Origin of the sequence: Streptomyces sp. NPDC102437 (assembly GCF_044765565.1) — a bacterium.
Classification (GTDB): domain Bacteria; phylum Actinomycetota; class Actinomycetes; order Streptomycetales; family Streptomycetaceae; genus Streptomyces.
The window spans coordinates 1-55,915 of sequence record NZ_JBIWKI010000006.1 but is presented as its reverse complement, the minus strand read 5'-3'; the positions used below and the strand labels follow the sequence as shown (position 1 = coordinate 55,915).

Genomic DNA, 55,915 nt, shown 5'->3' with positions numbered 1-55,915 from the left:
GGCGCCCAGCCGCTCGGCCAGCCCCGCCATCCCCGTACCGCCGTCCATCCGGGCCCCGCCCTTGCCGTCGTCGGTGACCTGGACGAGCAGCCGGTCCCCGGAGCGCCACACCTCGACGGAAGCCGAACGCGCCCCGCTGTGCTTGCTCACGTTCTGCAACAGCTCGGAGACCGTGAAGTACGCGATCCCCTCGATCGCCTCCGCGGGACGCCCCGGCAGGTCCACGCGCACAGTCACCGGGACGGTGCAGCGGGAGGCGATGGCGGAGAGTGCGGCGTCGAGTCCGCGGTCGGTGAGGACGGCGGGGTGGATGCCGCGGGCCAGGTCGCGGAGTTCCTGGAGGGCGACCTTCACCTCGCCGTGGGCCTCGTCGACCATGCGGGCGGCGGCTTCGGGGTCGTCGGTCAGCTTCTCCTTCGCCAGGCCGAGGCCCATGGCGAGGGCGACGAGGCGGGCCTGGGCGCCGTCGTGGAGGTCGCGCTCGATGCGACGGAGGTCGGCGGCCGCGGTGTCGACGACCACCCCCCGGTCCGCCTCAAGCTCGGCGATCCGGCGCTCCAGCTCGTCGGAGGGCGAGAGCAGCCCGCGCACCATCGCCCGGTCCCCGTTGCTGAGGAGCCGGGTGATGTGAGGGAGCAGCGGCCACAGCACGATGAAGCTCACGAGCGTCACCGTGAAGGTGAGTACGCCCCACGGCAGCCGGACGAAGGAGTACAGCACCGCCCGCCAGCCCACCGGATCCTTGAGGCTCGACCACAGCCAGGAGAAGAACCCCTTCTCCCGGCGGGACAGAACCACCGGGCTCGGCTCGTCGATCCGCACCCCGAGCATCGCCCGCGCCCGGCCGCGCTCGGCCCTGCCGATCAGCCGCGCCCCGTGCAGCCCGGCGGCCAGCAGTGGCAGACCGATCACCGTGACCGCGAGTCCCACGCCGACGCCGATCATGAACACGGTGTAAACAAACCCGACCAGGGCCATGGGCAGATCGGCCAGGAGATGGCCGATCTCCTTCCACGTCCACCGGTCGGGGATGCTGCGGGCGGGCGGTGGCCGGTCGTTGTCCGGCACCAGGGGGCTCATGGTCATACGCCCAGCCTGCCGGGCCGGACCGGCACACGCCATGGGGCTCGTGGGGTGGGGTGAAGTGGGGATAACCCCACCCCGTATCCGACACGGCTGCTTACCCTCTCTTTAACAGGGCCTAGACTCCCGTGCGTACAGATCACCGGACGGATTCGAGGGAGCGAGGGGCGGACGTGGCGGACGTGATGGACCTGCCGGAATCGACCGTTCTCGCGTCGGACTACTTCCACGGCTATTCAGTGGTCGGACTGCTCGCCGTGATCGGTGTGCTGTTCGTCGCGGTCGCCTTCGGGGCCGGCCGACTGCTGCGCCCCGTGGTCCCGACGCCGGAAAAGCTCCTGACGTACGAGTGCGGCGTGGACCCGGTGGGTGAAGGATGGGCACATACCCAGGTTCGTTATTACGTCTATGCCTTCCTGTACGTGATCTTCGCCGTCGACTCGATCTTCCTGTTTCCGTGGGCGACGGTATTCGCCGCACCCGGATACGGGGCGACCACACTCGTCGAAATGTTCATCTTCCTCGGTTTCCTGGCCGTAGGACTGCTCTACGCATGGAAGAAGGGCGTCCTCGAATGGACGTGACCAGCCCGCAGGCCGACGAGGGTTCGGAACCCCAGCCCGTGCCGACCTTCCTGCCTGAGCCCAGGCGGCTCGGCGTCCTGTCGCGCCTGGCGCCCGAGCCGATGAAGGTGGTCCTGAACTGGGGCCGCCGCTACAGCCTCTGGGTCTTCAACTTCGGGCTCGCCTGCTGCGCCATCGAATTCATCGCCGCCTCCATGGCCCGGCACGACTTCATCCGGCTCGGCGTGATCCCCTTCGCGCCCGGCCCGCGCCAGGCCGACCTGATGATCGTTTCCGGCACGGTGACCGACAAGATGGCCCCGGCCGTGAAGCGGCTGTACGAGCAGATGCCCGAGCCCAAGTACGTCATCTCCTTCGGTGCCTGCTCCAACTGCGGCGGTCCGTACTGGGACTCGTACTCCGTGACCAAGGGCGTCGACCAGATCATCCCGGTCGACGTCTACGTACCCGGCTGCCCGCCCCGGCCGGAGGCGCTCCTCCAGGGGATCCTCAAGCTCCAGGAGAAGATCGCCCGGGAGTCGCTGGGCGAGCGGTACACGACCGGCGGCGCCCGTCCCTCCGCCACCGCACTGCGCAGCGGCCTGGTCGCCGCCCCGCCGGTCCAGGGGAAGGGCGACGCATGACCACCCCTCCGACTCCCGGCGAAGCCCCCGACGCCTACGACCGCCTGCCGGACGCCGCCGCCGAGCTCTTCGGCGAGGGCGCGACGGCGGAGTGCGCGTACGACCTGCTGACCGTCGACGTACCCGCCACCTCCTGGATCGCCGCCCTCGAAACGGCCCGCGACCAGTTGGGCTGCACGTATTTCGACTGGCTGAGCGCGGTCGACGAACCCGGCACCGGCTTCCGGGTCTGCGCCCATGTCGCGGCCCTGGCCGAGGGCCGGGTCCGTCGGCTCCTGATCCGTACGACCGTTCCGCACGAGGCGGCGGCCCTCCCCACCGCCATCGAGGTCTACGCGGGCGCGGCCTGGCACGAGCGCGAGACGCACGAGATGTTCGGCATCGGCTTCGAGGGCCATCCGCACCTGGTGCCGCTGCTGCTCCCCGAGGGCTTCGAGGGCCACCCGCTGCGCAAGGACTTCGTGCTGGCGGCACGCGTCGCGAAGGCATGGCCCGGCGCGAAGGAGCCGGGTGAGTCGGAACACGGCGGACCGAAGCGGCGCACGATGCTGCCGCCCGGCGTCCCCGACCCGAACGAATGGGGCCCCCTGAAGGGCCAGCTCCCACCGGCCCCCTCCCGCCCGGCCCGCACCCCGCGGGCAGCAGGCGACCGGCCGGTACGCCGTACCCGCAGCGCGAGCGAGGGCTCGGCCGCCCAGCGCACGGAGGCGACCCGGGCGACCCCGGTGACCGCGACGGCCCCGGATGGGGAGCCGGGAGCAGGCACGGGCCCTGAACCGACGCCCCGGGCCACGACCCCGCGCCGCACCCGCAGCGCGTCCCAGGGCTCGGCGAGCCAGCAGCCGAGGACACCGGAACCGGAGCCGGGTACGGAGCCCGGGACCGGGGCACGGACGGTGCCGGGAACCGAGGCCAGGGCCGAGCCCGCGCCAGGGGTCGAGAAGCCGGGCCCCGAGGCGGCGACCGGCGACGCCCCGTGGCACCACGCCCGCCCGGCCTTCGACGCGGGTACCGACACCGGAACCGACGCCACACCCGCCCCCGACGCCACACCCGCCCCCGACTCCCCGGAAAGCCGGGAGACGAGCGAAGCCCCAGAAGCCGCAGCAACCCCAGAAGCCCCAGAGACTCCCGACCACCCCGCCGGAGGCGATCCCGCGTGAACGACGTACTGGACGTCGCCCTCCGCCTCGTCATCGTCTTCGCCGTGTTCATGGTCCTCCCGCTCGTCGTCGGGCAGACCGAGCACAAGGTGATGGCCCACATGCAGGGCCGCCTCGGCCCCATGTACGCCGGCGGCTTCCACGGCTGGGCCCAGCTCGTCGCGGACGGCGTGAAATTCGCACAGAAGGAAGACATCGTCCCGGCCCAGGCCGACCGCCGTATCTTCCAGCTCGCGCCGGCAGTCGCGCTGCTCCCGTACCTCCTGGTGCTCGTCGCCATCCCGATCGGCCCCGGCGAGGGGGCGGTCGGCCAGGTCGTCGACGCGGGCATCTTCTTCGTGCTCGCCGTCATGGGCGTCGGAGTGCTCGGCTCGCTGATGGCCGGCTGGGCCTCGGCGAACAAGTTCTCCCTCCTCGGGGGCCTGCGTACCGCCGCCCAGCTGCTCGCGTACGAGCTGCCGATGCTGCTCGCCGCCGCCTCCGTCGCGATGGCGGCCGGCACCGTCTCCCTCCCGGGCATCCTCAACGCCTTCGAGTGGTGGTGGCTGCCCTGGCAGATCGTCGGCGCACTCGTCTTCTTCGTGGCCGGTCTCGCCGAGCTCCAGCGCCCGCCGTTCGACATGCCGGTGGCCGACTCGGAGATCATCTTCGGCGCGTACACCGAGTACACCGGCCTGCGCTTCGCGCTCTTCCTGCTCGCCGAGTACGCGGGCATCGTCGTGCTGTGCGGGCTTACCACCGTTCTCTTCCTCGGTGGCTGGCACGGCCCGTTCGGCGCCGACGGACTCGGCTGGGTCTGGACGCTCCTCAAGACCGCGGTCCTCGCCTTCGTCGTCATCTGGCTACGGGTGTCCTACCCCCGGCTCCGTGAGGACCAGTTGCAGAAGCTCGCCTGGACCACGCTCATCCCGCTCGCTCTCGCGCAGATCGCGCTCACCGGCATCGTGAAGGTGGCGATCAGTTGATGGCCGCGTCGCCCCCGCCCTCCCGCCCTCGCATCCCCGGCTCCGGCCTGGCCAAGGGCCTGGCCGTCACCCTGCGGACGATGACGAGGAAGACGGTCACCGCGCAGTACCCGGACGTCCAGCCCGAACTGCCGCCCCGCTCCCGGGGCGTCATCGCGCTGTTCGAGGAGAACTGCACGGTCTGCATGCTCTGCGCCCGCGAGTGCCCCGACTGGTGCATCTACATCGACTCCCACAAGGAGACGGTGCCCGCCGCTACCCCGGGCGGCCGCGAGCGCAGCCGCAACGTCCTCGACCGCTTCGCGATCGACTTCTCGCTCTGCATGTACTGCGGTATCTGCATCGAGGTGTGCCCCTTCGACGCGCTCTTCTGGTCGCCCGAGTTCGAGTACGCGGAGACGGACATTCTCGAACTCACCCATGAGCGCGACAAGCTCCGCGAATGGATGTGGACGGTGCCGGAACCGCCCGCGCTCGACCCGGGCGCCGAGGAGCCGAAGGAGATCGCCGCCGCCCGCAAGACGGCGGAGAAGCTCGAAGCCCAGCGCGCCCAGGAAGCCCAGCAGAACCAGGAAGCCCAGCAGGCCCAGCAGAAAGCAGAGGGGGAGGAGTGACACTCGCAGCCACCGCGGCGCACTCCGCCCATTACGTCCTCGCCGCCCGCCCGGACGCCCCGGCCCCCTCCGGCTTCCTCTCCCCGGCCGGCATCGAGATCGCCTTCGTCCTCGTCGGCATCGCCACCCTCGGCGCGGCCCTCGTCACCGTCACGACCAAGCAGCTGGTGCATGCCGCCCTCTGGCTGGTCGTGGCGCTCGGCGGGCTCGCCGTCGAGTACCTCCTGCTCACCGCGGAGTTCATCGCCTGGGTGCAGGTACTGATCTACGTCGGTTCCGTCGTCGTTCTCCTTCTCTTCGGGCTGATGCTCACCAGGGCCCCCATCGGCCGCTCCCCGGACGCCGACTCGGGCAACCGCTGGGCGGCCCTCGCCGTGGCGGTCGCCGCCGCCGGCGCGCTCGTCTGGGTCGTCGTCGACGCCTTCCGCACCACCTGGATCGACCTGGACGGACCGGCCCAGGGCTCGACCGAGGCGACCGGCTCCTTCCTCTTCCGGCACTGGGTGCTGCCCTTCGAAGCGCTCTCCGTCCTGCTGCTCGCCGCCCTCGTCGGCGCGATCGTCCTGTCCCGCAAGCGCGGTAAGGAGCAGAGCTGATGCACCTCGCCTATCCCGCCGTGCTCGCCGCCCTCCTCTTCTGCACCGGGCTGTACGGAGTGCTCGCCCGCCGCAACGCGATCCTGGTCCTGATGTCCGTCGAGCTGATGCTCAACGCCGTCAACCTCAACCTGGTCGCCTTCGACGTCTGGCTCCGCGACGCCCTGCACTCCGGCCAGGCCCTCACCCTCTTCACCATCGCCATCGCGGCGGCGGAGATCGGTATCGGCCTGGCGATCGTCCTCGCCGTGTACCGCAACCGCGGCAGCTCGGACGTCGACCGGCTCCGCGACACCGCCGAGACCGACGCCGCCGAAGCGCTCCCGGACGACGACACCGACACCGAAGACCAGGCCACTGCTGCGGCAGGGAAGGCAAAGAAGGCAGAGGCCACCGCGTGACCACCACGACCCTCGCCGTCCTCGTCCCCCTCCTTCCGTTCCTGGGCGCCGCGGCCGGTCTCCTGCTCGGCCCGCCCGTCTCCCGCCACCGCCCCGAGACGGGGCTTCGCGCGCTTCTCTTTGCCCCCGGCTTCGTACGGCCCCTCGCCGTACTGCCCACGCTCGCCGCCGCCGTCATCGCGGCCGTCGTCGCGGCCCGCCAGGGCGGCGGCCGGGCCATCGACGCCGCGACCCAGCTCACCCCCACCGGCTCGGTCCCGATCGACCTCGCCCTGCACCTCGACGGCTTCGCGGTCCTCGTCGCCGTCCTGGTCGGGCTCGTCGCGAGCTGCGTGCAGATCTACTCGACCGCCTATCTGCGCGACGACCCCCGCTACCCCTCGTACGCGGCCCTCGTCTCCCTGTTCACCTCCGCGATGCTGCTCGTCGTCTACTCGGGCGACCTGATGGTGCTGCTGGTCGGCTGGGAGATCATGGGCATCTGCTCGTACTTCCTCGTCGGCCACTACTGGGAGACGCCCGAAGCCCGCGCCGCCTCCCTCAAGGCCTTCCTGGTCACCAAGCTCGGCGACGTCCCCTTCCTGATCGGTCTGTTCGCGCTCGCCGCCGACACCGGCACCTTCCGCATCACCGGCATCCTGGGCGCCGTCGCCAACGGCGGCCTGGACCACCCCACCCTCATCGCTCTGCTGCTCCTCGCGGGCGTCGCCGGCAAGTCGGCGCAGTTCCCCCTGCACACCTGGCTGCCCGACGCGATGGCCGGCCCCACGCCCGTCTCCGCGCTCATCCACGCCGCGACGATGGTCGCCGCCGGCATCTACTTCGTGGCCCGGCTCCTCCCCGTCTTCGCCGAGTCCGGCGCGGCCCTCGTCGTACTCGCCGTGATGGCGGCGGTCACGATGGTCGGCTCAGGACTCGCCGCCCTCGCGCAGGACGACATCAAGCGCGTCCTCGCGTACTCGACGATCGGCCAGCTCGGCTACATGGCCGGCGCCCTGGCCGTAGGCGACCGCGGGGCCGCCGTCTTCCACCTCCTTTCCCACGGTGCGTTCAAGGCCGTCCTCTTCCTCGCGGCCGGCGTCGTCATCCACGCCGCCGGGACCAACTCGCTGGCCGCCATGTCCCGCATGGGCGGACTGACGAAGCGCATCCCGGACGCCTACTGGACGATGACCGTCGCCCTGCTCGCGCTCGCCGCCATCCCCCCGTTCGCCGGCTTCTTCTCCAAGGAAGCCGTCCTCGTCGCCGCCGAGCACACCGCGCTCGGGGAACGGCACGTCGCCCCGGCCGCCGCGGGCTGGACCGTACTCGTCGCCGGACTGCTCGCCGCAGTCCTCACCGCCGCGTACGCCACCCGCCTCTGGCTCCTCGCCTTCCGGGGCCGCGGTGCCGAGGCCCCCGACCACGGCAGGCAGCCCGTCGCGATGACCGCAGTCCTGTGGGTACTCGCCGTCCCCACCATCGCCTTCGGGCTGACCGTCGGCACGATCACCGACTGGTTCGACGGACATGCCCTCACCCCGTCCGTGACCACCGCCGTCCTCTCCACGGGCGCCGGCCTCGTCGGCGGCCTCGTCACCTACGGCGCCTGGCGCCACACCTCGGCGCTCGCCGCCCGCACCCTCGCCGGCACGGTCGTCGCCCACCCCGACGTCGAGCCCGCCCTCGTCGAGGCTCAGGCCATGACGGCACACACCGCCGCCTACGGAGCCGACGGGGACGTCCCCGACCCGGCCGACCCCGGCCGCCTGCTGCTCGGCCCGCTCCACCGCCCGGCCGCCGCCGGCTTCCACCTCGACGCCCTGTACACGGCGCTGTTCGTCCGCCCCGTCCAGGCCGCGGCGAGTCTCGTCCGCTTCCTGGACCGCGAGGTCGTCGACACCTACGTACGAGGCTCCGGAGCCGTCGCACGCGGGCTCGGCGCCGCCGTCCGCCGCGCGCAGACCGGCAACGTGCAGACCTACCTCAGCGCACTGCTCGCCGGTTCGCTGGTCCTGGCGATCGCCGCCGTCGTCTTCGCCAACGTCAACGCCGGGTCGTGAGCCGTGATCGATATCAGTGAATCCGTGATGCAGTTCCTTCTCGCGTTCATCGTCGTCATCCCGCTCGTCGGGGCCGTGGCCGCCCTGCTCCCGGCCCCGCCGGGACTGAAGGGCACCAGCCCCGAACAGGCCGTGCTCCGCCACGGCGTGACCGTGACCGGCGCGATCCTCGTTGCCGCGATCGTCCTTGCCGCAGGCTTCGACCACGACCAACCGTCGAAGATGCAGGCCACCACCGACATCAGCTGGATCCCGGCGCTCGACGTCCGCATCCATCTCGGCATCGACGGCATCTCGCTCCCCCTTCTCGTACTGACCGCGCTGCTGACCTTCCTCTGCGCGCTCTACAGCTACTTCAAGCCGCCCACGGGCCCCTCCCCGAAGGCATTCGTCGCTCTCCTGCTCGTCCTGGAGTCCGGCACGCTCGCGACCTTCGCCGTCCTCGACCTGCTGCTGTTCTTCCTGGCGTTCGAGATGGTGCTCATCCCGATGTACTTCCTCATCGCCCGCTGGGGCGGTGCGCAGAGGCAGGCCGCCGCCTGGAAATTCATCCTCTACACACTGCTCGGCTCGGTCGTCATGCTGCTGGGCCTGCTCCTCATCGGACTGAAGAGCGGCACCTTCGACATGGTGGCACTCGCCACTGACAACGGCCGTGGGCTCACCTCGTCCGTGCAGGTCATCGCCGTTCTGGCGATCGGCATCGGGCTCGCCGTGAAGACCCCGATGTGGCCGCTGCACAGCTGGCTGCCCGACGCCCACACCGCGGCCCCGACCGTCGGCTCGGTCCTGCTCGCGGGCGTCCTGCTGAAGATGGGCACGTACGGGTTCGTCCGCATCCTGCTCCCCATCACCCCCGACGGGATGCACACCTTCGCGCCGTACCTCGCCGCCTTCGCGGTCGTCGGCATCATCTACGGATCGCTGGCCTGCCTGGCCTTGGTCCGCCCCGGCTCCAAGGGCGACCTCAAGCGCCTGATCGCGTACTCCTCCGTCGGCCACATGGGCTTCGTGCTCCTCGGCATCGCGAGCATGACACCCACCGGAGTCAACGGCGCGCTCTTCGCCAACATCGCCCACGGCCTCATCACCGGCCTGCTGTTCTTCCTGGTCGGTGCGGTCAAGGACCGGTACGGCACCGCCGACCTCGACACACTCTCCGGGGCCACCGGAGCCGCGCTCTACGGCCGGGCACCCCGCCTCGGCGGCCTCCTCGCCTTCGCCGCCGTCGCCTCCCTGGGCCTGCCGGGCCTCGCCGGGTTCTGGGGCGAGATGCTCGCCCTGTTCGGCTCCTTCGACCCCGCCGACGGCCTCAGCCGCCCGGCCTTCCTGACCTTCATGTCGATCGCCGCGTTCGGCACCCTGCTCACCGCCGCGTACATGCTCATGGTCGTACGCCGGGTCTGCATGGGCGAGAAGCGCGAAGAGCCGCAGCTCGCCGACGTCCAGACGTACGAGTTCGCCGCCTGGACCCCGCTCGTCGCGCTCACCGTCCTCGCCGGTCTGTGGCCCGCCGCCCTCCTCGGCCTCACCGACCCGGCCGTGCAGAAGCTCCTCGCAGGAGGCAAGTCGTGACCCCAGCCGTTGTCATCCCGGGCGTCGTGACCCCAGCCGCCACCGCAGGCGCCGCCGCCCCGGACCTCGTCACCACCGCGGCCGAGAACACCACCAGCCTCATCCAGTCCGTCGACTGGCTCGCGATCGCACCCCCGGTCTTCGTCGCGGCCATGGCCCTGATCGTCCTGGTCACCGATCTCTTCCTCCCCGACCGCCGCAAGCCGCTCCTCGGCGCGCTGTCCATCGCCGGGCTCGTCGCCGCCCTGGCCCTCCTCGTCCCGCTGCGCGACGGCGACCGCTCCACCTTCTGCCTCGACGCGGCGGCCACCGGACCCGGCTCCGCCGGTGCCTGCAGCTACACCGCCGACCACTTCGCCCTGGTCATCCAGGCCCTCGTGCTCGGCGGCGCACTGCTCACCGCCCTGCTCTCGCTCGGCGACACCCGCAAGCTCCCCGCCGGCGAGTTCTGGTTCCTGCTGCTGTCCTCGGCGTCCGGCGCCGCACTCCTGCCCGCCGCCCGTGACCTCGCCACCCTCGTCGTCGCCCTCGAAGTCGCCTCGCTGCCCGCGTTCGCCCTCGTCGGCATCAAGCGCGGCGACCGGCGGTCCTCCGAGGCCGCACTGAAGTTCTTCCTCTCCTCCGTCGTCGCGACCGCCGTCATGCTGCTCGGCGTCAGTTTCGTGTACGCGGCCACCGGTACCCTGCACCTCACCGAGCTCGCCGCCCGGCTCGACGACGTACCCGGTCAGCTGGACACCCTCGCCAAGGCGGGCGTCGCCCTCACCCTGGTCGGCTTCGCGTTCAAGACGGCCGCCGCGCCCTTCCACTTCTGGGTTCCCGACACCTACATCGGCGCCCCCCTGCCGATCGCCGCCTACCTCTCGGTGGTCGGCAAGGCGGTCGGCTTCTCCGGCCTCATCCTCGTCACCGTGATCGCGTTCCCGGCGTACGCCGACGTCTGGGGACCGGCGCTCGCCGTCCTCGCCGCGCTCACCATGACGATTGGCAACGTCGCGGCCCTGCGCCAGAACGCCGGCCGGGCCCGCAGCGCCGTACGCCTGCTCGCCTGGTCGTCCGTCGCCCAGGCCGGCTACCTCCTGGTGCCGATCGCCGCCGCCGCGTACTCCAGCGACGAGCACATCGGCTCCACCGTCGCGTACGCCCTCATGTACGCCGTCGTGAACCTCGGGGCCTTCGCGGTCGCCGCCCTGGTCGCCCGTACCAGCCCCGGCAACCGGCTCACCGACTACCGCGGCCTGTATGCCACCCGCCCGCTCGCCGCCCTGGCGATGGCCTTCTTCCTGCTCTGCCTGGCCGGCCTGCCGCCCGGCATCATCGGCCTCTTCGCCAAGGTCACGGTCTTCTCAGCGGCCGTCGACGCCGGGCTCGGCTGGCTCGCCGTCGTCATGGCCGTCAACGTCGTGATCGCGCTCTACTACTACCTCCAGTGGACCGCGACGCTCTTCCGCGCCCCGGCGGAGGCGCCGGCGGAGGCCCCGGCGGCGGTCCGCGAAGAGACCTCGGCACAGGACGCCGTACGCGTCCCCACCAGGCACGGAGTCCCGGCTTCCCTCACCGTCGCCATCGTGCTCACCGCCACGGCCGGTGTGGTGCTGTCGGGCGCTCCGCAGGCCGTCCTCCGGTTCGCCGCCGTCAGTCTCTTCTGACATACCGAAGATCGGTTTGCCCGGGACGGCCCGTACAGGGCAAGGTCTTGCCCGCACACCCCCCACACGTACGCATTCCAGAGGAGCAAGAGCGGTGCTGAACGGGTTCAAGGACTTCATCCTGCGCGGAAACGTCATCTCCATGGCCATCGGGCTGGCAGTCGGAGCGGCGTTCACCGCGGTCGTCACCGGATTCAGCACGGCCTTCATCACCCCGCTGATCGGCCTCGCCACCGGTTCCGTCGGGGACTTCAGCTCGGCGGAGTTCTCGGTCGAGGGCACCATCTTCCCGTACGGGAAGTTCCTCGCCGCCGCCATCGCGTTCCTGATCACCGCCGCCGTTCTCTACTTCTGCGTCGTCGTCCCCATGGCGAAGGTCCAGGCCCGCTTCGCCAAGGCGGAGAAGCTCGACATCAAGGCCGCCACCCGCGACTGCCCCCGCTGCTACACCGAGATCCCGGCCATCGCCTCCCGCTGCGCCCACTGCACCAGCGAGATCAAGCCGGACCCCGAGGCCCTCGCGGTGGCCGGACTCCCCGCCCAGCGCTGAACCACTCCGGGGCGGACCGGCACACATACAGCCACTGACCCGTACGGCCCAGAGCCCGATCCGGCCACAAGTGCCGGACAGGCCCGACCCTGCGGCGGCGCGCACAAGGGAACTAGCTCCTCTCGCCTGGCGTTGACCGGTACGGGAGGCTCCACTGGAGGAGTGGAGACCACCAAGCAAAGGGTTCCCCTGCTGCACCACTTGGAGGGCGTACCGTGCACCGCCGGCACAACGGGCTGAGAACCGCCGTACTCCTCGGGGGCCTGTCCGCACTCATCATCGTCATCGGAAGCTTCTTCGGACGTACAGGCCTGATCGTCGCGCTCTTCGTAGCCGTCGGCACCAACGCCTACGCGTACTGGAACAGCGACAAGCTGGCGCTCCGGGCCATGCGGGCCCGCCCCGTCAGCGAATTCGAGGCGCCACAGCTCTACCGCATGGTCCGCGAGCTCTCCACAGCCGCCCGCCAGCCCATGCCCCGGCTCTACATCTCCCCGACGCAGGCCCCCAACGCCTTCGCCACCGGCCGCAACCCGCGCAACGCGGCGGTCTGCTGCACCGAAGGCATCCTGCAGATCCTGGACGAGCGGGAGCTGCGCGGCGTACTGGGACACGAGCTGAGCCATGTCTACAACCGGGACATCCTGATCTCGTCCGTCGCCGGGGCGCTCGCCTCCGTCGTCATGTTCCTGGTCAACTTCGCCTGGCTGATCCCGGTGGGCCGGTCCAACGACGACGACGGACCAGGCATCTTCGGGATGCTGATGATCATGATCCTCGGCCCGATCGCGGCCTCCGTGATCCAGCTGGCCGTCAGCCGCTCCCGGGAGTACGAGGCGGACGCCTCCGGCGCCCAGCTGACCGGCGACCCGCTGGCCCTGGCCAGTGCCCTGCGCAAACTCGACGCAGGAACGAAACAGCTGCCGCTGCCCCCGGAGCCGAGGATCGAGACCGCGAGCCACATGATGATCGCGAATCCGTTCCGCCCCGGTCAGGGCATGTCCAAGCTGTTCTCGACCCACCCGCCCATGGCGGAGCGCATCGACCGACTGGAGCAGATGGCCGGCCCCCGCTCCTGAGGCCGCTCGACCCGCTGCGCGACGGCGGCTCAGCGGGCTCCGAAGGCCTCGTCGCTCGGGACGACTTCACGGCCCAGCGGCATGAGCGAGATCGGGATCATCTTCAGGTTCGCCCAGCCGAAGGGGATGCCGATGATCGACACGAACAGCGGGATGCTGGTGATCAGGTGCCCCAGCGCCAGCCACCACCCGGCGAAGACGAGCCAGATCACATTGCCGACGAAGGACGGCGCCCCCGCATCGGGCCGCTCCACGGTCGTCCGCCCGAACGGCCACAGCACGTAACCGGCGATCCGCAGGGAAGCGATGCCGAACGGAATCGTCACGATCAGCACGAAGCAGATGATCGCGGCGACGACGTACCCGAGGGCCATCCAGAATCCGCAGAACACCACCCACAGGATGTTCAGGATCAGCTGTATGAGCTTCATGGTCACTCGCCTTCCGGGGGTCGCCCGTCATCGCTCTGCATGGTCAGTATCAGCCCTGTTCGCAGGGGAGAGCAGCCGGAGCAGGCCCGTGGAGTGACCGCCCCGCCACCCCACCGCCGCCGCGCCGCCGTCCCGCCCGTTTGTCAGGGCCGTCATTGACGATGAACGCAGGAACGGCACCGAGCAGTTGCTCGCAGCCCGTCCACAGCCTGCTCACAGGCCGCGCGGGCAACCGCCCGACCGGCGCGAACGTCTTGGATTTCAGGAACGAGTGACGGGTAGGTTCGCACGCATGAGCATTATCGGATGGATCATTCTCGGGCTGGCGGCCGGAGTCATCGCCAAGATCCTGCTCCCGGGCCGTGACCCGGGCGGCCTGATCGGCACCACCCTCATAGGGATCGTCGGCGCCTTCCTCGGTGGCTGGATATCGTCGCGCTTCCTCGACCGCCCCATTACCAACGACTTCTTCGACCTGGCCACTTGGATCGCCGCCATCGGCGGTTCGCTGGTCCTGCTCATCGCCTACCGGCTGCTGTTCGGGAACTCCCGCGAACGCCGCTGACGCCCGTCCGTACCGAAGGTCCCCAACCCGGTCTCGCGCAGGGTCAGATTGAGCCTGCCGCGGCTCATCCCCGTCGCGGGATCGGCGGTACCGGGGCAGACCTTCGGCACGCCGTGGAAGGCGAAACGCGAGGGCCCGCCGAAGACGAACAGATCGCCGGAGGCCAACTCCACGTCCGTGTAGGGCCTTCCACGGTTCTCCGTGTTCCCGAAGCGGAATACGCAGGTGTCGCCGATGCTGAGCGACACCACCGGAGCGCCGGACCGTTCCTCCTTGTCCTGGTGCATGCCCATGCGCGCCGCCGCGTCGTAGAAGTTGAGGAGCGCGGTGTCCGGCGCGTAGGTCCGTACCGGGCTCTCGTCCCCGTACGCCGCGACCAGCGCCTCTCGCCCCAACTCGGCCAGCCAGTCGGGGAATGCGGCCACCCGCGCCCCGTTCACGTCGTCGGCGGTGCGCGAATACCGGTACGGCTGCCAGTGCCACCCCACGCAGACGGTCTGTACGGACATCACCCCGCCGCCCGGCAGGGCCGTGTGCCGCAGCGGCACCGGACCGCGGGCCCATTCCCGGCAGGCCGCCACCAACTCCCGCTGCCGCTCCGGCGACAGCCACTCGGGCACATGCACGGCCCCCGGCGCGACGACGGTGCGGGGCCTGGGGAAGAGTCCGGACATCTCAGCGCACCTCCAGGGCGCCTTCCAGCCGCAGGAGCCGCTCCTTGCGCTCCAGGCCGCCCGCGTAACCCCGCAGCGCCCCGTCCGAGCCGATCACCCGGTGGCACGGCCGCACGACCAGCAGCGGGTTGCGCCCGATCGCCGTCCCCACGGCGCGCACGCCCGCCCCGGGGGCGCCGATGCGTTCGGCGATCTGTCCGTACGAGACGGTCTCCCCGTAGGGGACGGCGTCCAGGGCGGTCCACACCCGGCGCTGGAAGTCGGTGCCCACGCCGTCCGCGTACACGATGTCGAAGCGGGTCAGCCGGCCCGCGAAGTACTCCACCAGTTGGGCGGCGATCCCCGCGAACGCCTCCGGTGCGCGGACCCATCCGTCCCGGACGACCGCGGCACCCTTCTGGCCGGGCAACGAGAGCGAGGTGAGCGCCACCCCGCCGGTGGTCTCCTCGCCGACCAGCAGCAGTTCACCCAGCGGACTGTCGACCGTTGCGTAGATGGTCATGACTCGTCCCTTTCCTGCACTTCATGCCGGGATCCGACCGGTTCGCCGCCCGACATGGACAAGTCTGCGTGCCCCGATCCGTCGTGACCGGCGGTTTTCGGACATCGCACCCCGGGTGCGGAGCGGTGCTCCCGCTCCGCACCCCGGCGAAGGGCGGGACCTACCGGTAGTTCACGAACTGCACGGCGAAGTCGAAGTCCTGGCCCTTCAGCAGCGCCTGCACGGCCTGCAGGTCGTCCCGGCTCTTCGAGCTGACCCGCAGCTCGTCGCCCTGGACCTGCGCCTTGACGCCCTTCGGGCCCTCGTCGCGAATGATCTTCGCCACCTTCTTGGCGTTCTCCTGGGAGATGCCCTCCTCGATCGTGGCGAAGATCTTGTACTCCTTGCCGGACAGCTGCGGCTCGCCCGCGTCCAGCGACTTCAGCGAGATGCCCCGCTTGATCAGCTTGGACTGGAAGATGTCGAGGATCGCCTTGACCCGCTCCTCGCCGTTCGCCTCCATCAGGATCTTCTCGCCGGACCAGGAGATCGAGGCGTTGGTGCCCTTGAAGTCGTAACGCTGCGAGATTTCCTTGGCGGCCTGGTTGAGGGCGTTGTCGACCTCCTGCCGCTCGACCTTCGAGACGATGTCGAAACTGGAGTCGGCCATGACGTGTGGCTCCTTGTATCGGGGATGCGGAAACGGGGGGTGCATACGTACCGGCGGCGGGCCTTCCGGCCCCGCGACGCCGATCAAAGCCTAAGGGCTGTCCCGTGATCCCTGTTGGGCGTGCGACGGCAGCCACGGCACCTCGCCGCGATGTCGGAACGCCGGGATACACCCAGTATTCGGGTGTCCCTCCGCCTTGAGATGCACCGCGTCTGACGCCGCACGCTGATCCACCAGGGATTACGGGACAGCCCTTGGCCACCCGCGCCCGATCGGGCCGCTGATCAATCGGGTGGCGAAGCACCCCCGGGCATCGGGTATCGTTTACGTCGTTGCCAGGGAGCGCCGCTGAAAAGCGGTCCTCACAGCAGCAATCCCCGGCGGTGTGCCCGAGTGGCCAAAGGGAGCAGACTGTAAATCTGCCGGCTCAGCCTACCCAGGTTCGAACCCTGGCGCCGCCACAAGGTAAGGCCCCTGTTTCAGGCAGGGGCCTTCTTTGTTTCTGTCGCGCCTGCTCCGCTGCGCGTCTTCTCTCCCGCCTCTGTCGCTTCTGCCGCTTCTGCCGCGAGGGGTCCCGTACATGGAATCCGTACTGGTCAGCGCCTGTCTGCAGGGTGTGCCCTGCCGCTTCGACGGCCGCGGCAAGGCCTCCGCCGAGGTGACCGCGGCCATCGGCGACCGCCGCCCCGTGGCCTTCTGCCCCGAGGTCTCCGCCGGACTCCCTACCCCGCGCCGCCCCGCCGAGATCGTCGGCGGCGACGGCCACGACGTGCTGGACGGCCGCGCCCGGGTCGTCGACGACACCGGACACGACGTGACGGAGGAGTTCGTGGACGGCGCGGGACGGGCGCTGGAGGCCGCGCGCCGGGCCGGATGCACCGAGGCGCTGCTGATGGCGCGCAGCCCGTCCTGCGGGCGCGGAGCGGTCTACGACGGTACGTTCAACGGCGGACTCCGCGAGGGCGACGGCGTCACCGCCGCGCTGCTGGAACGCCACGGCATCACCGTCCGACCGGCACCGCGCGCCTGAGCGCCGCGCCCGCAGGCTCAGTTGCCCGCGATGTCCTTCACCGCGACCGACACCGGCACGTTCCCCGAGATGAGCTCCAGCGTCAGCCCCGCCGTCGCCGGGGTCTCCAGCAGCTCCAGCAGCGCTGCCGCCACGTCGTCGCGCGGCACCGGACCCCGGCCGGTCGACGCGGTCAGCAGGACCGCCCCCGTGCCCGCGTCGTTCGTCAGCATGCCGGGGCGCAGGATCGTCCAGTCGAGCCCGGTCCTGGAGCGCACGTACGCGTCCGCCGCCCCCTTGGCCCGCAGATACGCGTCGAAGACCTCGTCGCCCGGGTGGTCGGGGTCGGCTCCCATCGACGAGACCACGACGTAGCGCCGTACGCCCGCCAGTTCGGCGGCGTCGGCGAAGAGCACCGCCGCCCCGCGATCCACCGTCTCCTTGCGTTCCGCGCCGCTGTTCGGGCCCGCGCCGGCCGCGAAGACCGCCGCGTCTGCACCGCGCAGTACCCGGGCCACCTCCTCCACGGAGGCGGATTCGAGATCCAGGACCACCGGCTCCGCACCCACGGCCCGGAGGTCCTTGCCCTGGTCCGGATTGCGGATGACACCCACCGCCTCGTCCCCGCGCGCGGCGAGCAACCGCTCCAGCCGCAGCGCGATCTGACCATGTCCACCTGCGATGACAATGCGCATGGTTTCGACCGTACGCCGCGACGCCCCGCCGCGCTCAGGGCCCGCCGCAGGAACCGGAATCCGGCCTCCCCTGGCGGGGCAGGCCTAGGGCGACGACGGTCTCCGAGTCGCAGTACTCGCGCACCGCGCTCGTCCGCGCCACCACCCGGCCGCGATGCACCACGACCCGGCTGTAGGCCAGCGACAGCACCCCCTCCAGCTGCTCCCCGCGCACGGCGAGCAGCTCGGCCGGGAAGCCCGCCTCGACCCTGACCCCGGGCAGCCCCATCACCGTCCGGGCGGCCGAGGACACCGTCTCGTACGCCTCCGCGGCCGGCAGCCCGTGCTGCGAGGCCAGCAGATAGGCGGCCTCCAGCGGATCACCGCGGCCCACGGGGTTCGCGACATCCCGCAGCGCCCCGCTGCCCGCCGTGACCCGCACGCCGGCCGCCCGCAGCAGCCGTACGGGGGCGGTGCCCCGGCCCTCCATGCCGCAGCAGCCGCCCTGGGGGAGGCAGACCACCGTCACACCGGCCGCGGCCAGCTGGTCGGCGGCGCGGGCCGCGGTCTGCGCGGGAAGCCGGGAGAGGCCCGCGCACGGACCGAGGGAGACGCCGGTCCGCAGCCCTCCGGCCATGGCGGCCAGCCGGCCGAGCCGGGCCGGATCGTCGCCGTCCGTGTGCAGGTCGACGGCGCAGCCCTGCTCGGCGGCGACCTCCAGAACCGCCTCCGCGTACCCCGTCGGGTCCGGATCGAGGTCCGGACAGCCGCCGACCGCGCCGGCCCCCATCTTCACCGCGTCGCGCAGCATGGCCAGGTTGCCGGCGCCCGCGACGCCGGTGAGCAGCCGTGGCACGGCGACGGGGGTCAGGTCGGCCAGCCCGCGCAGCGAACGGCGCGCCTGCAGTACGGCTTCGAGCGGGGCGAGGCCCTGAACGTCCCCGATGCGCACGTGCGAGCGCAGCGCCGTGGCGCCGTGGCCGAGCTGCAGCAGGGCGGCCTCGGTGGCGCGGCGCCGGATGTCCTCGGGGCGGTGCGACGCCGGTCCCGGGACGCCGGGGCCCGCGCCGTCGGCGGTGAGCGCGGTGTCGCTGTGGGCGTGGGGTTCGACGGGGGCGGGGAGCAGCAGGTAGCCGCGCAGGTCCAGTCGCGGACCAGGTGCGGGCAGGCTGCCCGCCGTGCCGACGGCCTCGATGCGGCCGCCGCCGAGCCGCACGTCCACGACGCGGCCGTCGGTGAGCCGGGCGCCGCAGAGCACCAGCCCTGACCCGGCGGGGGCGGCGGTGTCGGGGCGGCCGGTCGCATCGGCCGCGTCGGCGGCCCGGTCGTCCGGCTGCCACGGCTGGCTGTCGGGCATCGCGCTCCTGGGAATGGGGGCAAGATCACGCAGAGTGAGTCGAGCCTAGGGGCGTGTTCGGCCCGGTTCGAGGAGGAGCGAAATAGTCGTACCGGTGTGGCCCTGGGAGCGCGTGGGGCGTGCGCGTACGACCGTGACGGCGGTGCCGCGCGGGGCGGCCGAGTCGCTGCTCAGGCGGCCGAAGGGCGGCTCTGGAGGCTGTCGGCCGAGGGATCGGCGGGGCGTCGATCAAGGGTTCCGGAGGGGGGCCCGAAACGGATTTGGGCGATCGGCGAGAGACCGTGTAATGTCTTCATCGCTCGCCCCAATAGCTCAGTCGGTAGAGCGTCTCCATGGTAAGGAGAAGGTCTGCGGTTCGATTCCGCATTGGGGCTCTGGTGATCGGGAAACCCCGCTTCGGCGGGGGGACTCATTCATCAAAGCGGTGTAGCTCAGTCGGTAGAGCAAGCGGCTCATAATCGCTGTGTCACCGGTTCAAGTCCGGTCACCGCTACTTACGGTAGCCGATTGTGGGGTCGGTCCTTCGATCGGCTACTCTTTTTTGCGTTCATCCGTCCATCCGTCCGTCCAAGGAGCACTCACGTGGCTGCCACCGACGTCCGCCCGAAGATCACGCTGGCCTGCGTGGAGTGCAAGGAGCGGAACTACATCACCAAGAAGAACCGGCGTAACAACCCGGACCGTCTTGAGATGAAGAAGCACTGCCCGCGCTGCAACTCGCACACTGCGCACCGCGAAACGCGCTGAAACAGGCTCGTACACGAGGCCGTCCCCATTGGGGGCGGCCTCGTGTCGTTGTATGAAGGCTGCCCTTCGGCCTGTTCATCATTTCTTCGGCCTGTTCATCTTTCATCAGGAGGTAGCGAGCCCATGGCGCTCGACCAGTCCTTCGTGGGGCGGACCTATCCGCCCACCCCGCCGTACGAGGTCGGCCGGGAGAAGATCCGCGAGTTCGCCGAGGCGGTGGGAGACGCGAATCCGGCGTACGTCGATCCCGAGGCCGCCAAGGCCCTCGGCCACAGCGATGTGATCGCGCCGCCGACGTTCGTCTTCTCCATCACGTTCAAGGCGGCCGGGCAGGTGATCCACGACCCGCAGCTGGGCCTGGACTACAGCCGGGTGGTGCACGGCGACCAGAAGTTCGCCTATGCGCGTCCCGTACGGGCGGGGGACCGGCTGACGGTCACCTCGACGATCGAGGCCATCAAGTCCCTGGCGGGCAACGACATCCTGGACGTCCGTGGCGAGGTCCACGACGAGTCCGGTGAGCACGTCGTGACCGCGTGGACGAAGCTGGTGGCGCGCGCCGCCGAGGAGGCGTGATGACGGCGAAGATCGCATACGAGTCGGTCGAGGTCGGTACGGAGCTGCCGGCGCAGTCCTTCCCGGTGACCCGGGCGACGCTGGTGCAGTACGCGGGCGCTTCCGGCGACTTCAACCCGATCCACTGGAACGAGAAGTTCGCCCGCGAGGTCGGGCTGCCGGATGTGATCGCGCACGGCATGTTCACCATGGCCGAGGCGATCCGGGTGGTCACGGACTGGGTCGGCGACCCGGGAGCGGTCGTCGAGTACGGGGTGCGGTTCACCAAGCCGGTCGTCGTGCCGAACGACGAGGGCGGCGCCCTGATCGAGGTCAGCGCCAAGGTGGCCGCCCTGCTGGACGACAAGCAGGTGCGGGTGGACCTGACGGCCATGAACGAGGGCAAGAAGGTGCTGGGCATGTCCCGCGCCGTGGTGCGGCTCGGCTGAGGCCGTACCGCGCGGCAGGCATGAGGGGCGCGGTCCACGGGGCCGGGCCCCTCATCCTTGCCGGTGGGCAGGTTGCGCCCGGCTTCCCGGCCGGGCGCCGGGTCCGGTCGGGGCTCTGCGGCGAGGCCGGGCCGTGCCCCGCCCGAGCGGCGCGGGCACGGACCGTACCCTTGTCCCCGTGCAGGAACTCCATGACGCCCCCCTCGCCCCCCTGACCACCTTCCGGCTGGGCGGCCCCGCCGCCCGCCTCCTCACGGCGACGACCGACGCCGAGGTGATCGAAGCCGTGCGCGAGGCGGACGGGAGCGGAACCCCGCTCCTCGTCATCGGCGGCGGCAGCAACCTGGTCATCGGCGACAAGGGTTTCGACGGCACCGCCCTGCGCCTCGCGACCAAGGGCTTCGCACTGGACGGCACGACGCTGGAGCTCGCCGCCGGCGAGATCTGGACGGACGCCGTGGCCCGTACCGTCGAGGCCGGCCTCGCGGGTATCGAGTGCCTGGCCGGAATCCCGGGCTCCGCCGGTGCGACGCCGATCCAGAACGTCGGCGCGTACGGTCAGGAGGTCTCCTCCACCATCACGGAGGTTGTCGCCTACGACCGGCGCACCGAGGAAACGGTCACCATCCCGAACGCCGAGTGCGCGTTCTCGTACCGGCACAGTCGCTTCAAGGCCGAACCCGACCGTTTCGTGGTGCTGCGCGTCCGCTTCGAGCTGGAGGACGCGGGCGGTCTGTCCGCGCCGCTGAGGTACGCCGAGACGGCCCGCGCCATGGGCGTGGAACAGGGCGAGCGAGTGCCCGCGGCGGCCGCCCGCGAAACCGTGCTGGGGCTCCGCGCCGGCAAGGGCATGGTGCTGGACCCGGAGGACCACGACACCTGGTCGGCCGGCTCGTTCTTCACCAACCCGATCCTGGAGGAGGCGGAGTACGAGGCGTTCCTCGCCCGCGCCAGGGACCGGCTCGGCCCGGAGACGACGCCCCCCGCCTTCCCCGCGGACGGGGGACGCGTCAAGACCTCCGCGGCCTGGCTCATCGACAAGGCCGGATTCACCAAGGGGTACGGCACGGGACCGGCCCGTATCTCCACCAAGCACAGCCTCGCCCTCACCAACCGCGGCGAGGCGACCACCGAGGACCTCGTCGCACTCGCCCGCGAGGTCGTCGCCGGGGTCCGCGAGGCGTTCGGCGTCACGCTCGTCAACGAACCGGTGACGGTCGGCGTGAGCCTGTAGGACGGGCAGGTCCCGCCCCGCTCAGTACGCCACGCCCACACCCTGCTTCACCGACGCCGGGTCGTCGATCAGCGCCAGCATCGCGTGGGCCACATCGGCCCGCGCGATGGTCCGGCCGCTGCGCGGAGTGCTGCCGACGGAGGTCCGGTACTTTCCCGTCAGCGGCCCGTTGGTGAGCTTCGGCGGCCGTACGGACGTCCAGTCCGTCGCGCTGCGGGCCAGCGCGGCCTCCATCAGCGTCAGGTCGGCGTAGACCTCCTTGAGGACCGCCCCGACCGCCTTGCGGACCAGCCGGTCCAGGAGCGGGTCGTCGGCCGGCCGCGGGCCGACCGGGGTCGCGCTGACCACCAGCAGCCGCCGCACCCCCTCCGCCTCCATCGCCGCCAGCACCGATCCGGTGAGCCGCTCGGCGACCCCGTCCGCCTTCCGGCCGCGCGAGCCGAGCGCGGAGAGCACCGCGTCCCGGCCCGAGACCGCCTCGCGCAGCGCCTCCGGCTCGTCCATGTGCGCGACCGTGTGCACCTGCACTTCGGAGAGCGGGACGGGCAGCCGCGCCGGGTCACGGATCACCACTGTCACCTCGTGGCCCACCGCCAGCGCCTGGCGGACGATCTCCTGACCGACGCCGCCCGTGGCGCCGAACACCGTGATCCTCATTGCGCACCCTCCCAGGGTGGGTAAGTATTCACTCACCAATAGAGTGAGTGGATACTCACCACCACGTCAAGCTTCGTTGGAGTGCGCATGGAGCAGAAGCCGGCCCGCGTCCGCATCATCGACGCCGCCCATCAGCTGATGCTCACCATCGGCCTGGCCCGTGCCACCACCAAGGAGATCGCCAGAGCCGCGGGCTGCTCCGAGGCCGCGCTCTACAAGCACTTCGCGAGCAAGGAAGAGCTGTTCGTCACCGTGCTCAAGGAACGGCTGCCCAGGATCGACCCGCTGCTGAAGCAGCTCGCCGCGACCTCGGGCCCGGAGGAGCGGACCGTCGAGCAGAACCTCACCGAGATCGCCCGCCGGGCCGCGCTCTTCTACAAGCAGGTCTTCCCGATCGCCGCCTCGCTGTACGCCGAGCCCAGGCTCAAGGCGCGCCACGACGACGCGATGCGGGAGCTCGGCACCGGCCCGCACATGCCCATCAGGGGCCTGGACGCCTATCTGCGCTCCGAGCAGGCCGCCGGCCGGGTCCGGGCCGACGCGGACACCTACGCGGCCGCGTCGCTGCTGCTGGGAGCCTGCGCCCAGCGGGCCTTCGCCTACGAGGCCACGGCGGACGGAGAGCCGCCGCAGCCCCTCGACGAGTTCGCCGCCTCAATGGCGCGGACGCTGACGCGGGGCATCGGGGCGTAGGGCCTGTTCGGCGGATCATGGCCGGGGTCGCGGTGCCTGGCACGGCACCTCGCGGCGTTGCCGAAAGCTCCCCGAAGCTCCGCCATGAGGATGCTCCGGCGCCTTGCGTTGCACCGCACCGGACGCCGCGCCCTGTCCCACCCTGATCCGCCGGACAGACCCTGACCCGGACCCGCCCCGCGCTAGCCCGCGGGCTTCGCCAGCCAGTCGTCGACGCCCGCCAGGAGCTGGGCCCGCACCGGGGCCGGCGCGGCGGAGCCCCGTACCGACTGCCGTGCCAGTTCGGCCAGCTCCTCGTCCGTGAAGGCGTGATGGCTCCGCACGAGGTCGTACTGCGCGGCCAGCCGCGAACCGAAGAGCAGCGGATCGTCCGCGCCCAGCGCCATCGGCACCCCGGCCTCGAACAGTTTGCGCAGGGGTACGTCGGCGGGCTTCTCGTACACGCCCAGCGCCACGTTGGACGCCGGGCAGACCTCGCAGGTCACCTGGCGCTCGGCCAGCGTGCGCAGCAGCCGCGGGTCCTCGGCGGCCCGTACGCCGTGCCCGATCCGGGCCGCGTCGAGATCGTCCAGGCAGTCCCGCACGCTGGAGGGGCCTGACAGCTCACCGCCGTGCGGCGCCGCCAGCAGGCCGCCCTCGCGGGCGATGGCGAAGGCCCGGTCGAAGTCCCGGGCCATCCCGCGGCGCTCGTCGTTGGAGAGCCCGAATCCGACCACGCCCCGGTCCACGTACCGCACCGCGAGCCGGGCGAGCGTCCGGGCGTCCAGCGGATGCTTCATCCGGTTCGCCGCGATCACCACCCGAATCGGCAGCCCCGTCTCGCGCGACGCGCTGTCCACCGCGTCCAGGATGATCTCGATCGCAGGGATGAGCCCGCCGAGCAGCGGCGCGTACGAGGTGGGGTCGACCTGGATCTCCAGCCAGCCGGAGCCGTCCGCGACGTCCTCCTGGGCCGTCTCGCGGACCAGCCGCTGAATGTCCTCGGGGGCCCTGAGGCAGGACCGGGCGATGTCGTAGAGCCGCTGGAAGCGGAACCATCCGCGCTCGTCCGTGGCCCGCAGACTGGGCGGCTCGCCACTGGTCAGGGCGTCCGGCAGACGCACGCCGTACTTGTCGGCGAGTTCGAGCAGGGTCGTCGGCCGCATCGACCCGGTGAAATGCAGGTGCAGGTGGGCCTTGGGCAACAGCCGTACATCACGCTCCATCCCAAGATCCTGCCGCACAGCAGGGGTTCAGCGGTAGCCGCTTTCCCCATCGGGTTGCCCCTCGAACAAGCAAACGACCCCCGGCGGGAGCCGGGGGCCGCTTACTGAATTCGGCAACTGCCAGGGCCTCTCGTTTGGATCACGCCGGGCTCGCGGGGCCTGATCCAGACGAAAGGCCTTTTACGCCTTGGCCTCGCCCAGCAGCTTCTGGAGCCGCGACACGCCCTCGACGAGGTCCTCGTCGCCCAGCGCGTACGACAGCCGCAGGTAGCCCGGCGTGCCGAAGGCCTCGCCCGGCACGACCGCGACCTCGGCCTCGTCCAGGATCAGCGCCGCCAGCTCGACCGAGGTGGCGGGGCGCTTGCCGCGGATCTCCTTGCCGAGCAGCTCCTTCACCGAGGGGTACGCGTAGAACGCGCCCTCGGGCTCCGGGCACAGCACGCCGTCGATCTCGTTGAGCATCCGGACGATGGTCTGCCGGCGCCGGTCGAAGGCGGTACGCATCTCGGCGACCGCGTCCAGGTTCCCGGAGACAGCGGCCAGTGCGGCGACCTGGGCCACGTTCGAGACGTTGGACGTGGCGTGCGACTGGAGGTTGGTCGCGGCCTTGACCACGTCCTTCGGGCCGATGATCCAGCCCACCCGCCAGCCGGTCATCGCGTACGTCTTGGCGACGCCGTTGACCACGATGCACTTGTCACGCAGCTCGGGCACGATCGCGGGCAGCGAGGTGAACTTCGCGTCGCCGTAGACCAGGTGCTCGTAGATCTCGTCGGTCAGCACCCACAGGCCGTGCTCGACGGCCCAGCGGCCGATCGCCTCGGCGTCGGCCTCGCTGTACACGGCACCGGTCGGGTTCGAGGGCGAGACGAACAGGACGACCTTCGTGCGCTCGGTGCGCGCCGCCTCCAGCTGCTCGACGGAGACCCGGTAGCCGGTGGTCTCGTCGGCCACGACCTCCACCGGGACACCGCCGGCCAGCCGGATCGACTCGGGGTAGGTGGTCCAGTACGGGGCGGGGACGATGACCTCGTCGCCCGGGTCGAGGATCGCGGCGAACGCCTCGTAGATGGCCTGCTTGCCGCCGTTGGTCACCAGGATCTGCGCGGCGTCGACCTCGTAGCCGGAGTCGCGCAGCGTCTTCTCCGCGATGGCGGCCTTGAGCTCCGGGAGCCCTCCTGCCGGGGTGTAGCGGTGGTACTTCGGGTTGCGGCAGGCCTCGACCGCGGCCTCGACGATGTAGCCGGGAGTCGGGAAGTCGGGCTCACCGGCACCGAAGCCGATCACCGGACGGCCGGCGGCCTTGAGGGCCTTGGCCTTGGCGTCGACGGCGAGGGTGGCGGATTCGGAGATGGCACCGATGCGGGCGGAGACCCGGCGCTCGGAGGGGGAAGTTGCAGCGCTCATGTTCCCCATGGTTCCAGACCGTGATCCCAGTCAGCACAGCGGTTTCAGGGACCGGACACGACTCGGACAGCATGCGGACAACATGCGATCAGGAGCAGTCGGGAGCTATCTGTTCGACGCCGGGCCGCTGAACACGTACACTCACCTGTCGTTGGCCTTCACCAGCCGCACCGTTCCTGCACCTGGACCATCCAGGGAGATGCGGTAGGTTGGTGGAAACCACAAAGGGTCGTAGCTCAATTGGTAGAGCACTGGTCTCCAAAACCAGCGGTTGGGGGTTCAAGTCCCTCCGGCCCTGCTACACACTCCTTCGCCAGGATGTGTGCGCGTGTACGTACTTCTATGCACCGCCGTGCGGCTCCACCGGGCGCGGCACGGCCATGACCCGGAATCAGGTGAGAAGCGTGACGGACGCCGTGGGCTCCATCGACATGCCTGATGCCGAGGATGAAGTACCCGAGTCGAGGAAGAAGACCCGGAAGGGCGGCAAGCGCGGAAAGAAGGGCCCTCTGGGCCGCCTCGCGCTGTTCTACCGCCAGATCGTCGCCGAACTGCGCAAGGTCGTCTGGCCGACTCGCAGCCAGCTGACGACATACACCAGTGTGGTGATTGTCTTCGTCGTCGTCATGATCGGTCTGGTTACCGTGATTGACTTCGGATTCCAGCGGGTCATCAAGTACGTCTTCGGCTGATCCCGCGGAGGGCGCCTCATGGGCGCCCCTTTCGCATGTTCCACCCATTTGTAACCAGGAAGAAGCAGCCACCGTGTCTGACCCGAACCTGAACGACGCCGACGAGCCGACGGCGGGCGCCTTCGAGTCCGCCGAGGACGAGCTCGACATCGTCGAGGCGGCGGACGCCGAGGAGCCGGACCAGGCCGAAGCTGCCGACGCCGCCGCAGGTGAGCCCGCCGAGCAGGCCGCCGTGCACGTCGAGGACGAAGAGGACGAGGAAGAGGCCGCGGAGGCCGACGCCGAATCCGAGAGCGACGAGGACGACGAGGAAGAGGCCGAGCCGGCCGAGCCCGTCGACGCCGTCACCGCCCTGCGCGACGAGCTGCGCGGCCTTCCCGGCGAGTGGTACGTCATCCACACGTACGCCGGTTACGAGAAGCGCGTGAAGGCCAACCTGGAGCAGCGCGCCGTCTCGCTCAACGTCGAGGACTTCATCTACCAGGCCGAAGTGCCCGAGGAAGAGATCGTCCAGATCAAGAACGGCGAGCGCAAGAACGTCCGCCAGAACAAGCTCCCGGGTTACGTCCTGGTGCGCATGGACCTGACGAACGAGTCCTGGGGCGTCGTCCGCAACACCCCCGGCGTCACCGGCTTCGTGGGCAACGCCTACGACCCGTACCCGCTGACCCTGGACGAGATCGTCAAGATGCTCGCCCCGGAGGCCGAGGAGAAGGCCGCCCGCGAGGCCGCCGAGGCCGAGGGCAAGCCGGCTCCGGCCCGCAAGGTCGAGGTCCAGGTGCTCGACTTCGAGGTCGGCGACTCGGTCACCGTCACCGACGGCCCGTTCGCGACGCTGCAGGCCACGATCAACGAGATCAACGCCGACTCGAAGAAGGTCAAGGGCCTCGTCGAGATCTTCGGCCGCGAGACCCCGGTCGAGCTCAGCTTCGACCAGATCCAGAAGAACTAGCGGCTTCCCGCCAGTTTCTGGACACATGCCTACCGAGCAGGTCAGATCGGCTGAGAAGCCCGTCTGACCTGCTCGGTTTTTGGTCGCGCAGCTATACCCGTTATCGTTGTGCGGTATGCCTCCATCCGGATGATCCGGAAGGCGGCGAAACACTCTCACTAGGACCCGGAGAGAGCAATGCCTCCCAAGAAGAAGAAGGTCACGGGGCTTATCAAGCTCCAGATCAACGCTGGTGCGGCCAACCCGGCTCCGCCGGTCGGCCCCGCGCTCGGCCAGCACGGCGTCAACATCATGGAATTCTGCAAGGCCTACAACGCCGCGACCGAGTCGCAGCGTGGCATGGTCGTGCCGGTGGAGATCACGGTCTACGAGGACCGTTCCTTCACCTTCGTGACCAAGACTCCGCCGGCCGCGAAGCTGATCCTCAAGGCTGCGGGCGTGGAGAAGGGCTCCGGCGAGCCGCACAAGACCAAGGTCGCCAAGCTGACGGCTGCCCAGGTCCGTGAGATCGCCACGACGAAGCTCCCCGACCTGAACGCCAACGACCTCGACGCCGCGTCGAAGATCATCGCTGGCACCGCCCGTTCCATGGGCATCACGGTCGAAGGCTGATTCAGCCCCTCACATCCCCAGTGGTAGGGCCAAGCGCTGGCCCGCACCACGACTCCACACCCTGAAACCAACAGGAGTAGAAGTGAAGCGCAGCAAGAACCTCCGCGCTGCGGACGCCAAGGTCGACCGGTCGCGCAACTACGCGCCGCTCGAGGCCGTCCGTCTCGCCAAGGACACCGCCTCCACCAAGTTCGACGGCACCGTCGAGGTCGCGTTCTGCCTGGGTGTCGACCCGCGCAAGGCCGACCAGATGGTCCGTGGCACCGTGAACCTCCCGCACGGCACCGGCAAGACCGCCCGGGTCCTGGTCTTCGCGACCGGTGACCGTGCTGCGGCCGCGGAAGCCGCGGGCGCCGACATCGTCGGCGCCGACGAGCTCATCGACGAGGTGGCGAAGGGCCGTCTGGACTTCGACGCCGTCGTCGCCACCCCGGACCTCATGGGCAAGGTCGGCCGCCTCGGCCGGGTGCTCGGTCCGCGTGGTCTGATGCCCAACCCGAAGACCGGCACCGTCACCCCTGATGTCGCGAAGGCTGTCAACGACATCAAGGGCGGCAAGATCGAGTTCCGCGTCGACAAGCACTCGAACCTGCACTTCATCATCGGCAAGGTCTCGTTCGACGACACCAAGCTGGTGGAGAACTACGCAGCGGCGCTGGAGGAGATCCTCCGTCTGAAGCCGTCCGCCGCCAAGGGCCGCTACATCAAGAAGGCCACCCTGGCCACCACGATGGGCCCCGGCATCCCGCTGGACGCCAACCGCACCCGTAACCTCCTCGTCGAGGAGGACCCGGCCGCCGTCTGAGCCCCAGCGCTCGGCAGCAAGCCGCGTCACGTGTGACATTGACGGGCCCCGCAACCTTTCGAGGTGCGGGGCCCGTCCTTGTATCCGTATTGCCGGAGGCTGTGTCGGACCTGTGCGTTAGCGTGAGGCCCCGACAGAGCCGAACGAGGGGTGGAAGCTGACATGAGGACCAGTACCGTGCGACGCGTGTGTCTGTCGGTGGCAGCGGCAGCGGCGCTGACGTCGGTCGCGGCCTGCAGCGGATCGGACAGCGGCAAGACCGACAAGCAGGGCAGCGGCGTCGTCAAGGCCGACCCGATAGCCGCGCTGCGCGCCGTGGAGAAGAAGACCGGTGGGGAGAGCTCGGCGAAGGTCGAGGGCACCACGCAGATGGGCACCACGATGTCCATGGAGCAGAGCGGCTCCATCGACTGGAGCGACGGTCTCACCGGCGCCATGGAGATCACGTACACCGGCGGCAGCATGGCGGACGCCATGAAGCAGTCCGGTGGCACCGGCACGATGCAGGCCCGCTATTTCAAGGACGGCTACGTCGTCAACATGGGCGACGGTTTCGCGAAGCAGACCGGCGGCAAGCACTGGATCCACTACGGCTACGCCGACCTCGCCAAGATGGCGGGAGCCTCCGGCGAGGCGATGAAGCAGCAGATGCAGAACACCACCCCCGACCAGGGCGTGAAGTCGCTGCTGGCCTCCGGGGACGTGAAGAAGGTCGGCAAGGAGGACGTCCGAGGCGTCTCCACCACGCACTACTCCGGGACCGTCGACGTCGCGGCCCTGACCGCGAAGAACTCCGAGCTCGACGCCGACCAGCTGGAGCAGCTGAAGAAGCAGCTGAGCGACGCCGGCATCACCACGGAGACGGTCGACATCTGGGTCGACGACAACGACCTGCTGGTCAAGAAGAGCGAGCGCGGCCAGATGAAGACCGGCGAGCTCAACTCCACGGTGTACTACAGCGATTACGGGACGAAGGTCTCCGTCGAGCAGCCGCCGGCCGCAGACACGGTGGACTTCGCCGAGCTCCTCAAGCAGCAGCAGGGGGCGGGTTCGGGCGCGTCCTGAACCTCCCGCGCCGCTCCTGGCGGGACGGATTTGCTCGGCGCGACTCCGGTCGCGTACTCTCCTACAGAAGCCAAAGACCGCTGGTCGTTGCTGTGCTCTCGCAAGAGTGGACAGCGACCGAAGGATCCGTTGAGTACGGGCGACCTGCGCAGGTGACTGTGGAAAGCTCCCGGATTTGTTCGGTCGAGCTACGCCCTGGCGCCTGCGCCGGGGCGTTTCGTCTTTCCCGGCCCCTTCTGAGCGGTCCTCATCACCCGGAAGGAGGCCGACGCTCATGGCAAGGCCCGACAAGGCTGCCGCGGTAGCCGAGCTCGCGGACCAGTTCCGCAGCTCGAACGCCGCTGTGCTGACCGAGTACCGGGGTCTCACCGTGGCGCAGCTCAAGACGCTGCGTCGTTCGCTCGGTGAGAACGCCCAGTACGCCGTGGTGAAGAACACGCTGACCAAGATTGCGGCCAACGAGGCCGGGATCACGTCGCTGGACGACCAGTTCACTGGTCCGACGGCGGTTGCCTTCATCACCGGTGACCCGGTGGAGTCGGCGAAGGGTCTTCGTGACTTCGCCAAGGAGAACCCGAACCTGATCATCAAGGGCGGTGTCCTTGATGGCAAGGCGCTGTCCGCCGATGAGATCAAGAAGCTTGCGGACCTCGAGTCCCGCGAGGTTCTGCTCAGCAAGCTGGCCGGTGCCTTCAAGGGCAAGCAGTCTCAGGCTGCTTCGCTCTTCCAGGCGCTGCCGTCGAAGTTCGTCCGCACCGCGGAGGCGCTTCGCGTCAAGCTCGAAGAGCAGGGCGGTGCCGAGTAACTCGGCTCGCGCAATGATCGTCGCCCACTAGGGAGACGGTCGCAGCGGGCCGAACGTACGCCCGCCTACATGTACATCCGGCACCTGCCGAATTAGTGGAAGGACGCCATCATGGCGAAGCTGTCCCAGGACGACCTGCTCGCGCAGTTCGAAGAGATGACCCTCATCGAGCTCTCCGAGTTCGTGAAGGCCTTCGAGGAGAAGTTCGACGTCACCGCCGCCGCGGCCGTCGCCGTCGCCGGTCCGGCCGGCCCGGGCGTCGTTGCCGAGGCCGTCGAGGAGAAGGACGAGTTCGACGTCATCCTCACCGGCGCCGGCGAGAAGAAGATCCAGGTCATCAAGGTCGTGCGTGAGCTGACCTCGCTGGGTCTGAAGGAGGCCAAGGACCTCGTCGACGGCACCCCGAAGCCGGTCCTCGAGAAGGTCGCCAAGGAGGCCGCCGAGAAGGCTGCCGAGTCCCTCAAGGCCGCCGGCGCTTCCGTCGAGGTCAAGTGACTCAGGGAGTCTGCTGACTCCTTCTGACGCCTCCTGCCGTACGGCACGGACGTCATCACACGAAGGGCGATCACCCATCCGGGTGGTCGCCCTTCGGCGTACCCGAGGCGGCTGCCTTGCTCTTCCGGCGGCGACGAGTATGGTGATCTTCGCCGTTGCCTCTCCGGAGCGGCCGACCGGCGCCGGGAGGCGGTCGGGTGCGGACCTCGGGGCGTTGCCCCCGCAGGGGGGCCTTGACGAACCGCACGCGGCGCGCAATTCTCAGGACGCGTCGTCACATCGATCCGAATCCGAGGCATGGATCGTGGGCGAAGCGGGCAGTAAAGAAGAGCGCAGCACGCGCAAGGGCTAGCTATAGGTGTTGAGAACAGCTGTTGAGAGCAACGTGGGTCTCTGAGAACCCCGACTGGACATCAGTGTGCCGTTTGGCTACACTGACCCTTTGCGCTGCCTGTTAGCTGCCTCCTGCCCGTCACCAGGGGCATGCCCTCGCTTGAGCACCGATGACTGATCGTCTCTGACCTGGCCTTATTCGGTCGAATCAGGAACCGACTGTCACCGTGTCCGGCTTGGGACCGGTACGCGCGTAGTGAGTCCGAGCCCTCGGAAGGACCCCCTCTTGGCCGCCTCGCGCAACGCCTCGACCGCGAATACGAACAACGGTGCCAGCACCGCCCCGCTGCGCATCTCCTTTGCAAAGATCAAGGAGCCCCTCGAGGTTCCGAACCTCCTCGCGCTGCAGACCGAGAGCTTTGACTGGCTCCTCGGCAATGCCGCATGGAAGGCTCGCGTCGAGGCCGCTCTGGACAGTGGGCAGAACGTCCCGACCAAGTCCGGCCTGGAAGAGATCTTCGAGGAGATCTCGCCGATCGAGGACTTCTCCGGGTCGATGTCGCTGACTTTCCGCGACCACCGCTTCGAGCCCCCGAAGAACTCGATCGACGAGTGCAAGGAGCGCGACTTCACGTTCGCCGCCCCGCTCTTCGTCACTGCCGAGTTCACCAACAACGAGACCGGCGAGATCAAGTCCCAGACGGTCTTCATGGGCGACTTCCCGCTCATGACCAACAAGGGCACCTTCGTCATCAACGGCACCGAGCGTGTCGTCGTGTCGCAGCTGGTCCGTTCGCCGGGTGTCTACTTCGACTCCTCCATCGACAAGACGTCCGACAAGGACATCTTCTCCGCCAAGATCATCCCGTCCCGGGGTGCCTGGCTGGAGATGGAGATCGACAAGCGCGACATGGTCGGTGTCCGAATCGACCGCAAGCGCAAGCAGTCCGTCACCGTTCTCCTGAAGGCTCTCGGCTGGACGACCGAGCAGATCCTGGAGGAGTTCGGCGAGTACGAGTCCATGCGCGCCACCCTGGAGAAGGACCACACCCAGGGCCAGGACGACGCGCTGCTCGACATCTACCGCAAGCTGCGTCCGGGTGAGCCGCCCACCCGTGAGGCCGCTCAGACGCTGCTCGAGAACCTCTACTTCAACCCGAAGCGCTACGACCTCGCGAAGGTCGGCCGCTACAAGGTGAACAAGAAGCTCGGCGCCGACGAGCCGCTCGACGCTGGCGTGCTCACCAGCGACGACGTCATCGCGACGATCAAGTACCTGGTCAAGCTGCACGCCGGTGAGACCGAGACGGTCGGCGAGTCCGGTCGCTCGATCATGGTCGAGACCGACGACATCGACCACTTCGGCAACCGTCGTATCCGTAACGTCGGCGAGCTCATCCAGAACCAGGTCCGTACAGGTCTCGCCCGTATGGAGCGCGTCGTGCGCGAGCGCATGACCACCCAGGACGTCGAGGCGATCACGCCGCAGACCCTGATCAACATCCGGCCGGTCGTCGCCTCCATCAAGGAGTTCTTCGGCACCAGCCAGCTGTCCCAGTTCATGGACCAGAACAACCCGCTGTCGGGCCTGACGCACAAGCGTCGTCTCAACGCGCTGGGCCCGGGTGGTCTCTCCCGTGAGCGGGCCGGCTTCGAAGTCCGTGACGTGCACCCCTCGCACTACGGCCGCATGTGCCCGATCGAGACGCCCGAAGGCCCGAACATCGGTCTGATCGGCTCGCTGGCCTCCTACGGCCGGATCAACGCGTTCGGTTTCATCGAGACGCCGTACCGCAAGGTCGTCGAAGGCCAGGTCACCGACGAGGTCGACTACCTGACCGCCGACGAGGAGGACCGCTTCGTCATCGCGCAGGCCAACGCGCCGCTGAGCGACGAGCTCCGCTTCGTCGAGAACCGCGTGCTGGTCCGCCGCCGTGGCGGCGAGGTCGACTACGTGCCCGGCACGGACGTCGACTACATGGACGTCTCGCCGCGCCAGATGGTGTCCGTCGCGACCGCGATGATCCCCTTCCTGGAGCACGACGACGCCAACCGTGCCCTCATGGGCGCGAACATGATGCGTCAGGCGGTGCCGCTGATTAAGTCGGAGGCCCCGCTCGTCGGCACCGGCATGGAGTACCGCTGCGCCACCGACGCAGGCGACGTGCTCAAGGCCGAGAAGGACGGTGTGGTCCAGGAGGTCTCCGCGGACTACATCACCGTGACCAACGACGACGGCACGTACACCACGTACCGCATCGCCAAGTTCATGCGCTCCAACCAGGGCACCTCGGTCAACCAGAAGGTTGTCGTCTCCGAGGGCGACCGGGTCGTCGCCGACCAGGTCCTCGCCGACGGTCCGGCCACCGAGAACGGTGAGATGGCCCTTGGCAAGAACCTGCTCGTGGCGTTCATGCCGTGGGAGGGTCACAACTACGAGGACGCGATCATCCTGTCGCAGCGCCTCGTGCAGGACGACGTCCTCTCCTCGATCCACATCGAGGAGCACGAGGTCGACGCCCGTGACACCAAGCTCGGCCCGGAGGAGATCACCCGGGACATCCCGAACGTCTCCGAGGAGGTCCTCGCCGACCTCGACGAGCGCGGCATCATCCGTATCGGTGCCGAGGTCGTCGCCGGTGACATCCTCGTCGGCAAGGTCACGCCCAAGGGTGAGACCGAGCTGACCCCCGAGGAGCGCCTGCTCCGCGCGATCTTCGGTGAGAAGGCGCGCGAGGTGCGCGACACCTCGCTGAAGGTGCCGCACGGTGAGATCGGCAAGGTCATCGGCGTCCGCGTCTTCGACCGCGAAGAGGGCGACGAGCTGCCGCCGGGCGTGAACCAGCTGGTCCGCGTCTACGTCGCGCAGAAGCGCAAGATCACCGACGGTGACAAGCTCGCCGGCCGTCACGGCAACAAGGGCGTCATCTCGAAGATCCTGCCGATCGAGGACATGCCGTTCCTGGAGGACGGCACCCCGGTCGACATCATCCTCAACCCGCTGGGTGTCCCGTCCCGAATGAACCCGGGACAGGTCCTGGAGATCCACCTCGGCTGGCTCGCCAGCCGCGGCTGGGACGTCTCCGGCCTCGGTGACGAGTGGGCCAAGCGCCTGCAGGCCATCGGCGCCGACCAGGTCGCCCCCGGCACCAACGTCGCCACCCCCGTCTTCGACGGTGCGCGCGAGGACGAGATCTCCGGTCTCTTCGAGGCCACGATCCCGAACCGCGACGGCGACCGCCTGGTGCAGCCCTCCGGCAAGGCCAAGCTGTTCGACGGCCGCTCCGGCGAGCCGTTCCCGGACCCGGTCTCGGTCGGCTACATGTACATCCTCAAGCTGCACCACCTCGTCGACGACAAGCTGCACGCTCGTTCGACGGGTCCGTACTCCATGATCACCCAGCAGCCGCTGGGTGGTAAGGCTCAGTTCGGTGGTCAGCGATTCGGTGAGATGGAGGTGTGGGCTCTTGAGGCATACGGCGCCGCATACGCCCTCCAGGAGCTCCTGACGATCAAGTCCGACGACGTGACCGGCCGCGTGAAGGTCTACGAGGCCATCGTCAAGGGCGAGAACATCCCCGAGCCCGGCATCCCAGAGTCCTTCAAGGTGCTCATCAAGGAAATGCAGTCGCTCTGCCTCAACGTGGAGGTGCTGTCCTCGGACGGCATGTCCATCGAGATGCGCGACACGGACGAGGACGTCTTCCGCGCGGCGGAGGAGCTCGGTATCGACCTGTCCCGGCGCGAGCCGAGCAGCGTCGAAGAGGTCTGACGGGTTGGTCGGCCGGATCCCAGTGATCCGGCCGGCTCTCCCCGGACCCGTTCAGACCATTGCTGAAGTGCCCCGATTTCTCGCCTGACGCGAGGGGGCTCGAACCCCCGAAAGAGGGATTGACGACAAGTGCTCGACGTCAACTTCTTCGACGAGCTGCGGATCGGCCTTGCCACCGCGGACGACATCCGGACCTGGTCCCACGGCGAAGTGAAGAAGCCGGAGACCATCAACTACCGCACGCTCAAGCCCGAAAAGGACGGACTCTTCTGCGAGAAGATCTTCGGTCCGACCCGGGACTGGGAGTGCTACTGCGGCAAGTACAAGCGTGTCCGCTTCAAGGGCATCATCTGTGAGCGCTGTGGCGTCGAGGTCACGCGCGCCAAGGTGCGCCGTGAGCGCATGGGCCACATCGAGCTTGCCGCTCCCGTCACCCACATCTGGTACTTCAAGGGCGTCCCGTCGCGCCTTGGCTACCTCCTCGACCTCGCGCCGAAGGACCTCGAGAAGGTCATCTACTTCGCCGCGTACATGATCACGTTCGTGGACGAGGAGCGCCGTACGCGCGACCTGCCCTCGCTGGAGGCGCACGTCTCCGTCGAGCGTCAGCAGATCGAGAACCGCCGCGACGCCGACCTCGAAGCCCGCGCCAAGAAGCTCGAGACCGACCTGGCCGAGCTGGAGGCCGAGGGCGCCAAGGCCGACGTGCGCCGCAAGGTGCGCGAAGGTGCCGAGCGCGAGATGAAGCAGCTGCGCGACCGTGCGCAGCGCGAGATCGACCGCCTCGACGAGGTGTGGAGCCGCTTCAAGAACCTCAAGGTCCAGGACCTGGAGGGCGACGAGCTGCTCTACCGCGAGCTGCGCGACCGCTTCGGCACGTACTTCGACGGCTGCATGGGCGCCGCCGCCCTGCAGAAGCGCCTCGAGTCGTTCGACCTCGACGAGGAGGCCGAGCGCCTCCGCGAGATCATCCGTACCGGCAAGGGCCAGAAGAAGACCCGTGCGCTCAAGCGCCTCAAGGTCGTCTCCGCGTTCCTGCAGACCAGCAACAAGCCCAAGGGCATGGTGCTCGACTGCGTGCCGGTCATCCCGCCGGACCTGCGTCCGATGGTGCAGCTGGACGGTGGCCGCTTCGCGACCTCCGACCTGAACGACCTGTACCGCCGCGTGATCAACCGCAACAACCGCCTGAAGCGCCTTCTCGACCTCGGTGCCCCCGAGATCATCGTGAACAACGAGAAGCGCATGCTCCAGGAGGCCGTGGACGCCCTCTTCGACAACGGTCGTCGTGGTCGCCCGGTCACCGGTCCCGGCAACCGCCCGCTCAAGTCCCTCAGCGACATGCTGAAGGGCAAGCAGGGTCGATTCCGTCAGAACCTTCTCGGTAAGCGTGTGGACTACTCCGCGCGTTCCGTGATCGTCGTCGGCCCGCAGCTCAAGCTGCACCAGTGCGGTCTGCCGAAGGCCATGGCGCTGGAGCTCTTCAAGCCGTTCGTGATGAAGCGCCTGGTCGACCTGAACCACGCGCAGAACATCAAGTCGGCCAAGCGCATGGTCGAGCGCGGCCGCACGGTCGTGTACGACGTCCTGGAAGAGGTCATCGCCGAGCACCCGGTTCTCCTGAACCGTGCGCCGACGCTGCACCGCCTCGGCATCCAGGCCTTCGAGCCGCAGCTGGTCGAGGGCAAGGCCATCCAGATCCACCCGCTCGTCTGCACCGCGTTCAACGCGGACTTCGACGGTGACCAGATGGCCGTCCACCTGCCGCTCTCCGCGGAGGCGCAGGCCGAGGCCCGCATCCTGATGCTGTCCTCGAACAACATCCTGAAGCCGGCCGACGGCCGTCCCGTCACCATGCCGACCCAGGACATGGTGCTGGGCCTGTTCTTCCTCACCACGGACGAGGAGGAGCGCAAGGTCATCGGCCAGGGCCGTTCCTTCGGCTCCACGGCCGAGGCGATCATGGCCTTCGACGCCCGCGAGCTGTCGCTCCAGGCGAAGGTCGACATCCGCTTCCCGGTGGGCACCATCCCGCCGCGCGGCTGGGTGCCGCCGGTCGCCGAGGAAGGCGAGCAGGAGTACCAGCAGGGCGACACGTTCCGGCTGCGTACGTCCCTGGGCCGCGCGCTCTTCAACGAGCTGCTGCCCGAGGACTACCCGTTCGTCGACTACTCGGTCGGCAAGAAGCAGCTCTCCGAGATCGTCAACGACCTCGCCGAGCGCTACCCCAAGGTCATCGTGGCGGCGACGCTCGACAACCTGAAGGCGGCGGGCTTCCACTGGGCGACCCGTTCCGGTGTCACCGTGGCCATCTCCGACGTCGTGGTCCCCGAGGCCAAGAAGGAGATCGTCGCCGGTTACGAGGCGCAGGACGAGAAGGTCCAGAAGCAGTACGAGCGCGGTCTGATCACCAAGGACGAGCGCACGCAGGAACTCATCGCGATCTGGACCAAGGCGACCAACGAGGTCGCCGAGGCGATGAACGCGAACTTCCCCAAGACGAACCCCATCTTCATGATGGTTGACTCGGGTGCCCGAGGAAACATGATGCAGATGCGTCAGATCGCCGGTATGCGTGGTCTGGTGTCCAACGCCAAGAACGAGACGATCCCGCGTCCCATCAAGGCGTCCTTCCGTGAGGGCCTCACCGTTCTGGAGTACTTCATCTCCACGCACGGTGCCCGTAAGGGTCTGGCGGACACCGCCCTGCGTACCGCCGACTCGGGTTACCTGACCCGTCGTCTGGTGGACGTCTCGCAGGACGTGATCATTCGTGAGGAGGACTGTGGCACCGACCGCGGCCTCAAGCTGAAGATCGCCGTCAAGGGTGCGGACGGTGTGCTCCGCAAGACGGAGGACGTCGAGACCTCGGTCTACGCCCGCATGCTCGCCGAGGACGTCGTCGTCGACGGCAAGGTCATCGCGCCTGCCAACGTCGACCTCGGTGACGTCCTGATCGACGCCCTGGTGGGCGCCGGCGTCGAGGAGGTCAAGACCCGTTCGGTCCTGACCTGTGAGTCCGCGGTCGGCACCTGTGCCTTCTGCTACGGACGCTCGCTCGCCACCGGCAAGCTGGTCGACATCGGTGAGGCGGTCGGCATCATCGCCGCCCAGTCCATCGGTGAGCCCGGTACCCAGCTGACGATGCGTACCTTCCACACCGGTGGTGTGGCCGGTGACGACATCACCCAGGGTCTGCCCCGTGTCGTCGAGCTCTTCGAAGCCCGTACGCCCAAGGGTGTCGCCCCGATCTCGGAGTCCGCGGGCCGGGTCCGGATCGAGGAGACCGAGAAGACCAAGAAGATCGTGGTCACGCCGGACGACGGCAGCGACGAGATCCCCTTCCCGATCTCGAAGCGCGCCCGTCTGCTCGTCGGCGAGGGCGACCACGTCGAGGTGGGCCAGAAGCTCACCGTGGGTGCCACCAACCCGCACGACGTGCTGCGCATCCTCGGCCAGCGTGCGGTCCAGGTCCACCTGGTCGGCGAGGTCCAGAAGGTCTACAACTCGCAGGGCGTGTCGATCCACGACAAGCACATCGAGATCATCATCCGGCAGATGCTGCGCCGCGTGACGATCATCGAGTCCGGCGACGCGGAGCTGCTGCCGGGCGAGCTCGTCGAGCGCTCGAAGTTCGAGACCGAGAACCGTCGTGTGGTCACCGAGGGCGGTCACCCCGCCTCCGGCCGTCCGCAGCTGATGGGTATCACCAAGGCCTCGCTGGCGACGGAATCCTGGCTGTCGGCCGCCTCCTTCCAGGAGACGACCCGAGTCCTGACGGATGCGGCGATCAACGCCAAGTCCGACAGCCTCATCGGCCTCAAGGAGAACGTCATCATCGGTAAGCTCATCCCGGCCGGTACGGGTCTGTCCCGCTACCGCAACATCCGGGTCGAGCCGACCGAGGAGGCCAAGGCCGCGATGTACTCGGCCGTCGGCTACGACGACATCGACTACTCGCCGTTCGGCACGGGCTCCGGCCAGGCCGTTCCGCTGGAGGACTACGACTACGGTCCGTACAACCAGTAAGCGAGTCGCTTGACCGACCGGAGGGCGGTCACCCCGTTTCGTACGGGGTGGCCGCCCTCCGGCGTTTTGCGGTGTGTGGGGCGCGGCTACAGGTAGTGCCGCAGATGGTGCAGCCGGGTCGGGTAATCGGGGTGGGCGGAGAGCAGCCGGGCAGGTGTCGAATCGCGCTTTGCCCGCTCTTCCGCGGAGGCGAGCGTCATCTGCCGCGCCCGGGTCCCGCCCGTGTGCATCCTCTCCAGCACCTCGGCCAGTTCCGGTGCGAATCCGAGTGCGGCGGCGTGGCGGTCGGCCCGCAGTTCGGCACGGCGTCCCACCGCTGCCGACAGATACGGGAGCACCAGAAGCAACGGAAACCCGTACAGGACGGCGGCCGCGGTGGAGGCGAGCCCGCCGATCGCGAGGAGCAGGACGCCGGCGGCCAGGTAGACGGCACACCGGGCAGGCGTGACGACGGAGCGGGCCATCGTGCGCAGGGCGCGCCAGAGAGCCCGGCCCGGCAGCCCGTACCACTGGCTCAGCAGCGACGACCACGCATGACCGCCGGTGTGGTGACCCAGTTCATGGGCGAGTACGGCGGCCAGCTGGCCGCTCGGCAGCTGCTCCAGTGCGAACCGGGTGACCCCCACGATGTGGCCCGCGGCGGCGTACGCGTTGAGGTCGTCGCTCTCCTCGACCCAGAGCTGATACGGTGCTCCGTCGATCCCGGCGATGGCTGTCACCTCCCGCCAGACCGGCTCCAGCCGGGCGGCCTCCTGGGGTATCGGGCGGCGGAGCCCGAGCAGGTAGCGGGCGAGGAGATCCTCCGTGGGCCGGTGGAAGACCAGGGCGCCGGACGCGAGCCAGAGCACGGCCGGTATCCAGAACGGCAGGCCGAGGCAGCTGTCCAGGATCGTGCTCACGAGCAGCACCACGAGCGCGCTCGTCAGGAAGGCGGGCAGGGCCAGCGCCAGTTGTCCGAGTGTGGTGATGTCGACACGCCGCTGGTGCGCCGTGTAGTACACACGTCGGCCCGGTCCGTGCTCGTAGATCAAGTCATCAGGTGGGTGCGGTGCTGCGGCGTTCAGGTGTGGGCCCGAGGGCGGCACGGGCCCGTCGCCCGGGTCCTGGGGCTGAGCCGGCGGTTGGGTCATGATCATCCTTTGGCAGGAGGAGTGTCAGCCGAGGAGCAGCGAGGCGGGGAGCAGGAAGGTGCCGATGGAGTAGGCGAGCAGCCCCGCACGTATCCACTGGTGTTTGCAGACGGCGATCCGGCTGGTTTCGGCCAGGGCCGTGACGAGTGCCGCGGTCCGGGCGCTCTCGGTGGCGTCGAGCGCTTCCGGTAATCGGTTCTGCCGGGCGGCGCGCCGGATGTCCCCGAAGTAGGTGAGCGGGTCCCCGGGAACCCAGGTACTGCCGCGGTAGCGCGGGAGTACGGCCATCAGCATGGAGAGCAGCGCGGTCGCCAGCCCGCCGATGCCTGTCCACCACAGGGCCGTGCCGGGGGCGGAGAGCGCGCTCGGCCGCCACTCGCTGCCCGCCAGCCAGCCGCTGAGCACGCCTGCGGTCATGCCGAGCGCGGCGACCAGTACGGATGCCTTGCCGTCGGCCCGTGCGATCTCGGACCGCAGATCGAGGAGGAGCCTCGTCCCGGCATCGGTGTTCCGGACCTGTGATCCGTCGGTCATGTGACGTGGTCCTCGTGGCCCGGCGCTCCTGCCACGTCCGTGGCCCCGGGCGTGTCCGATGTGCTCGGCGGATTCGCGGCCTCGGCCCTGTCGGTCGTCCCGTCCCGGTCGGCCGTTTCGATGGCCTCCTCCGTCGTGTCCGCGCACACGTCGTTCGCACCGGCCGACGGCGTGACGGCGCCCGCCGGTCTCAGAGGTGCGCTGCCATCGCCAGGCGGCGGCTGCCAGCCCTGGAAGGGAACCGACGGAGCGGCCGCCTCCGGATTTGCCCCGTGGACGGGTGCCCGGCCGGGCCGGTGTCCCCGCTCGCCGTCGGTCGGATCGAAGCCCGGCCGGGACGTGCCCCGGATGACCGCTTCCGGCACCGCTCTCGGCGCGTTCTGCGGCATCGACACGGTCAGCCGGCCTTCAGCCGTGCTCTGCGCGGTGACCCCGGGAAGGTGCTGGTTCAGTACGTCGATCAATGCCTGGAGGGCCTTCTTCTTCGGCGCCTCCAGCTCGTGGTTCTCCGCGCTGTCGCCCTTCAGCAGCTCGCCCGCCAGCTCCATCTGCGCCTTGATCATGTGCAGTTGGTCCTGACGCAGGCTGGCCACCACGGTCTTGGTGTCCTCGGGGTGGTCGGCCAGGTGCAGCGCCCAGGCGCGGACCCCGCCCTGTTCCAAGTGCTTTTCGTAGAAGGAGATCTTCTCCGCGTTCACCTGCTGCAGCTCCATCTGGCGGCGGGCCCGGTCGACCGCCTCCGTGTGCTGCCGCTTCTGCTGTTGCAGCCTCAGCTCGTGCTGAAGCTCCTCGAATTCGGTCGCACGGCCCCACTGCAGCGCGTCCTGCTCCCTGACGCGCCGGTCGATCGCGGCATCGTGCTCCCGGCCGCGCCGCTCGGTGTGGACCTGCTCGGTGGCCGCATGGTCGATGGCCCTCATACGCCGCACATGGTCGATGACCCCCTGATCCCCGCGCAGCCGTACGGTCCAGGTCACCGCGAGTCCCGCCCGGGTGCCGAGTGCGCCCTGTGCGCGTACTTCCCTCAGCAGCGCCTCCTCGGCCTCCGCGCTCCGGGAGGCGGGGTAGCGGCGGGTGACGGACCGGGCCGACTGCTCCAGTTCGCCGATCAGCAGCCGTGGTACGTCACGGTGCCGGCTCGCCACGAACAGCGCGGGATCGACGACCTGCCACGACAGCTCGACGACCACTGTGAACTCGAAGACGTCGTCGTCGCTCGGCAGGCCGATCACCTCGCGCACGGGATGGACACCCATGTCGACCTCGTACACCGAGGTGTATCGCTTCGCGGCCGCTCCGGCCCGGGTGGGGCGGACCGGCGGGAGGTAGGTGTCGTACGAGCCGTCCGGGGCCGAGAAGACCAGGGCGTGGTCGATGCGGGTGAGCGGGCGGCGGGCGAATCCGAACCGGGACAGCTGCCGGACCGTGACCACCGGGTCGGTCAACCGCGTCGCGCGGTCGGCCCGTTGGTCCCAGTCGGGAGCTCGGCGGAATTCGGGCATGGGCACTCTCCTGTTGCTGTGTGGGGGATCGCAGGTCAGGGGTGAGACAGGACGGCCAGTAGCCGGCCTGCTACGGGCGGGGGATCGGTGCCGTCCTCGCCGGGCATCGTCCGCAGGAGATGGCTGAGCCGCTGGTGCTCCGACGACGTGGTGGCGAGCGAGGGCAGCAGGGCGGCGAGCGCCCATTCCGTGCCGGGGTCGTGGTCCGCCGACAGCACCCAGCGGCGCAGTACGTCCAGGGCGTCCCGGGTGTGGCCTCGGCTCCCCAGAGCGGTGCGCCACAGTTCGACGATGGCGGTGGCGGCCGGTGTCCGCGCCTTTGACGCCCGTGCGTACCAGGACAGAACCCGCGGCTGTCCGTGGCGTTCGTCCTGCTCGCTCCGACGGCAGGCACTGATGAAGCCACCGAGTGCGAGTTCGGTCGCCGGACGGTCGTCGTGCAGCGTCTTGAGCAGCCCCGCGAGCACGTCGTCGCCCGCTGATGACAGCAGCAACAGTTCCACGGACTCGGCCAGTTGCCCCGAGAGATCCGCGTCGGGCTCCGGCTGTCCTGCCTGGTGCCGGGCTGCCGCGCGAAGCGCCGCCAGGGTCTCGAAGGGACGTTCCGGCCCGATCAGTCCATGGGCGCGGATGGCCACCCAGCGCAGCGGCGACTGGTCGCTCTCGCACCAGGCGTCGAGGATGCGCGGCACGTTGGGAGTGCCCAGCACGTGGGTGAGCGTGAGCGCGTTGACGGCGACGAGGCGGTGCCGGTAGAGGTGCGAGGAGGCCCACGGCTCGATGACCAGCGCCATGGCGGACGGCAGATCGGTATGGGCGAGCACGGCGACGGTGGAGGCTGCGCGGGTCCGCACGAACGGCCGTCCGTCCCCGGCCAGCTGTTGCAGCCAGTGCACGAGCGCGGGCCGTGCCGAGGGGTGTCCGGTCCATATCTCGCGCAGCAGCACGAGTGGGGCCCGCTCGTCCAGGTAGGCGGCCTTCACCTGTCGGACCGGACCCCACTCGGTGGGCTCCTCGGCCTCGAACCGCCGGGCACGGGCGAGCTGGAGCCGCTTGCCGATATGCGTGCCGAAGACCGGGACGGTGGCGGACCGCATCCCGCTCTCGATTTCGTGGAGGAAGACGTAGAGCAGATCGCTCAGCTCCGCTGTCAGGGCGTACGGGCCCTCGTCGAAGGCGGCCAGGGCGACGAGGAACGCCTTGTCCCGCAGGTGCAGTACCGTCCCGTCGTCCTCGAACCACTCCTGGACCTGGTTCTCCAACGCGGCCAGGGAGAAGGCCCCGAGCTTCGCGGCATCGGCCTCCCCGGTCTCGTACCTCGCCAGGAGCCGGGCGAACTCGGCGGCCTCGCGCGGCTGATGGTTGCGTTCGAGGAACGCGGTCACGGCGGGCAGTGCCAGCAGCTCCGACACGCGGTCCTCGCTCACCAGCACCCCCAGGTGCGCGGCGAGGACATCACCCGGCGGGGGAGCCTGCCAGCTCACCACCGGTACGTCCTCCAGCAGGGCCGTCGGCCCCACGGTGATCACCAGACAGGCGTCCTCGCCCAGCTCCTTGCGGGCGGCCAGCAGATCCGCCTCCCGCAGTGGCCGGCCCGGCTCGGTGATCAGATCGCACAGGACATGGCCGGTGGTCCGGCCGTCGCGCGTCTCGCCGCCACCGAGACCGGCCGTGAGCTGCCCCGGGGTGGTGTCCCGGCCGATCGCCTGGACCGGATCTGCGCCGAGCCGGTGCAGCAGCATGAGTGCGGCGGTCCGCCGACCCGCGAAGTACGGGCCCGAGACCACCAGGACATGCTCCTCGCGCAGCCGGTCGACCAACGCCTCGAAGTCCGCGCACGCGGGCACGAAACAGGCCGACAGCTCCTCCAAGGTGGACTGCGAGATCTCGCCCGAGGCGTGGAGCGAGGAGGACGCGCCGAACTGGTAGATGATCTCGGTCCTGTCGAGCAGGACGTCCCCGTAGAAGGTGCCGCCGCCGATGCCGTGGTTGGTCCCGCCGAAGACGCCCCCGCCGACCTGGGCGCCGTCCCCGAATCCCATGGTCCGCGGGGTGTGGTTCTCCAGGTCCCGCCGGGCCGCCCAGGCGGGCTGCGGCTGGTCGGTCTCCTCGGCCGCCTCACCGTCGGCCTGGCGGCCGTCCGGCGCCTCGGAGGACAGGTCTCCGCCCGCAGGGGACTGGGAGCCGTGCGGCTGTTCCCCGGCGTTCAACGGCTCTCCCCCCGGCCTCCGCCGCCGAGGTGGATGTCCCCGGAGAAGGTGCCGCCGCCGATGCCGTCGTTGGTCCCGCCGAAGACACCTCCGTTGACCGTGGCACCGCCGAAGTCGAAGGCCCGGACCGGTTGCTGCGGCGTGGCCGGGGCGATGCCGGAGGCCGAGGGAGCGTCAGCCTTCCCGCTCGCGGGGTGCGGACGCTCACTCGGAAGCGGACCGTGCAGCCACGCGGCGAGCGGACCGTTCTTGCTGTCCACCGTGAGGGAGCGGAACTCCTCGGCCGGTACGCCGGTGTGGCTGTGCCGCACGACGCCCCGGTAGACCGGATCGGACACGCACAGAGCGAAGTCGTCCGGGCGTTCCCGCAGCGCCGCCCTCAGCAACTCCGCGTCCAGCAGCCTGCACGCGTGGTTCAGATCGCTGCCGACCCATCCGTCGAGCCCGTCCACGGCGACGTATCCCGAAGCGACCACTCCACGAAGCCGCATCTGAGCCGAGGCGGAGGCACGCCGGTTCTGGCTGCGCAACTGGGCCGGCACCTCGGTCAGCAGCGCCCGCAGCAGGGCGATCACCGAGCAGTTGGCGTCGATCAACTCCATCACGGAGTCGCCGCGGTCCGCCCGCCTGCGCCGGGTCTCGTCGATCCCGGCGGCGAGCAGTGCCCGGTCGGTGAGGTCGTAGAGCATACGGCGCAGATACGCCTGCTCGACATCGTCCCGCTCGCTGTACTTCTCGATGTCGAGCAGCAGGATCGTGCTGTTCACGGGATCGTTCATGGGGTGCCTCTCGCTCGGGTCTCCGTGGGCCGAAGGCACGAGCGTGAGGCTGATGGGACTGTGGTGGTGAGGGCGGATGACTCACTTCGAGTGTGACCGTGTGCACAGAGCCATCTGCGACCGCGTTCCCTCCGCAGAGCGCACGGAGCCTTTCTACGGAGAGAACGGGGCTTCGTGGCGGACGACAGGTCGGGCGGAGTCATGCGCCCGTGCGATCCGGCGGAGCGCGTCCGGCCGCACGATCACCATCGCCCGCCGCCCCGTCAGCACGATGCCCCGCTCACGCAGGTCCTTCAGCAGCCGCTGGACCATTTCCCTGGAGGCACCGACCGCCCCGGCCAGTTCCTGTTTGCTGAGCGGTATGTCGAGTTCGATGCCTTCGTCCGTGCGGCAGCCGTGGGTGCGTGCCAGATCCAGCAGCAGAACGGCGAAGCGCTCCCGCACCGTCATCGCCGCGAACTCCAGGCTGCGCCGGTCCGCAGCCCGCGTACGGTCGGCGGTCAACGCCAGGAGTGTGAGCGAGACCCTGGCGGAGCCTGCCACGAACGCGCGGAACTTCTCGTGCGCCACGACCACGGCCTGCACGGGGGAGAGCGCGGTCACCGTCGCCGAGCGTGGCCGGCCGGTCAGTGCGGCCGATTCGCCCACGATGTCGCCGGGGCCGCGCAGCGCATGCAGAGCCTCGTAACCGTTCGGCGCGGATGTGGTGACCTTCGTCCAGCCGTTGACGATCAGCAGGACGTACGCGGACGGCTCGTCCTGCCTGAGCAGAGGGGCCCGGGAGGCGAAACCCAGCTCGCGGCCCAGCCCGAGCAGGGACACCCGGTCCTCGCGTTCCAGGCGGGCCAGGAAGGGCACCCGGTCGTCGAGCCCGTCGCCATCGGGTACGTACGCCGCCATCCCGCCCCCAGATCGTCCACCGCGCGGTTCAATGTACTGAGAACGCGTAGTACCGGACCGACAAGGTTGCTTTCCTGCCGCGCGTGTGGGGACGGCTGTCTCAATTCCGCTGGCCGTGAGCTGCGGAAGTCCGGCGCGTCGCCGCGGACAGCATTTGTTTTGACCGGAGTCGGTGAGGTAGGTACGCTCAGACCTTGTGCCTGGGGTGTGCCTGGGCTCGTGTGCGTGTCCTCAACCGCATGGCGAGTCCGTCAGTGGCCACCGCAATCTGCGCTCCTTCTGCCTTGCGGCAGGAGCTTGCAGTATTCGACACACCCGACCGCGTGGGTCGGTGACGTTCCAGGTTAGTTTCACGAACGGCACACAGAAACCGGAGAAGTAGTGCCTACGATCCAGCAGCTGGTCCGGAAGGGCCGGCAGGACAAGGTCGAGAAGAACAAGACGCCCGCGCTCGAGGGTTCGCCCCAGCGCCGCGGCGTCTGCACGCGTGTGTTCACGACCACCCCGAAGAAGCCGAACTCGGCCCTCCGTAAGGTCGCGCGTGTGCGTCTGACCTCCGGTATCGAGGTCACGGCCTACATCCCGGGTGAGGGACACAACCTGCAGGAGCACTCCATCGTGCTCGTGCGTGGTGGCCGTGTGAAGGACCTGCCGGGTGTTCGTTACAAGATCATCCGCGGCTCGCTCGACACCCAGGGTGTCAAGAACCGCAAGCAGGCCCGCAGCCGCTACGGCGCCAAGAAGGAGAAGTAAGAATGCCTCGTAAGGGCCCCGCCCCGAAGCGCCCGGTCATCATCGACCCGGTCTACAACTCTCCTCTTGTCACCTCGCTGATCAACAAGATCCTGCTGGACGGCAAGCGCTCCACCGCCGAGCGGATCGTGTACGGCGCCATGGAGGGCCTCCGCGAGAAGACCGGCAACGACCCGGTCATCACGCTGAAGCGCGCGCTTGAGAACGTCAAGCCCTCGCTCGAGGTCAAGTCCCGCCGTGTCGGTGGCGCCACCTACCAGGTGCCGATCGAGGTCAAGCCCGGTCGCGCCTCCACCCTCGCGCTGCGCTGGCTCGTGGGCTACTCCCGCGCCCGCCGCGAGAAGACCATGACCGAGCGCCTCATGAACGAGCTGCTCGACGCCTCCAACGGTCTTGGCGCTGCCGTCAAGAAGCGTGAGGACACCCACAAGATGGCCGAGTCCAACAAGGCCTTCGCGCACTACCGCTGGTAGTCGCTACCCACATCGAGACCGAGAGAAGATTGAGCCTTATGGCCACCACTTCGCTTGACCTGGCCAAGGTCCGCAACATCGGGATCATGGCCCACATCGACGCGGGCAAGACGACCACCACTGAGCGGATCCTCTTCTACACCGGCGTTTCGTACAAGATCGGTGAAGTCCACGACGGCGCTGCCACGATGGACTGGATGGAGCAGGAGCAGGAGCGCGGCATCACGATCACGTCCGCCGCGACGACCTGCCACTGGCCGCTCAATGATGTTGACCACACCATCAACATCATCGACACCCCGGGTCACGTCGACTTCACCGTCGAGGTGGAGCGTTCGCTCCGCGTCCTCGACGGCGCCGTCACCGTGTTCGACGGTGTCGCCGGCGTCGAGCCGCAGTCCGAGACCGTCTGGCGTCAGGCGGACCGCTACGGCGTGCCGCGTATCTGCTTCGTCAACAAGCTCGACCGCACCGGTGCCGACTTCTTCCGCTGCGTCCAGATGATCACGGACCGCCTCGGCGCGACCCCGATCGTCATGCAGCTCCCGATCGGTGCCGAGGCCGACTTCACGGGTGTCGTCGACCTCGTGACGATGAAGGCGTTCGTCTACCCCGTCGAGGCGACCAAGGGCGAGGCGTACGACATCGTCGACATCCCCGCGAACCTCGTGGAGAAGGCCGAGGAGTACCGCGGCAAGCTCCTCGAGGCCTCCGCGGAGAACGACGAGGCGCTCATGGAGCTCTACCTGGAGGGCGAAGAGCCTTCCGTGGAGCAGCTCTACGAGGGCATCCGTCGCATCACCATCAACTCGGGCAAGGGCGGCGAGACGACCGTCACCCCCGTGTTCTGCGGCACCGCGTTCAAGAACAAGGGCGTCCAGCCCCTGCTCGACGCCGTCGTGCGCTACCTCCCCTCCCCCCTGGACGTCGAGGCCATCGAGGGCCACGGCGTCAAGGACCCGGAGGAGGTCGTCAAGCGCAAGCCGTCCGACGACGAGCCGCTCGCGGCCCTCGCGTTCAAGATCATGAGCGACCCGCACCTCGGCAAGCTCACCTTCGTCCGGGTCTACTCGGGCCGCCTGGAGTCCGGCACCTCGGTGCTGAACTCCGTCAAGGGCAAGAAGGAGCGCATCGGCAAGATCTACCGCATGCACGCGAACAAGCGTGAGGAGATCGAGTCGGTGGGCGCCGGCGACATCATCGCCGTCATGGGCCTGAAGCAGACCACCACCGGTGAGACGCTGTGTGACGACAAGAACCCGGTCATCCTGGAGTCCATGGACTTCCCGGCGCCGGTCATTCAGGTCGCCATCGAGCCCAAGTCCAAGGGTGACCAGGAGAAGCTGGGTGTCGCCATCCAGCGCCTCTCCGAGGAGGACCCGTCCTTCCAGGTGCACTCCGACGAGGAGACCGGCCAGACCATCATCGGTGGTATGGGCGAGCTTCACCTCGAGGTGCTCGTCGACCGCATGAAGCGCGAGTTCCGCGTCGAGGCGAACGTCGGCAAGCCCCAGGTCGCGTACCGCGAGACGATCCGCAAGGCCGTCGAGCGCATCGACTACACCCACAAGAAGCAGACCGGTGGTACCGGTCAGTTCGCCAAGGTGCAGATCGCGATCGAGCCCATCGAGGGTGGCGAGACCTCGTACGAGTTCGTCAACAAGGTCACCGGTGGCCGCATCCCCCGTGAGTACATCCCCTCGGTGGACGCGGGTGCTCAGGAAGCCATGCAGTTCGGCATCCTGGCCGGTTACGAGATGGTCGGCGTCCGCGTCATCCTTCTCGACGGTGGCTACCACGAGGTCGACTCCTCCGAGCTGGCGTTCAAGATCGCCGGTTCGCAGGCGTTCAAGGAGGGTGCCCGCAAGGCGTCCCCCGTGCTCCTCGAGCCGATGATGGCCATCGAGGTGACCACGCCCGAGGACTACATGGGCGATGTCATCGGTGACATCAACTCCCGCCGTGGCCAGATCCAGGCCATGGAGGAGCGCAGCGGCGCTCGCGTCGTGAAGGGCCTCGTGCCCCTCTCGGAGATGTTCGGCTACGTCGGAGACCTCCGTAGCAAGACCTCGGGTCGCGCAAGCTACTCGATGCAGTTCGACTCCTACGCCGAGGTTCCGCGGAACGTCGCCGAGGAGATCATCGCGAAGGCCAAGGGCGAGTAACTCTCCCGAGCTCACGCTTTAGGCTTGTCACCGGAGCCTGGTGGGGCATTCCTCGCAGAGCGAAAGCAATGTGTTGAATGCCCCCGGCCCCGGCATCCCAGCAAAGATCACCTGGCGCCGATGAAGCAAGGCGTACAGAACCACTCCACAGGAGGACCCAGTGGCGAAGGCGAAGTTCGAGCGGACTAAGCCGCACGTCAACATCGGCACCATCGGTCACATTGACCACGGTAAGACGACCCTCACGGCCGCCATTACCAAGGTGCTGCACGACGCGTACCCGGACCTGAACGAGGCCTCGGCCTTCGACCAGATCGACAAGGCTCCCGAGGAGCGCCAGCGCGGTATCACGATCTCGATCGCGCACGTCGAGTACCAGACGGAGTCGCGTCACTACGCGCACGTCGACTGCCCGGGTCACGCGGACTACATCAAGAACATGATCACGGGTGCCGCGCAGATGGACGGCGCCATCCTCGTGGTCGCCGCCACCGACGGCCCGATGCCGCAGACCAAGGAGCACGTGCTCCTGGCCCGCCAGGTCGGCGTTCCGTACATCGTCGTCGCCCTGAACAAGGCCGACATGGTGGACGACGAGGAGATCCTGGAGCTCGTCGAGCTCGAGGTCCGTGAGCTCCTCTCCGAGTACGAGTTCCCGGGCGACGACCTGCCGGTCGTCAAGGTCTCGGCGCTCAAGGCGCTCGAGGGCGACAAGGAGTGGGGCCAGACCGTCCTCGACCTGATGAAGGCCGTCGACGAGAACATCCCGCAGCCCGAGCGTGACGTCGACAAGCCGTTCCTGATGCCGATCGAGGACGTCTTCACGATCACCGGTCGTGGCACCGTCGTCACCGGTCGTATCGAGCGTGGTGTCCTCAAGGTCAACGAGACCGTCGACATCGTCGGTATCAAGACCGAGAAGACCACCACCACGGTCACCGGCATCGAGATGTTCCGCAAGCTGCTCGACGAGGGCCAGGCCGGTGAGAACGTCGGTCTGCTCCTCCGTGGCATCAAGCGCGAGGACGTCGAGCGCGGCCAGGTCATCATCAAGCCCGGTTCGGTCACGCCGCACACCGAGTTCGAGGCCCAGGCCTACATCCTGTCGAAGGACGAGGGTGGCCGTCACACCCCGTTCTTCAACAACTACCGCCCGCAGTTCTACTTCCGTACCACGGACGTGACCGGCGTCGTGACCCTCCCCGAGGGCACCGAGATGGTCATGCCGGGCGACAACACCGTCATGAGCGTCGCGCTGATCCAGCCCGTCGCCATGGAGGAGGGCCTGAAGTTCGCCATCCGTGAGGGTGGCCGGACCGTGGGCGCCGGCCAGGTCACCAAGATCGTCAAGTAATTACCTGACTGTCTGACCTGGTTGCTCCGCACAGAGCACCGAGAAGGGCCCCGGCCCGCCGCGCAAGCGGTGGACCGGGGCCCTTCTTCATGCTTCGGGTTCAGGGGGACATCGCTCAGGGGCGCCAGATCCAGGGCAGGGCGTCGGGCCCCACGGCCACCACCACCGGCCGTCCGTCCCGGTCGACGTGCAGGGCCGGACCGTCCAGCGCCACCGGCCCGCGCCGTCGTACGAAGAGTCCTTCGGGGGTATGGAGCTGGACGAGGCCCTCGGCGGTGCGGCCGAGCAGCACCGGGGCGGCCGACGACCCGGTGGCGGCCACCGGCCCGTATCCGTCGAAGCCCGCCCGGTCCGGGATCCGGCGGCCGTAGCCGTCGATGCCGGTCTCGTCGGCCGTCTCGCCGGTCCGTACGGTCGTCAACGCGGCCTTCGCCGTCGCGCGGTAGAACAGCTCGATGCTGCCGTCCGTCCCCGGCAGTGCGGCCGGTCCGTCGCCGGGCACCGGCACCCCGGTGATCTGGGTGCGCGCTGTCACCGCCTCGCCGGGCGCGTCCTGCGTCCAGTGGTGCACCGCGAACCGGCCGGCCGCGAAGACATGGACACACCCCTCGGCGTCCACCACAGCACTCAGCCCGTCCTGGATCTCGCCGCCGCCCATGTCCGCCCACCCGCTCCACCGGCCGGCCGTGTCCCGTACCCGGGTGCTGAGGCCCTTCTCCGCGTTCCGGACGAAGAGGTGCACCCGCCCGTCGGGGGCGGCGACCGCGACCGGGACTCCGATCCGGCGCCCGTCGTCGTGGCCGCGCTCCGGGTTCCCCAGCCCCTGCCAGGCGCGGAAGGCGCCGCCGGGGGAGCGCTGCTCCAGCGCGACGATCTCGCGCTCGTTGTCCGCGCCGTGCCCGCCGAGCGCCGAGAACCGCAGCCCGAAGAGCAGATGGCGCCCGTCCGGCAGCGTCGCGCTGCCCAGCACCGGTGCGAGCGGGCCGCCGCCGAGGTCGTCCGGCGCGTCCCACACCCCGCTGCCCGGTGCGCTCTCGCGCCGCCGTACCGCCCGCAGGCCCAGCACCGCGTACGTGACGAGCCGGCCGTCCGGCTCGGCGGCCACGGCGGGCCGGGGGCCGGGGTAGCGGTAGTGGGTGGAGCGCACCCAGCCCTTCCGGTTGGTCAGCGGCCGGTTGCCGCCCACGTTGTAGTCCCCGCAGCCTGCCGGGTTGCCGCACCGCCAGTCGGCCGAGCCGCCGTACGGGACCAAATGCGAGGCCTTCTCGGCCAGCACGGCGGGCGGCAGGTTCTTCGGCCAGTGCCGGTTGTAGTAGCCGCGGAACGCCGTGACGGCGAAGCTCGGCACCTCACCGCCGCCCCGGGTGGTCCGTGCCACCCACCGGATCAGCGACGCCCAGGTGAACAGCGCGGTGGCGGTGTGGTCGGGGTGGTCGGAGTAGCCCGGCTGCTCGCTGTCTTGGCGGCGGACGGTCTCGCTGCTGTGCTGGATGTCGGGGTCGGGGTCCATGGTGTGCAGCACGCTCGGCCGGTACCGCTCGAAGAGTCCGGCCAGGACGTCGATCAGCCCGTCGTAGGTGTACGAACCCACCTTCCTGAGCGGTGAGCCCTCGGCGACGACGGTCGGCAGGACCAGCCGCCGGTCCTGCCAGAGGCTGGGGAGTCCGAGACGCCCGTACGTGGTGTGCATGGCGGTGTTGACGAAGATCAGCTCGACCTTGCGGCCGCGGTGGACGAGGGTGTCGATCTCGGCGCGGTGGCCGCCGTGCAGCTCGATGACGGACTTCTGCCACGGGGTGAACCGGCCGAGGCCGAGCAGGGTCGCGTACGCCTGGCGGAGCCCCTGGTGCCGGGCGGAGGAGTACGCGGGCTTGTCGGGCACGGGCAGCGGGTGGCCCGGGATGCGGTTTATGCCGGTGGCCTCGCCGGCCGTCAGGTACACGCAGACCATCGGGGTCCCGGCGTCGAGCGCCTGCCGGGTGTCCGGGTTCATGAAGTACAGGTCGTCGTCCGGGTGGGCGAGGACCTGCATCATCAGCGCCGGGTGCGAGGTGCTTATCGGCAGTCCGGGCATCGGGTCCGCGGCCGGATCGCGGCGGCGGGGCGGCGAGGGCGCCGTGCAGGCGGTGAGGCCCGCCAGACCGGTCGCACCGGCCGCCGCCAGCAGGGTGCGCCGCGGCATTCCCAGGCGCGATACGCGCGAGGCGGATCGATCCGTCACACCGTGCTCCGTCCACTTCCCCCGCAGCGGGCGGCCGGGCTGCCCTGTGCTGCGTACCGAGTCCATGCAGGTCGCGGCGGGTGGCGAGCGAGCCGCTACTGCGGGGGGATAGACGGAGATTCACGTAGGCGGGTTGCCTGGATATCCGATGATGTGACCCGGACGATTCAACGTACGGGTGTACGCACCATGAACACATCGATCGAGTCCCGGTGCTCCTCGGTGAACCCGTGCCGCTCGTAGAGCGCGCGGGCGGCGCTGCCCTGGAGCACGTCCAGCCGCACGGTCGCGCCCGCCTTGTCGGCCCGCGCGAGCAGCGAGCGGAGCACCGCGGTGCCTGTGCCGCGCCCGTGGAGCGCGGGGGAGAGGTAGAAGTTCTCCAGCCGCAGCCCGCCGTCGACCGGGCGCAGGGTGACGGAGCCGGCGAGCTCGCCATCCACGACCACGACCGAGGTGTGCTGCGGTACGTACCCGTCCCGCAGCCGCTGCCGTACGCGGTGCTCGTCGTAACGCCCGAGCCGCTCCAGGTCGGGGCGCATCACCACGGCCCTGAGTTCGGCCAGGGCCTCGATGTCCTCGGGCAGGGCGGGGCGCAGGGTCCAGGAGGCGGTGGTGCGTGCAGGCATGGCCGGATTTTGTCAGAGAGCGAAGGCCGGGCTGAGTCGGGGTACTGACTGGACAGGCTCAGGATCTGCGGAGAAGCCCCTCGGGGCCGGTCAGCCAGCGACCAGCCTGCCGACCGCCCGTGAGTCGCACAGGATGACACCGATCTCGACGTTGCGGCTGAGGCCTCGACTCGTAAGGTTCGCGCTGCCCAACAGCGCGGTATGGCGGTCTGCGGCGATGACCTTGGCGTGAAGACTCGTGTGGTCGGTGCCGCCTGCACGGTGCCAGATCCGGACTTGTTCCCCGAGCGGACCGAAGGCACGTGCTGCCGCGGTTGATTCTTCCAGGAGTAGATCGATGCGGACGTTCCGCTCGGCGGCTGTGCGGAGTTCCGTCACGGACGTACCGCGTCCTGCCCCGGCCCCGGACGTGGGGAGCTGGTGAACGGGCTTGGGGTCTGCAGACGGGCGGGGTGCAGCTACCAGGATGCGGCTACTCCTCGGCGAAGATCTCCTCGGCAGAGCCGGCAGTGACGGCTCGCATGAGCCACTGGCGCAGAGTCTCGGGGTCGCCGCAATCGGTGATCCGGTCGCGAACCTTGTCGGGCACGGTGATGTTGCGCTGTCCCAGTACGAGCAGGATGTCCTCGGCGTGGCCTTGCACCCGGCCTTGCACCCGGCCTTGTGCCCGGCCTTCGTCCCGGATTTCTTCCGAGAGGGGGGACTTGTAGAAAGAGAGATCCACGGCCACCAGGTTCCTCCACTGTTGTGCGGCCGGGCGGTTGCCCAGGCCCTGTGCGGTGAGTTCGACGATGGGGTCGGCGATGGTTTCCGGTGTGTCCCGCAGTGCGGCGGACAGGGTTTTCAGTATGGCACCGACGTCCGGATTGTCGGCGTGTGTGATGGCGGCCAGGGTGGCGAGGGCGAGGTCTTTGCGGGCTTCGGCCACGTCGGTGATGACGGGCATGTTGTGCGGGCCCGCGACGAGGGGGTTCAGGGCGAGGGTCTGCCATTGACGGACGCCGATGGAGATGGGGCGTGCGGCCCATTCGGCGGTGGTGTGGTCCTGGCAGACGACCAGTAAGAGGACGGGCAGGGCATACCTGTTGTGGAGATAGCTGACGTAGTACGGCCAGCTGGCGGTCTTGCGCGGGTCCTTCTTGCCCTGGGCTTCGATGGCGAGGAGGAAGGGCCCGTCGTGCTTTGTTTCGATGCGCAGGAGGGTGTCCACCCGGCGTTCGACGGGGCGGGCTTCGGTGAGGTCGGTGGGCAGAGCGGTGGCCGAGGTGGGTGGTGGGATGTCGATTCCGAGCACTTCGGAGACGCGGGAGAAGAGGCCGGGGTACTCCTGGAAGATGCGGTGCATCGCTTCGTGGGGTGAGCTGACCATGGAGGTCCGTTCGGGTCGAGTGACGTTTCCGTCAGGCGGCTGTGTGGAGATCCGACCGGCAGCCACGGCAGTGGCCGGGGTGGCGGGAGCGGAAGGCGCGGTCGCAGCTGTCGCAGTTCTGGAGCGGGATGACGATGACGCCGGGGCGTGCGAGCGCGACGACGTCCTGGGCTCCCGGCAGCGGTGGTGGCAGGAGCGTGGTGATCCGGTGGCGCAGGAGCTTGGCGGGGTGTTTCAGAGGGTTCGGGAGGTCGGTGGTGAGGGCGTGGCGGATGGTGTCGGGGTGGGCGTCGCGTTCGAGCCAGGTGGCGACGCCGGGTGCGAGGGTGTGGATGTCGTGCTCGGAGAGGACGAGTTGAGGCGCCTGGCGGCGCAGGTCGGCGAGGAGCGCGGTGGCCACGCGCTGAAGTTCCGGTGTGAGCTCCTGCGGTTGGGGGAGCGGGGGTGGTGGTGTGGTGCGCGCGGTGGGGGCCGGGACGGCGGGGGCGGGCTGCGGCTGGGGTGCAGGGGATGGAGCGGGGCGCGGTTCGGGAGCGGGCGCGCGCGGTGGCGGCGGTGGCGGCGGCGTGGGTAACGAGGTCGGCCGGCTGGGGGCCGTCCGGGGCCG

General features: G+C 69.3%; 52 protein-coding genes, 4 tRNA genes and 1 pseudogene (1 of these 57 cut by a window edge). 36 read left to right on the top strand and 21 right to left on the bottom strand.

Features of this window, described 5'->3' with window-relative positions; translation table 11 throughout:
* Positions 1–1,086: the 5' portion of a sensor histidine kinase gene (locus ACIRJP_RS09960; RefSeq protein ID WP_404170582.1), read on the bottom strand. Its footprint begins 126 nt before the window's first position; the window shows 1,086 of its 1,212 coding nt (coding positions 1–1,086); its start codon is at positions 1,084–1,086; the stop codon falls past the left edge of the window.
* A 182-nt stretch (positions 1,087–1,268) separates the two neighbouring features.
* Between ACIRJP_RS09960 and ACIRJP_RS09955 the strand changes: the two genes are divergently transcribed.
* The 12 genes from ACIRJP_RS09955 to htpX all read left to right on the top strand — a co-directional run bounded on the left by ACIRJP_RS09955 (position 1,269) and on the right by htpX (position 12,924).
* Positions 1,269–1,667 carry an NADH-quinone oxidoreductase subunit A gene (locus ACIRJP_RS09955; RefSeq protein WP_351259476.1) on the top strand — a complete coding sequence of 133 codons (399 nt, stop codon included), beginning with the start codon at positions 1,269–1,271 and terminating at the stop codon, positions 1,665–1,667.
* The gene (locus ACIRJP_RS09950; RefSeq protein ID WP_404170579.1) at positions 1,658–2,290 is read left to right on the top strand and encodes an NADH-quinone oxidoreductase subunit B; all 633 of its coding nucleotides are present in this window, start codon (positions 1,658–1,660) and stop codon (positions 2,288–2,290) included. The genes ACIRJP_RS09955 and ACIRJP_RS09950 overlap by 10 nt, the downstream gene beginning before the upstream one ends.
* A complete protein-coding gene (locus tag ACIRJP_RS09945; protein ID WP_404170576.1) occupies positions 2,287–3,453 on the top strand; it encodes an NADH-quinone oxidoreductase subunit C in 1,167 nt (388 codons plus the stop codon). The genes ACIRJP_RS09950 and ACIRJP_RS09945 overlap by 4 nt, the downstream gene beginning before the upstream one ends.
* Complete coding sequence (locus ACIRJP_RS09940; protein ID WP_351259397.1) at positions 3,450–4,418, top strand: complex I subunit 1 family protein; 969 nt, start codon at positions 3,450–3,452, stop codon at positions 4,416–4,418. Before ACIRJP_RS09945 ends, ACIRJP_RS09940 begins: the two co-directional genes overlap by 4 nt.
* Entirely contained in the window at positions 4,418–5,032 is a 615-nt protein-coding gene (locus tag ACIRJP_RS09935; protein WP_356087942.1) for an NADH-quinone oxidoreductase subunit I, read from the top strand. Before ACIRJP_RS09940 ends, ACIRJP_RS09935 begins: the two co-directional genes overlap by 1 nt.
* On the top strand, positions 5,029–5,628 hold the full coding sequence (locus ACIRJP_RS09930; RefSeq protein WP_404170572.1) for an NADH-quinone oxidoreductase subunit J: 600 nt from the start codon (positions 5,029–5,031) through the stop codon (positions 5,626–5,628). Before ACIRJP_RS09935 ends, ACIRJP_RS09930 begins: the two co-directional genes overlap by 4 nt.
* Positions 5,628–6,029 carry an NADH-quinone oxidoreductase subunit NuoK gene (nuoK, locus tag ACIRJP_RS09925; protein ID WP_404170569.1) on the top strand — a complete coding sequence of 134 codons (402 nt, stop codon included), beginning with the start codon at positions 5,628–5,630 and terminating at the stop codon, positions 6,027–6,029. The genes ACIRJP_RS09930 and nuoK overlap by 1 nt, the downstream gene beginning before the upstream one ends.
* The gene (locus ACIRJP_RS09920; RefSeq protein WP_404170566.1) at positions 6,026–8,071 is read left to right on the top strand and encodes an NADH-quinone oxidoreductase subunit L; all 2,046 of its coding nucleotides are present in this window, start codon (positions 6,026–6,028) and stop codon (positions 8,069–8,071) included. The genes nuoK and ACIRJP_RS09920 overlap by 4 nt, the downstream gene beginning before the upstream one ends.
* Positions 8,072–8,074: 3 nt before the next feature.
* The gene (locus ACIRJP_RS09915; protein WP_404170564.1) at positions 8,075–9,646 is read left to right on the top strand and encodes a NuoM family protein; all 1,572 of its coding nucleotides are present in this window, start codon (positions 8,075–8,077) and stop codon (positions 9,644–9,646) included.
* A gap of 101 nt (positions 9,647–9,747) precedes the next feature.
* A complete protein-coding gene (locus ACIRJP_RS09910; protein ID WP_404171127.1) occupies positions 9,748–11,295 on the top strand; it encodes an NADH-quinone oxidoreductase subunit N in 1,548 nt (515 codons plus the stop codon).
* Positions 11,296–11,389: 94 nt separating this feature from the next.
* Positions 11,390–11,845, top strand: coding sequence for an MscL family protein (locus ACIRJP_RS09905; RefSeq protein ID WP_383722811.1), 456 nt, complete (start codon positions 11,390–11,392; stop codon positions 11,843–11,845).
* Between the two features lie 215 nt (positions 11,846–12,060).
* Positions 12,061–12,924, top strand: coding sequence for a zinc metalloprotease HtpX (gene htpX / locus ACIRJP_RS09900; protein ID WP_404170561.1), 864 nt, complete (start codon positions 12,061–12,063; stop codon positions 12,922–12,924).
* A gap of 29 nt (positions 12,925–12,953) precedes the next feature.
* Here the strand turns inward: htpX and ACIRJP_RS09895 are convergent, their stop codons facing one another.
* Positions 12,954–13,355 (bottom strand): YccF domain-containing protein, encoded by a 402-nt coding sequence (locus tag ACIRJP_RS09895; RefSeq protein ID WP_351259411.1) that lies wholly within the window; start codon positions 13,353–13,355, stop codon positions 12,954–12,956.
* Between the two features lie 292 nt (positions 13,356–13,647).
* On the opposite strand from ACIRJP_RS09895, the gene ACIRJP_RS09890 reads away from it, so the two are divergent.
* Positions 13,648–13,920 (top strand): GlsB/YeaQ/YmgE family stress response membrane protein, encoded by a 273-nt coding sequence (locus ACIRJP_RS09890; RefSeq protein WP_388661212.1) that lies wholly within the window; start codon positions 13,648–13,650, stop codon positions 13,918–13,920.
* Here ACIRJP_RS09890 and ACIRJP_RS09885 read toward each other — a convergent pair.
* The 3 genes from ACIRJP_RS09885 to ACIRJP_RS09875 form a co-directional block, all read right to left on the bottom strand.
* Complete coding sequence (locus tag ACIRJP_RS09885; protein ID WP_404170558.1) at positions 13,881–14,594, bottom strand: alpha-ketoglutarate-dependent dioxygenase AlkB family protein; 714 nt, start codon at positions 14,592–14,594, stop codon at positions 13,881–13,883. The two genes, ACIRJP_RS09890 and ACIRJP_RS09885, sit on opposite strands and share 40 nt — an antisense overlap.
* Position 14,595: 1 nt before the next feature.
* Positions 14,596–15,096, bottom strand: coding sequence for a methylated-DNA--[protein]-cysteine S-methyltransferase (locus ACIRJP_RS09880; protein WP_404170555.1), 501 nt, complete (start codon positions 15,094–15,096; stop codon positions 14,596–14,598).
* A gap of 160 nt (positions 15,097–15,256) precedes the next feature.
* A complete protein-coding gene (locus ACIRJP_RS09875; RefSeq protein ID WP_072485575.1) occupies positions 15,257–15,745 on the bottom strand; it encodes a YajQ family cyclic di-GMP-binding protein in 489 nt (162 codons plus the stop codon).
* A 379-nt stretch (positions 15,746–16,124) separates the two neighbouring features.
* Between ACIRJP_RS09875 and ACIRJP_RS09870 the strand changes: the two genes are divergently transcribed.
* Positions 16,125–16,206, top strand: a tRNA-Tyr gene (locus tag ACIRJP_RS09870).
* Between the two features lie 119 nt (positions 16,207–16,325).
* The gene (locus ACIRJP_RS09865; protein WP_404170551.1) at positions 16,326–16,775 is read left to right on the top strand and encodes a DUF523 domain-containing protein; all 450 of its coding nucleotides are present in this window, start codon (positions 16,326–16,328) and stop codon (positions 16,773–16,775) included.
* Positions 16,776–16,792: 17 nt separating this feature from the next.
* Here the strand turns inward: ACIRJP_RS09865 and ACIRJP_RS09860 are convergent, their stop codons facing one another.
* Entirely contained in the window at positions 16,793–17,449 is a 657-nt protein-coding gene (locus tag ACIRJP_RS09860; protein WP_383722816.1) for an SDR family oxidoreductase, read from the bottom strand.
* A gap of 34 nt (positions 17,450–17,483) precedes the next feature.
* Positions 17,484–18,785: an amidohydrolase family protein gene (locus ACIRJP_RS09855; protein WP_404170548.1), complete on the bottom strand. Its 1,302-nt coding sequence runs from the start codon at positions 18,783–18,785 to the stop codon at positions 17,484–17,486.
* Between the two features lie 301 nt (positions 18,786–19,086).
* Between ACIRJP_RS09855 and ACIRJP_RS09850 the strand changes: the two genes are divergently transcribed.
* The 6 genes from ACIRJP_RS09850 to ACIRJP_RS09825 all read left to right on the top strand — a co-directional run bounded on the left by ACIRJP_RS09850 (position 19,087) and on the right by ACIRJP_RS09825 (position 21,770).
* A tRNA-Thr gene (locus ACIRJP_RS09850) sits at positions 19,087–19,159 on the top strand.
* 46 nt (positions 19,160–19,205) lie between these two features.
* Positions 19,206–19,278, top strand: a tRNA-Met gene (locus tag ACIRJP_RS09845).
* Between the two features lie 89 nt (positions 19,279–19,367).
* Positions 19,368–19,532, top strand: a complete 165-nt coding sequence (gene rpmG / locus ACIRJP_RS09840) for a 50S ribosomal protein L33 (protein WP_003956487.1) — start codon at positions 19,368–19,370, stop codon at positions 19,530–19,532.
* A 123-nt stretch (positions 19,533–19,655) separates the two neighbouring features.
* Positions 19,656–20,108, top strand: a complete 453-nt coding sequence (locus tag ACIRJP_RS09835; RefSeq protein ID WP_404170545.1) for a MaoC family dehydratase N-terminal domain-containing protein — start codon at positions 19,656–19,658, stop codon at positions 20,106–20,108.
* On the top strand, positions 20,108–20,536 hold the full coding sequence (locus ACIRJP_RS09830) for a MaoC family dehydratase (RefSeq protein WP_404170542.1): 429 nt from the start codon (positions 20,108–20,110) through the stop codon (positions 20,534–20,536). Before ACIRJP_RS09835 ends, ACIRJP_RS09830 begins: the two co-directional genes overlap by 1 nt.
* Before the next feature lie 178 nt (positions 20,537–20,714).
* Positions 20,715–21,770, top strand: coding sequence for a UDP-N-acetylmuramate dehydrogenase (locus tag ACIRJP_RS09825; protein ID WP_404170539.1), 1,056 nt, complete (start codon positions 20,715–20,717; stop codon positions 21,768–21,770).
* Between the two features lie 21 nt (positions 21,771–21,791).
* On the opposite strand, the gene ACIRJP_RS09820 is transcribed toward ACIRJP_RS09825, so the two are convergent.
* Positions 21,792–22,427: an NAD(P)-dependent oxidoreductase gene (locus ACIRJP_RS09820; RefSeq protein WP_404170536.1), complete on the bottom strand. Its 636-nt coding sequence runs from the start codon at positions 22,425–22,427 to the stop codon at positions 21,792–21,794.
* Between the two features lie 87 nt (positions 22,428–22,514).
* Between ACIRJP_RS09820 and ACIRJP_RS09815 the strand changes: the two genes are divergently transcribed.
* A complete protein-coding gene (locus ACIRJP_RS09815; RefSeq protein WP_404170533.1) occupies positions 22,515–23,120 on the top strand; it encodes a TetR/AcrR family transcriptional regulator in 606 nt (201 codons plus the stop codon).
* Positions 23,121–23,302: 182 nt separating this feature from the next.
* Here ACIRJP_RS09815 and ACIRJP_RS09810 read toward each other — a convergent pair whose 3' ends face one another.
* Together ACIRJP_RS09810 and ACIRJP_RS09805 are read right to left on the bottom strand one after the other, a co-directional pair.
* Positions 23,303–24,325: an adenosine deaminase gene (locus tag ACIRJP_RS09810; protein ID WP_404170530.1), complete on the bottom strand. Its 1,023-nt coding sequence runs from the start codon at positions 24,323–24,325 to the stop codon at positions 23,303–23,305.
* A 180-nt stretch (positions 24,326–24,505) separates the two neighbouring features.
* The gene (locus ACIRJP_RS09805; RefSeq protein ID WP_404170527.1) at positions 24,506–25,732 is read right to left on the bottom strand and encodes a pyridoxal phosphate-dependent aminotransferase; all 1,227 of its coding nucleotides are present in this window, start codon (positions 25,730–25,732) and stop codon (positions 24,506–24,508) included.
* 225 nt (positions 25,733–25,957) lie between these two features.
* Here ACIRJP_RS09805 and ACIRJP_RS09800 point away from each other — a divergent pair.
* The 10 genes from ACIRJP_RS09800 (at position 25,958) to ACIRJP_RS09755 (ending at position 39,292) form a co-directional block, all read left to right on the top strand.
* Positions 25,958–26,030, top strand: a tRNA-Trp gene (locus ACIRJP_RS09800).
* Between the two features lie 106 nt (positions 26,031–26,136).
* Positions 26,137–26,424 carry a preprotein translocase subunit SecE gene (secE, locus tag ACIRJP_RS09795; protein WP_266730408.1) on the top strand — a complete coding sequence of 96 codons (288 nt, stop codon included), beginning with the start codon at positions 26,137–26,139 and terminating at the stop codon, positions 26,422–26,424.
* Between the two features lie 73 nt (positions 26,425–26,497).
* Positions 26,498–27,376, top strand: a complete 879-nt coding sequence (gene nusG, locus ACIRJP_RS09790; RefSeq protein WP_404170524.1) for a transcription termination/antitermination protein NusG — start codon at positions 26,498–26,500, stop codon at positions 27,374–27,376.
* Between the two features lie 177 nt (positions 27,377–27,553).
* The gene (gene rplK / locus ACIRJP_RS09785; protein ID WP_006126872.1) at positions 27,554–27,988 is read left to right on the top strand and encodes a 50S ribosomal protein L11; all 435 of its coding nucleotides are present in this window, start codon (positions 27,554–27,556) and stop codon (positions 27,986–27,988) included.
* Positions 27,989–28,070: 82 nt separating this feature from the next.
* Complete coding sequence (gene rplA, locus ACIRJP_RS09780; protein ID WP_072485562.1) at positions 28,071–28,793, top strand: 50S ribosomal protein L1; 723 nt, start codon at positions 28,071–28,073, stop codon at positions 28,791–28,793.
* A 162-nt stretch (positions 28,794–28,955) separates the two neighbouring features.
* A complete protein-coding gene (locus ACIRJP_RS09775; RefSeq protein ID WP_404170521.1) occupies positions 28,956–29,858 on the top strand; it encodes a hypothetical protein in 903 nt (300 codons plus the stop codon).
* A 274-nt stretch (positions 29,859–30,132) separates the two neighbouring features.
* On the top strand, positions 30,133–30,663 hold the full coding sequence (rplJ, locus tag ACIRJP_RS09770; protein WP_093540771.1) for a 50S ribosomal protein L10: 531 nt from the start codon (positions 30,133–30,135) through the stop codon (positions 30,661–30,663).
* 111 nt (positions 30,664–30,774) lie between these two features.
* Positions 30,775–31,158, top strand: coding sequence for a 50S ribosomal protein L7/L12 (gene rplL, locus ACIRJP_RS09765; RefSeq protein WP_404170517.1), 384 nt, complete (start codon positions 30,775–30,777; stop codon positions 31,156–31,158).
* A gap of 619 nt (positions 31,159–31,777) precedes the next feature.
* Entirely contained in the window at positions 31,778–35,263 is a 3,486-nt protein-coding gene (rpoB, locus tag ACIRJP_RS09760; RefSeq protein WP_266730405.1) for a DNA-directed RNA polymerase subunit beta, read from the top strand.
* A gap of 129 nt (positions 35,264–35,392) precedes the next feature.
* Positions 35,393–39,292: a DNA-directed RNA polymerase subunit beta' gene (locus tag ACIRJP_RS09755; protein ID WP_266730404.1), complete on the top strand. Its 3,900-nt coding sequence runs from the start codon at positions 35,393–35,395 to the stop codon at positions 39,290–39,292.
* Between the two features lie 86 nt (positions 39,293–39,378).
* On the opposite strand, the gene ACIRJP_RS09750 is transcribed toward ACIRJP_RS09755, so the two are convergent.
* The 6 genes from ACIRJP_RS09750 to ACIRJP_RS09725 form a co-directional block, all read right to left on the bottom strand.
* Complete coding sequence (locus ACIRJP_RS09750; protein WP_404170513.1) at positions 39,379–40,422, bottom strand: M48 family metalloprotease; 1,044 nt, start codon at positions 40,420–40,422, stop codon at positions 39,379–39,381.
* Between the two features lie 24 nt (positions 40,423–40,446).
* Positions 40,447–40,956: a Pycsar system effector family protein gene (locus ACIRJP_RS09745; protein WP_404170510.1), complete on the bottom strand. Its 510-nt coding sequence runs from the start codon at positions 40,954–40,956 to the stop codon at positions 40,447–40,449.
* On the bottom strand, positions 40,953–42,458 hold the full coding sequence (locus tag ACIRJP_RS09740) for a hypothetical protein (RefSeq protein WP_404170507.1): 1,506 nt from the start codon (positions 42,456–42,458) through the stop codon (positions 40,953–40,955). The genes ACIRJP_RS09745 and ACIRJP_RS09740 overlap by 4 nt, the downstream gene beginning before the upstream one ends.
* 35 nt (positions 42,459–42,493) lie before the next feature.
* On the bottom strand, positions 42,494–44,668 hold the full coding sequence (locus ACIRJP_RS09735; protein WP_404170504.1) for a hypothetical protein: 2,175 nt from the start codon (positions 44,666–44,668) through the stop codon (positions 42,494–42,496).
* Complete coding sequence (locus ACIRJP_RS09730; protein WP_404170501.1) at positions 44,665–45,447, bottom strand: hypothetical protein; 783 nt, start codon at positions 45,445–45,447, stop codon at positions 44,665–44,667. The genes ACIRJP_RS09735 and ACIRJP_RS09730 overlap by 4 nt, the downstream gene beginning before the upstream one ends.
* Before the next feature lie 153 nt (positions 45,448–45,600).
* Positions 45,601–46,347 (bottom strand): Crp/Fnr family transcriptional regulator, encoded by a 747-nt coding sequence (locus tag ACIRJP_RS09725; protein ID WP_404170498.1) that lies wholly within the window; start codon positions 46,345–46,347, stop codon positions 45,601–45,603.
* A gap of 381 nt (positions 46,348–46,728) precedes the next feature.
* On the opposite strand from ACIRJP_RS09725, the gene rpsL reads away from it, so the two are divergent.
* The 4 genes from rpsL to tuf all read left to right on the top strand — a co-directional run bounded on the left by rpsL (position 46,729) and on the right by tuf (position 51,092).
* Positions 46,729–47,100 carry a 30S ribosomal protein S12 gene (rpsL, locus tag ACIRJP_RS09720; protein ID WP_003948652.1) on the top strand — a complete coding sequence of 124 codons (372 nt, stop codon included), beginning with the start codon at positions 46,729–46,731 and terminating at the stop codon, positions 47,098–47,100.
* Positions 47,101–47,102: 2 nt separating this feature from the next.
* Complete coding sequence (gene rpsG / locus ACIRJP_RS09715) at positions 47,103–47,573, top strand: 30S ribosomal protein S7 (RefSeq protein ID WP_072485550.1); 471 nt, start codon at positions 47,103–47,105, stop codon at positions 47,571–47,573.
* A gap of 38 nt (positions 47,574–47,611) precedes the next feature.
* Positions 47,612–49,738 (top strand): elongation factor G, encoded by a 2,127-nt coding sequence (gene fusA / locus ACIRJP_RS09710; protein WP_404170494.1) that lies wholly within the window; start codon positions 47,612–47,614, stop codon positions 49,736–49,738.
* Positions 49,739–49,898: 160 nt separating this feature from the next.
* Entirely contained in the window at positions 49,899–51,092 is a 1,194-nt protein-coding gene (gene tuf, locus ACIRJP_RS09705) for an elongation factor Tu (protein ID WP_093540766.1), read from the top strand.
* A 115-nt stretch (positions 51,093–51,207) separates the two neighbouring features.
* Here tuf and ACIRJP_RS09700 read toward each other — a convergent pair whose 3' ends face one another.
* From ACIRJP_RS09700 to ACIRJP_RS09680, 5 genes and pseudogenes are all read right to left on the bottom strand, one after another.
* Complete coding sequence (locus tag ACIRJP_RS09700; RefSeq protein WP_404171124.1) at positions 51,208–53,274, bottom strand: PIG-L family deacetylase; 2,067 nt, start codon at positions 53,272–53,274, stop codon at positions 51,208–51,210.
* 206 nt (positions 53,275–53,480) lie between these two features.
* Positions 53,481–53,939, bottom strand: coding sequence for a GNAT family N-acetyltransferase (locus ACIRJP_RS09695; protein WP_404170491.1), 459 nt, complete (start codon positions 53,937–53,939; stop codon positions 53,481–53,483).
* Positions 53,940–54,029: 90 nt separating this feature from the next.
* Positions 54,030–54,317, bottom strand: a complete 288-nt coding sequence (locus tag ACIRJP_RS09690) for a phospholipase D-like domain-containing protein (protein ID WP_404170488.1) — start codon at positions 54,315–54,317, stop codon at positions 54,030–54,032.
* A gap of 94 nt (positions 54,318–54,411) precedes the next feature.
* The gene (locus ACIRJP_RS09685; RefSeq protein ID WP_404170485.1) at positions 54,412–55,308 is read right to left on the bottom strand and encodes a hypothetical protein; all 897 of its coding nucleotides are present in this window, start codon (positions 55,306–55,308) and stop codon (positions 54,412–54,414) included.
* Between the two features lie 31 nt (positions 55,309–55,339).
* A pseudogene (locus tag ACIRJP_RS09680) lies at positions 55,340–55,915 on the bottom strand (helix-turn-helix domain-containing protein); the annotation flags it as partial.

Bases quoted from the DNA above. Each gene is read 5' to 3' on its own strand.
- ACIRJP_RS09895 (WP_351259411.1), bottom strand. From the start codon at position 13,355: ATGAAGCTCATACAGCTGATCCTGAACATCCTGTGGGTGGTGTTCTGC.
- ACIRJP_RS09805 (WP_404170527.1), bottom strand. From the start codon at position 25,732: ATGAGCGCTGCAACTTCCCCCTCCGAGCGCCGGGTCTCCGCCCGCATC.
- ACIRJP_RS09775 (WP_404170521.1), top strand. From the start codon at position 28,956: ATGAGGACCAGTACCGTGCGACGCGTGTGTCTGTCGGTGGCAGCGGCA.
- ACIRJP_RS09725 (WP_404170498.1), bottom strand. From the start codon at position 46,347: ATGGCGGCGTACGTACCCGATGGCGACGGGCTCGACGACCGGGTGCCC.
- ACIRJP_RS09750 (WP_404170513.1), bottom strand. From the start codon at position 40,422: ATGACCCAACCGCCGGCTCAGCCCCAGGACCCGGGCGACGGGCCCGTG.
- fusA (WP_404170494.1), top strand. From the start codon at position 47,612: ATGGCCACCACTTCGCTTGACCTGGCCAAGGTCCGCAACATCGGGATC.
- ACIRJP_RS09740 (WP_404170507.1), bottom strand. From the start codon at position 42,458: ATGCCCGAATTCCGCCGAGCTCCCGACTGGGACCAACGGGCCGACCGC.
- ACIRJP_RS09730 (WP_404170501.1), bottom strand. From the start codon at position 45,447: ATGAACGATCCCGTGAACAGCACGATCCTGCTGCTCGACATCGAGAAG.
- ACIRJP_RS09860 (WP_383722816.1), bottom strand. From the start codon at position 17,449: ATGCGCATTGTCATCGCAGGTGGACATGGTCAGATCGCGCTGCGGCTG.
- ACIRJP_RS09685 (WP_404170485.1), bottom strand. From the start codon at position 55,308: ATGGTCAGCTCACCCCACGAAGCGATGCACCGCATCTTCCAGGAGTAC.
- ACIRJP_RS09820 (WP_404170536.1), bottom strand. From the start codon at position 22,427: ATGAGGATCACGGTGTTCGGCGCCACGGGCGGCGTCGGTCAGGAGATC.
- ACIRJP_RS09950 (WP_404170579.1), top strand. From the start codon at position 1,658: ATGGACGTGACCAGCCCGCAGGCCGACGAGGGTTCGGAACCCCAGCCC.
- ACIRJP_RS09955 (WP_351259476.1), top strand. From the start codon at position 1,269: ATGGACCTGCCGGAATCGACCGTTCTCGCGTCGGACTACTTCCACGGC.
- rpsG (WP_072485550.1), top strand. From the start codon at position 47,103: ATGCCTCGTAAGGGCCCCGCCCCGAAGCGCCCGGTCATCATCGACCCG.
- ACIRJP_RS09880 (WP_404170555.1), bottom strand. From the start codon at position 15,096: ATGACCATCTACGCAACGGTCGACAGTCCGCTGGGTGAACTGCTGCTG.
- rplK (WP_006126872.1), top strand. From the start codon at position 27,554: ATGCCTCCCAAGAAGAAGAAGGTCACGGGGCTTATCAAGCTCCAGATC.
- ACIRJP_RS09855 (WP_404170548.1), bottom strand. From the start codon at position 18,785: ATGCCCGACAGCCAGCCGTGGCAGCCGGACGACCGGGCCGCCGACGCG.
- ACIRJP_RS09810 (WP_404170530.1), bottom strand. From the start codon at position 24,325: ATGGAGCGTGATGTACGGCTGTTGCCCAAGGCCCACCTGCACCTGCAT.
- ACIRJP_RS09945 (WP_404170576.1), top strand. From the start codon at position 2,287: ATGACCACCCCTCCGACTCCCGGCGAAGCCCCCGACGCCTACGACCGC.
- ACIRJP_RS09745 (WP_404170510.1), bottom strand. From the start codon at position 40,956: ATGACCGACGGATCACAGGTCCGGAACACCGATGCCGGGACGAGGCTC.
- ACIRJP_RS09830 (WP_404170542.1), top strand. From the start codon at position 20,108: ATGACGGCGAAGATCGCATACGAGTCGGTCGAGGTCGGTACGGAGCTG.
- ACIRJP_RS09700 (WP_404171124.1), bottom strand. From the start codon at position 53,274: ATGCCGCGGCGCACCCTGCTGGCGGCGGCCGGTGCGACCGGTCTGGCG.
- ACIRJP_RS09835 (WP_404170545.1), top strand. From the start codon at position 19,656: ATGGCGCTCGACCAGTCCTTCGTGGGGCGGACCTATCCGCCCACCCCG.
- ACIRJP_RS09890 (WP_388661212.1), top strand. From the start codon at position 13,648: ATGAGCATTATCGGATGGATCATTCTCGGGCTGGCGGCCGGAGTCATC.
- ACIRJP_RS09885 (WP_404170558.1), bottom strand. From the start codon at position 14,594: ATGTCCGGACTCTTCCCCAGGCCCCGCACCGTCGTCGCGCCGGGGGCC.
- rplJ (WP_093540771.1), top strand. From the start codon at position 30,133: ATGGCAAGGCCCGACAAGGCTGCCGCGGTAGCCGAGCTCGCGGACCAG.
- nuoK (WP_404170569.1), top strand. From the start codon at position 5,628: ATGCACCTCGCCTATCCCGCCGTGCTCGCCGCCCTCCTCTTCTGCACC.
- ACIRJP_RS09935 (WP_356087942.1), top strand. From the start codon at position 4,418: ATGGCCGCGTCGCCCCCGCCCTCCCGCCCTCGCATCCCCGGCTCCGGC.
- ACIRJP_RS09815 (WP_404170533.1), top strand. From the start codon at position 22,515: ATGGAGCAGAAGCCGGCCCGCGTCCGCATCATCGACGCCGCCCATCAG.
- ACIRJP_RS09865 (WP_404170551.1), top strand. From the start codon at position 16,326: ATGGAATCCGTACTGGTCAGCGCCTGTCTGCAGGGTGTGCCCTGCCGC.
- ACIRJP_RS09695 (WP_404170491.1), bottom strand. From the start codon at position 53,939: ATGCCTGCACGCACCACCGCCTCCTGGACCCTGCGCCCCGCCCTGCCC.
- ACIRJP_RS09875 (WP_072485575.1), bottom strand. From the start codon at position 15,745: ATGGCCGACTCCAGTTTCGACATCGTCTCGAAGGTCGAGCGGCAGGAG.
- rplL (WP_404170517.1), top strand. From the start codon at position 30,775: ATGGCGAAGCTGTCCCAGGACGACCTGCTCGCGCAGTTCGAAGAGATG.